The sequence below is a fragment of the Azospirillum sp. UFLA03-27 genome (assembly GCF_059803775.1).
Genome location: NZ_JAUQTX010000008.1, coordinates 1 through 53,732 on the forward strand (window position 1 = coordinate 1; position 53,732 = coordinate 53,732).

General features: G+C 67.3%; 46 protein-coding genes. 36 read left to right on the plus strand and 10 right to left on the minus strand.

Annotated features, from left to right (window positions below):
• Positions 1–26 precede the first annotated feature (26 nt).
• Genes Q4I23_RS02300 through Q4I23_RS02320 form a run of 5 tightly spaced genes read left to right on the plus strand, consistent with a single transcriptional unit; the run spans position 27 to position 5,770 of the window.
• On the plus strand, positions 27–932 hold the full coding sequence (locus Q4I23_RS02300; RefSeq protein ID WP_498525169.1) for a 2-oxo acid dehydrogenase subunit E2: 906 nt from the start codon (positions 27–29) through the stop codon (positions 930–932).
• Between the two features lie 17 nt (positions 933–949).
• Positions 950–2,122: an acyl-CoA dehydrogenase family protein gene (locus Q4I23_RS02305; RefSeq protein ID WP_040137608.1), complete on the plus strand. Its 1,173-nt coding sequence runs from the start codon at positions 950–952 to the stop codon at positions 2,120–2,122.
• Between the two features lie 50 nt (positions 2,123–2,172).
• Positions 2,173–3,687 carry an AMP-binding protein gene (locus tag Q4I23_RS02310; RefSeq protein ID WP_498525170.1) on the plus strand — a complete coding sequence of 505 codons (1,515 nt, stop codon included), beginning with the start codon at positions 2,173–2,175 and terminating at the stop codon, positions 3,685–3,687.
• Entirely contained in the window at positions 3,684–5,102 is a 1,419-nt protein-coding gene (locus tag Q4I23_RS02315) for an MmgE/PrpD family protein (RefSeq protein ID WP_498525171.1), read from the plus strand. The genes Q4I23_RS02310 and Q4I23_RS02315 overlap by 4 nt, the downstream gene beginning before the upstream one ends.
• Before the next feature lie 29 nt (positions 5,103–5,131).
• Positions 5,132–5,770: a TetR/AcrR family transcriptional regulator gene (locus Q4I23_RS02320; RefSeq protein WP_454020053.1), complete on the plus strand. Its 639-nt coding sequence runs from the start codon at positions 5,132–5,134 to the stop codon at positions 5,768–5,770.
• A gap of 34 nt (positions 5,771–5,804) precedes the next feature.
• On the opposite strand, the gene Q4I23_RS02325 is transcribed toward Q4I23_RS02320, so the two are convergent.
• A complete protein-coding gene (locus Q4I23_RS02325) occupies positions 5,805–6,743 on the minus strand; it encodes a LysR substrate-binding domain-containing protein (protein WP_454019770.1) in 939 nt (312 codons plus the stop codon).
• A 240-nt stretch (positions 6,744–6,983) separates the two neighbouring features.
• Between Q4I23_RS02325 and Q4I23_RS02330 the strand changes: the two genes are divergently transcribed.
• The 14 genes from Q4I23_RS02330 to Q4I23_RS02395 all read left to right on the plus strand — a co-directional run bounded on the left by Q4I23_RS02330 (position 6,984) and on the right by Q4I23_RS02395 (position 21,036).
• Positions 6,984–7,733, plus strand: coding sequence for an SDR family NAD(P)-dependent oxidoreductase (locus tag Q4I23_RS02330; protein ID WP_200775870.1), 750 nt, complete (start codon positions 6,984–6,986; stop codon positions 7,731–7,733).
• A 25-nt stretch (positions 7,734–7,758) separates the two neighbouring features.
• Positions 7,759–8,604: a transketolase gene (locus tag Q4I23_RS02335; RefSeq protein ID WP_498525172.1), complete on the plus strand. Its 846-nt coding sequence runs from the start codon at positions 7,759–7,761 to the stop codon at positions 8,602–8,604.
• Positions 8,601–9,620, plus strand: a complete 1,020-nt coding sequence (locus Q4I23_RS02340) for a transketolase family protein (protein ID WP_498525173.1) — start codon at positions 8,601–8,603, stop codon at positions 9,618–9,620. The genes Q4I23_RS02335 and Q4I23_RS02340 overlap by 4 nt, the downstream gene beginning before the upstream one ends.
• A gap of 117 nt (positions 9,621–9,737) precedes the next feature.
• Complete coding sequence (locus Q4I23_RS02345) at positions 9,738–10,793, plus strand: TRAP transporter substrate-binding protein (protein WP_454019772.1); 1,056 nt, start codon at positions 9,738–9,740, stop codon at positions 10,791–10,793.
• Between the two features lie 114 nt (positions 10,794–10,907).
• The gene (locus Q4I23_RS02350; protein ID WP_454019773.1) at positions 10,908–12,797 is read left to right on the plus strand and encodes a TRAP transporter large permease; all 1,890 of its coding nucleotides are present in this window, start codon (positions 10,908–10,910) and stop codon (positions 12,795–12,797) included.
• 85 nt (positions 12,798–12,882) lie between these two features.
• Positions 12,883–13,767 (plus strand): NAD(P)-dependent oxidoreductase, encoded by an 885-nt coding sequence (locus Q4I23_RS02355; RefSeq protein ID WP_498525174.1) that lies wholly within the window; start codon positions 12,883–12,885, stop codon positions 13,765–13,767.
• A gap of 326 nt (positions 13,768–14,093) precedes the next feature.
• The gene (locus Q4I23_RS02360; protein ID WP_498525175.1) at positions 14,094–15,392 is read left to right on the plus strand and encodes an alanine racemase; all 1,299 of its coding nucleotides are present in this window, start codon (positions 14,094–14,096) and stop codon (positions 15,390–15,392) included.
• Between the two features lie 21 nt (positions 15,393–15,413).
• The gene (locus Q4I23_RS02365; RefSeq protein WP_237906619.1) at positions 15,414–16,082 is read left to right on the plus strand and encodes an amino acid ABC transporter permease; all 669 of its coding nucleotides are present in this window, start codon (positions 15,414–15,416) and stop codon (positions 16,080–16,082) included.
• Positions 16,083–16,096: 14 nt separating this feature from the next.
• Positions 16,097–16,747: an amino acid ABC transporter permease gene (locus Q4I23_RS02370; protein WP_454019776.1), complete on the plus strand. Its 651-nt coding sequence runs from the start codon at positions 16,097–16,099 to the stop codon at positions 16,745–16,747.
• Entirely contained in the window at positions 16,734–17,462 is a 729-nt protein-coding gene (locus Q4I23_RS02375; protein ID WP_119509256.1) for an amino acid ABC transporter ATP-binding protein, read from the plus strand. The genes Q4I23_RS02370 and Q4I23_RS02375 overlap by 14 nt, the downstream gene beginning before the upstream one ends.
• Positions 17,463–17,546: 84 nt before the next feature.
• Positions 17,547–18,350 (plus strand): transporter substrate-binding domain-containing protein, encoded by an 804-nt coding sequence (locus tag Q4I23_RS02380; RefSeq protein ID WP_237906621.1) that lies wholly within the window; start codon positions 17,547–17,549, stop codon positions 18,348–18,350.
• A gap of 35 nt (positions 18,351–18,385) precedes the next feature.
• Entirely contained in the window at positions 18,386–18,730 is a 345-nt protein-coding gene (locus Q4I23_RS02385; protein WP_237906622.1) for a RidA family protein, read from the plus strand.
• 105 nt (positions 18,731–18,835) lie between these two features.
• Positions 18,836–19,882, plus strand: a complete 1,047-nt coding sequence (locus Q4I23_RS02390) for a M14 family metallopeptidase (RefSeq protein WP_498525176.1) — start codon at positions 18,836–18,838, stop codon at positions 19,880–19,882.
• Between the two features lie 44 nt (positions 19,883–19,926).
• Entirely contained in the window at positions 19,927–21,036 is a 1,110-nt protein-coding gene (locus Q4I23_RS02395) for a LacI family DNA-binding transcriptional regulator (RefSeq protein ID WP_498525177.1), read from the plus strand.
• Positions 21,037–21,288: 252 nt separating this feature from the next.
• Here the strand turns inward: Q4I23_RS02395 and Q4I23_RS02400 are convergent, their stop codons facing one another.
• Positions 21,289–22,014, minus strand: a complete 726-nt coding sequence (locus Q4I23_RS02400; RefSeq protein WP_498525178.1) for a FadR/GntR family transcriptional regulator — start codon at positions 22,012–22,014, stop codon at positions 21,289–21,291.
• 225 nt (positions 22,015–22,239) lie between these two features.
• On the opposite strand from Q4I23_RS02400, the gene Q4I23_RS02405 reads away from it, so the two are divergent.
• From Q4I23_RS02405 to Q4I23_RS02430, 6 genes are all read left to right on the plus strand, one after another.
• The gene (locus Q4I23_RS02405) at positions 22,240–23,121 is read left to right on the plus strand and encodes a fumarylacetoacetate hydrolase family protein (RefSeq protein WP_498525179.1); all 882 of its coding nucleotides are present in this window, start codon (positions 22,240–22,242) and stop codon (positions 23,119–23,121) included.
• A 42-nt stretch (positions 23,122–23,163) separates the two neighbouring features.
• Entirely contained in the window at positions 23,164–23,928 is a 765-nt protein-coding gene (locus Q4I23_RS02410) for an alpha/beta fold hydrolase (RefSeq protein WP_498525180.1), read from the plus strand.
• A gap of 187 nt (positions 23,929–24,115) precedes the next feature.
• Complete coding sequence (locus Q4I23_RS02415; RefSeq protein WP_454019783.1) at positions 24,116–25,387, plus strand: metal-dependent hydrolase family protein; 1,272 nt, start codon at positions 24,116–24,118, stop codon at positions 25,385–25,387.
• Between the two features lie 126 nt (positions 25,388–25,513).
• A complete protein-coding gene (locus tag Q4I23_RS02420; RefSeq protein ID WP_498525181.1) occupies positions 25,514–26,401 on the plus strand; it encodes an HpcH/HpaI aldolase/citrate lyase family protein in 888 nt (295 codons plus the stop codon).
• A gap of 119 nt (positions 26,402–26,520) precedes the next feature.
• Entirely contained in the window at positions 26,521–28,230 is a 1,710-nt protein-coding gene (locus Q4I23_RS02425) for an arylsulfatase (protein WP_498525182.1), read from the plus strand.
• An 81-nt stretch (positions 28,231–28,311) separates the two neighbouring features.
• Positions 28,312–29,361 (plus strand): formylglycine-generating enzyme family protein, encoded by a 1,050-nt coding sequence (locus Q4I23_RS02430; RefSeq protein WP_498525183.1) that lies wholly within the window; start codon positions 28,312–28,314, stop codon positions 29,359–29,361.
• 709 nt (positions 29,362–30,070) lie between these two features.
• On the opposite strand, the gene Q4I23_RS02435 is transcribed toward Q4I23_RS02430, so the two are convergent.
• Both Q4I23_RS02435 and Q4I23_RS02440 read right to left on the minus strand, forming a co-directional pair.
• On the minus strand, positions 30,071–30,943 hold the full coding sequence (locus tag Q4I23_RS02435) for a CPBP family intramembrane glutamic endopeptidase (protein ID WP_454019787.1): 873 nt from the start codon (positions 30,941–30,943) through the stop codon (positions 30,071–30,073).
• Positions 30,940–31,590 (minus strand): TetR/AcrR family transcriptional regulator, encoded by a 651-nt coding sequence (locus Q4I23_RS02440; RefSeq protein WP_454019788.1) that lies wholly within the window; start codon positions 31,588–31,590, stop codon positions 30,940–30,942. The genes Q4I23_RS02435 and Q4I23_RS02440 overlap by 4 nt, the downstream gene beginning before the upstream one ends.
• A gap of 357 nt (positions 31,591–31,947) precedes the next feature.
• Between Q4I23_RS02440 and Q4I23_RS02445 the strand changes: the two genes are divergently transcribed.
• The 5 genes from Q4I23_RS02445 to Q4I23_RS02465 all read left to right on the plus strand — a co-directional run bounded on the left by Q4I23_RS02445 (position 31,948) and on the right by Q4I23_RS02465 (position 40,465).
• Positions 31,948–33,906: a hybrid sensor histidine kinase/response regulator gene (locus Q4I23_RS02445; RefSeq protein WP_498525184.1), complete on the plus strand. Its 1,959-nt coding sequence runs from the start codon at positions 31,948–31,950 to the stop codon at positions 33,904–33,906.
• A 543-nt stretch (positions 33,907–34,449) separates the two neighbouring features.
• The gene (locus tag Q4I23_RS02450) at positions 34,450–34,866 is read left to right on the plus strand and encodes a YsnF/AvaK domain-containing protein (protein ID WP_237906636.1); all 417 of its coding nucleotides are present in this window, start codon (positions 34,450–34,452) and stop codon (positions 34,864–34,866) included.
• Between the two features lie 4 nt (positions 34,867–34,870).
• Positions 34,871–35,800, plus strand: a complete 930-nt coding sequence (locus Q4I23_RS02455; protein WP_498525185.1) for a YsnF/AvaK domain-containing protein — start codon at positions 34,871–34,873, stop codon at positions 35,798–35,800.
• A gap of 244 nt (positions 35,801–36,044) precedes the next feature.
• Positions 36,045–39,290: a DEAD/DEAH box helicase gene (locus tag Q4I23_RS02460; protein WP_498525186.1), complete on the plus strand. Its 3,246-nt coding sequence runs from the start codon at positions 36,045–36,047 to the stop codon at positions 39,288–39,290.
• 92 nt (positions 39,291–39,382) lie between these two features.
• Positions 39,383–40,465, plus strand: a complete 1,083-nt coding sequence (locus Q4I23_RS02465) for a potassium channel family protein (protein WP_498525187.1) — start codon at positions 39,383–39,385, stop codon at positions 40,463–40,465.
• Positions 40,466–40,564: 99 nt separating this feature from the next.
• Here Q4I23_RS02465 and Q4I23_RS02470 read toward each other — a convergent pair whose 3' ends face one another.
• Genes Q4I23_RS02470 through Q4I23_RS02490 form a run of 5 tightly spaced genes read right to left on the minus strand, consistent with a single transcriptional unit; the run spans position 40,565 to position 45,804 of the window.
• Complete coding sequence (locus tag Q4I23_RS02470; protein WP_498525188.1) at positions 40,565–42,316, minus strand: hypothetical protein; 1,752 nt, start codon at positions 42,314–42,316, stop codon at positions 40,565–40,567.
• A gap of 44 nt (positions 42,317–42,360) precedes the next feature.
• Positions 42,361–43,287, minus strand: a complete 927-nt coding sequence (locus Q4I23_RS02475) for a beta-xylosidase (protein WP_498525189.1) — start codon at positions 43,285–43,287, stop codon at positions 42,361–42,363.
• The gene (locus Q4I23_RS02480; protein ID WP_498525190.1) at positions 43,284–44,099 is read right to left on the minus strand and encodes a TIGR04290 family methyltransferase; all 816 of its coding nucleotides are present in this window, start codon (positions 44,097–44,099) and stop codon (positions 43,284–43,286) included. Before Q4I23_RS02480 ends, Q4I23_RS02475 begins: the two co-directional genes overlap by 4 nt.
• A complete protein-coding gene (locus Q4I23_RS02485) occupies positions 44,096–44,692 on the minus strand; it encodes a histidine phosphatase family protein (protein WP_498525191.1) in 597 nt (198 codons plus the stop codon). Before Q4I23_RS02485 ends, Q4I23_RS02480 begins: the two co-directional genes overlap by 4 nt.
• Positions 44,693–44,700: 8 nt before the next feature.
• Entirely contained in the window at positions 44,701–45,804 is a 1,104-nt protein-coding gene (locus tag Q4I23_RS02490; RefSeq protein ID WP_498525192.1) for an inositol-3-phosphate synthase, read from the minus strand.
• Positions 45,805–46,116: 312 nt separating this feature from the next.
• On the opposite strand from Q4I23_RS02490, the gene Q4I23_RS02495 reads away from it, so the two are divergent.
• Genes Q4I23_RS02495 through Q4I23_RS02520 form a run of 6 tightly spaced genes read left to right on the plus strand, consistent with a single transcriptional unit; the run spans position 46,117 to position 53,019 of the window.
• Entirely contained in the window at positions 46,117–47,229 is a 1,113-nt protein-coding gene (locus tag Q4I23_RS02495; protein WP_498525193.1) for an NAD-dependent epimerase/dehydratase family protein, read from the plus strand.
• A 37-nt stretch (positions 47,230–47,266) separates the two neighbouring features.
• Positions 47,267–48,574, plus strand: a complete 1,308-nt coding sequence (locus tag Q4I23_RS02500; protein ID WP_498525194.1) for a TIGR04295 family B12-binding domain-containing radical SAM protein — start codon at positions 47,267–47,269, stop codon at positions 48,572–48,574.
• 44 nt (positions 48,575–48,618) lie between these two features.
• Positions 48,619–49,713: a glycosyltransferase family 4 protein gene (locus Q4I23_RS02505; RefSeq protein WP_498525195.1), complete on the plus strand. Its 1,095-nt coding sequence runs from the start codon at positions 48,619–48,621 to the stop codon at positions 49,711–49,713.
• Positions 49,710–50,834, plus strand: a complete 1,125-nt coding sequence (locus Q4I23_RS02510; protein ID WP_498525196.1) for a CgeB family protein — start codon at positions 49,710–49,712, stop codon at positions 50,832–50,834. The genes Q4I23_RS02505 and Q4I23_RS02510 overlap by 4 nt, the downstream gene beginning before the upstream one ends.
• Positions 50,831–51,925 carry a CgeB family protein gene (locus Q4I23_RS02515; protein ID WP_498525197.1) on the plus strand — a complete coding sequence of 365 codons (1,095 nt, stop codon included), beginning with the start codon at positions 50,831–50,833 and terminating at the stop codon, positions 51,923–51,925. Before Q4I23_RS02510 ends, Q4I23_RS02515 begins: the two co-directional genes overlap by 4 nt.
• Positions 51,922–53,019, plus strand: a complete 1,098-nt coding sequence (locus Q4I23_RS02520) for a CgeB family protein (protein WP_498525198.1) — start codon at positions 51,922–51,924, stop codon at positions 53,017–53,019. Before Q4I23_RS02515 ends, Q4I23_RS02520 begins: the two co-directional genes overlap by 4 nt.
• A gap of 18 nt (positions 53,020–53,037) precedes the next feature.
• Here the strand turns inward: Q4I23_RS02520 and Q4I23_RS02525 are convergent, their stop codons facing one another.
• On the minus strand, positions 53,038–53,547 hold the full coding sequence (locus Q4I23_RS02525; protein WP_498525199.1) for a DUF1003 domain-containing protein: 510 nt from the start codon (positions 53,545–53,547) through the stop codon (positions 53,038–53,040).
• Positions 53,548–53,732 lie beyond the last annotated feature (185 nt).

Below are 53,732 nucleotides of genomic sequence, written 5' to 3' on the forward strand. Positions count from 1 at the left end.
GCGTATAATCGTCGGCAGCGTCAGATGTGTATAAGAGACAGATCCTGTCGACACCGCTCGCCCGCCGCCGTGCCGAGGGTTTGGGCGTCGATCTCGGGACGGTGGCCGGCAGCGGCCCGCGTGGTCGCATCAAGGTCGCCGACGTCGAGGCGGCGGCCCAAACGCGGCCAGCGCTTCAACCAGCGCCTCAACCCGAGCTCCAGGCACCGAAGATCGACGCGCCCGTCGCGGAACGCTCGAAGCCCACCACCCTGCAGGCGACCGTCGCCCGTCGACTGACCGCCGCCAAGCGCGACGTGCCGCACTTCTACCTCGCCGCGGAGGCCGAGGTGACAGAGCTGGCCGCCCTGCGCGACCGGCTGAACGCCGACACCGAGTCCGGGCTTCCGCGGATTTCGATGACCCATCTGGTGCTGGCCGCGGTCGGCCGGGCGCTCGCCGCCATGCCGGAGATGGACCGGGTGTGGGACGACGAGCCTCCCGGCGGTGCGATCCTCGCCCTTGGCCGCGGCGACATCGGCATGGCGGTGGACACGCCACGCGGGCTGGTCGCCCCGGTGCTGCGCGGGGCGGCGACCCTGCCGCTCGACCGGCTGGCGGCGGAGGCCGCGTCGCTGACCCGCCGCGCCCGCGACGGACGCCTGACGGAGGAGGATTTCCAGGGCGGCGCCGTCACCGTGTCGAACGCCGGCATGCACAACGTCACCTACATGACCTCGATCATCAATCCCGGCCAGTCGAGCATCCTCGGCGTCGGCAGCGTCCGCTCCGTCTTCCGTCCCGATGCGGCGGGAACCCCGGTGCTGAAGCGCGAACTCGGCCTCGTCCTGTCGGCGGACCATCGGCTGTTCGACGGCGTGACCGCCCTGGCCTTCCTCAACCGCATCATCGCCGGGCTGGAGCGGCCGTTGCGCCTGCTTCGCGCCGCCTGACCCAAGGAACGATTCCCATGGACTTCCAGCTTTCCGAAGAACAGCGCCTGATGATCGAGACGGCGTCGCGCGTCGGCGCCGAGTTCGGTCCCGACTATTGGCGCGAACAGGACGCGAAGAAGAGCTTCCCGACCGAGGCCTGGGCCGGCATTTGCGAATCCGGCCTCGGCGGTGTCTCCCTGCCGGAGGAGTATGGCGGCTCCGGCCTCGGCATGCTCGACATGGCGCTGGTGGTGGAGGCGCTGTCGGCGGCGGGCGGCGGCGCGACGCTGGCCCAGCTCTTCATGATCAACCCGATCTTCGGCGGCGTGGCGCTGGCGAAGTTCGGCACCAAGGCGCAGAAGGACGCCATGCTGCCCGCGCTGATCCAGGGCAAGCTGAACTTCTGCATGGCGCTGACCGAGCCGAACGCCGGCTCCAACAGCCTGGAGATCCGCACCTTCGCCCACGCCGACGGCCAGGGCTGGCGGCTGAAGGGCCAGAAGATCTGGATCACCGGCGTGCCCGACGCGCAGAAGATGCTGGTGGTCGCCCGCACCACCCGGCTTGAGGAGGCGGGCCGACGCACCGCCGGCATCAGTCTGTTCCTGATCGACGTGGACCGCGAGGGCCTCAGCCACCAGCCGATCGAGAAGGTCGGCACCAACACGCTGGCTTCCAGCACCGTCTATTTCGACGACGTGCGGATCGAGCCGGACGAGCTGATCGGCACGCTCGACGGCGGCTGGCACCAGCTTCTCGACGTGCTCAACACCGAGCGGATCGTCACCACCGCCGGACTGGTCGGCGCCGGCAGCCTCGCCATTCGGCTGGCGGTGGACTACGCCAAGGACCGCAAGGTCTTCGGCGACAAGCCGGTGGCCGCCTACCAGGGCGTCCAGTTCCCACTCGCCCAGGCGCACGCCGAGCTGCAATGCGCCCGGCTGATGAATCTGAAGGCGGCGTCGCTGTGCGACACCGGCCTGCCCTACGGCAGCGAGGCCAACATCGCCAAGCTGATCGCGGCGCAGGCGGCGTCCCACGCCATCGAGCGGTCGATGCAGGCGATGGGCGGCATGGGCTATGCCAAGGAATACCATGTCGAGCGGCTGTGGCGCGACGCAAGGCTGTTCCGCTTCGCCCCGGTGTCGGAAGAGATGGTGTTGAACTTCATCGCCATGCACGATCTCGGCATGCCGAAATCCTACTGAGCGGAACCGGCGGGCAACGCCGGACGCACATCCCTAGGGAGGGGACACCCGTGGTCAATCTGAGCGCCTTCATCCGGTTCCACGCGCTGCGCACGCCGGACCGGCTGGCGTTGGTCTATGGCGACCAGCGCATCAGCTACGCCGACTTCCTCGACCGCATCGGGCGCATGGCCGCCTTCCTCCACCGGCGCGGCGTGCGCGAGGGCGACGTGGTGGCGGTGGTGATGAAGAACAGCGCCGCCTTCCTGGAGATCGCCTTCGCCGCCAGCCACCTCGGCGCGGTGTTCCTGCCGATCAACTACCGGCTGGCCGCCCCCGAGGTCGCCTTCATCACCGGCAACGCCGGGGCGATGCTGGTCTTCGCTGACACCGAGCTGGCCGCGGCTGTGAAGGACGACCCGCGCGCCGTTCTGGTCGACGCCGCGGCGCAGGCGGACGGACGGGCGCTGGCCGGGACCGAGGGACCGGTGCCGCCGATGCGGGTGCGCGGCTCGCAGGATCTGTTCCGGCTGATGTACACGTCGGGCACCACCGACCACCCCAAGGGGGTCATGCATTCCTACGAAAACTTCTATTGGAAATGCATGGACCATGTGACGGCGCTGGGGCTGACGGCGGAGGACCGGCTGCTGGCGGTCGGGCCGCTGTACCATGTCGGCGCCTTCGACCTGCCGGGCCTCGCGGTGCTGTGGCTGGGCGGAACGATCTGCGTCCTGCGCGACTTCGACCCGGACACCGCCCTCGCCGCCATCGAGCGCGAGCAACTGACCGGCGCCTGGTTCGCCCCGGTGATGGTCGGGCGCATCCTGTCCCATCCGGAGCGCGGGCGCTACGACGTCTCCAGCCTGAAATGGGCGATCGGCGGCGGCGAGCGCACGCCGGAGCAGCGCATCCGCGACTTCACCGGCCTGTTCGCCAACGCCCGCTACATCGACGGTTACGGCCTGACGGAGAGCTGTTCGGGCGACACGCTGATGGAGGCCGGACGCGAGATCGAGAAGATCGGCTCGACGGGACGGGCCCTCGCCCATGTGGAGATCGACATCCGCGACGATGCCGGCACCTCCCTGCCCGCCGGGGAAATCGGCGAGATCTGCCTGCGCGGACCGAAGGTCACCAAGGGCTATTGGAAAGACCCGGAGAAGACGGCGCGCAGCTTCTACGGCGACTGGTTCCGCACTGGCGACGTCGGCTATCTCGACGCCGACGGCTTCCTGTTCCTGACCGACCGCAAGAAGGACATGATCATCAGCGGCGGCGAGAACATCGCCTCCTCGGAGATCGAACGCGTCGTCTTCCTGCTGCCCCAGGTCGTCGAGGTCGCCGTCATCGCCGTCCCCGACGAGCGCTGGGGCGAGGTCCCGGCGGCGGTCGTGGTGCTGAAGGAGGGCGAGAGCCTCGACGCCGAGACGCTGGAGCAGCACTGCCGCCGGCACCTCGCCGGTTTCAAGATCCCCAAGCGCCTGCTGCTGCGCGAGGCGCTGCCGCGCAACCCGTCCGGCAAGGTGCTGAAGCGCGTGCTGCGCGACGAACTGGCCCCCGCCCATTCGGAGAACACACCATGACCGCTCCCGACACCCTGGCGGCGGCCATCGCCCGCTTCGTCGCCGGCCTGACCCTGGACAACCTGCCGCCCGACGTGGTGGAGAAGGCGCGGGTCTGCCTGCTGAACGGTTACGGCATCGCGCTCGGCGGCCACGACACCCCCTACGCTCCGGTGGCGCGGGCGGCGGCGCTGGCCATGCATGGCGAACGATCCGACGGCGCCAGCATGCTGGGCGACAACACGTCTGGTAGGAACCGGAGGACCAGCGTTCCCGGCGCCGCGCTCGCCGGCTCCGCCCTGTTCCACGGCCGGGCGCAGGAGGACACCTGCGGCGCCGCCCACATCGGCGCGGTGCTGATCCCGCTGCTGACCGCGCTGGTCGAGGCCGGGGACGGCCCGGTGGAACGGCTGCTGCCGGCCCTGGTCGCCGGCTACGAGGCGGGCGGGCTGCTGGAGAACGCCTTCTCGCCTCTGACCACGCCCGGCGGCCTGCGCGCCTCGCCGCTCTACGGCACCTTGGCCGCCGCCGCCGGGGCAGCGTACCTGCTCGGCCTACCGGAGGAGCGCATCGCGGCGGCGCTCGCCAACGCCGCCTCCTTCACCGGCGGCATCCTGCAATCCTTCGACGACGGCACCGACGAGTGGCGCTATCAGGTGGGCGTCGCCGCGGTGAACGGGTTGACGGCGGCGCGGCTGGCGGCGGCTGGCTCGGTCTCCGCCCCTCGCGCCTTCGAGGGACGCACCGGCTTCGTCCGCGCCTTCGCCCGCACCGGCTGCGATCCGGTGGAGCTGGCGGCGCGGCTGGGTCGCGACTGGTCGATCCACCGCGTCACCTTCAAGCCCTACCCGGTCTGCGCCTTCAACCAGACCCCGGTCACCGCGGCGCTCGCCCTGCGCGAGGAGGTGGCGGGCCGGGCCATCCGGTCGGTGACCGTGCGCATGAACCCGTTCGAGACCGGCTACGCGGGCATGGATTCGAAGGGACCCTTCGCCAGCATCTCCGGCACGCTGATGAGCATTCCCTTCTGCATCGCGCTGACGCTGCTGCGCGGCGTGCCGACCATGGAGACGATGACCCGCTACGACGACGGCGCAGTCAACGCCCTGGTCGCACGGGTCGATCTCGTCCCCGACGAGGGTGTGCGGCGGCTGTGCTGCGCCATCGAGGTGGTGTTGGAGGACGGCACGGCGCTGACCCGCCGCCAGGACATGACGACCGACGACTTCTCCCTGCCCTGGGACGCGGTGAGCGGGCTGGTCCGCCGCATCGGCGATGAAACCGGGGTGCCGGCCGACGCCTACGACCGGATCGAGCGCTTCGCCCGCGCCCTGCCCGGGGCGGCGATCGACGACGTGCTGGAGGCGTTCGGGCGGCTACCCGATCACCCGCATCAGGCGCTGGTTTCTCTCGTCAAAGGCGTGAGGAACGGCTAAATCCGGGACGGAGAGGGAGATTGCAGGCGATGGTGGCGATGGGGCGAACGGCGGGAAAGAAGACGCGGGTGCAGCGGTCGGAAGAGGTCCGCGACGCCCTGTTCCAGGCCGCCGCCGAGGTGGTGGGGGAATATGGCTACATCGACGCCTCGATCACCCGCATCACCCAGCGGGCGAACCTGGCGCAGGGCACCTTCTACAACTACTTCTCCTCGCGGCAGGAAATCTTCGACGAGCTGCTTCCGGTGCTGGGCGCCAAGATGCTGGCCCACATCCGCCAGCAGGCCAGCGGCGCCAGGACCTTTCTGGAGAAGGAGGAACAGTCGTTCCGGGCCTTCTTCTCCTTCCTCAAGCGCATGCCCTATTTCCTGCGCATCCTCAACGAGGCGGAGATTTTCGCACCCAAGGCCCACCGCCAGCACTTCCACAACATCACCGGCGGCTACATGCGCTTCCTGCGCAGCGCCCGCAAGAACGGCGAGATCGCCAACCTTGGCGACGAGGCGCTGGAGCCGCTGGTCTACATGCTGATCGCCACGCGGGGCTATCTCGCCTTGCGCTACACCGACGAGGACGGCGTCGTCAATCTGCCGGAAGAGGCCGTTCAGATGTACCTTCAACTGCTCTCCAAGGGCCTTCTGACCAAGGAACCGAATGCGCCGTCGTAAAGACCGCACCGCAGCGGCCGTGGGCCGGCCGGCCTTACGCGCTCCTGTTCAGTGACGACAGGAACTCGTCCTCCCACTGCCGCCCCGCCTCCAACTCGCTGAACAGCCATTCGCGGAACAGCCGGATCTTCGGAAGGTTGGCGGTCGATTTCAGCGTGACGAAGCCATGCCCCTGTGCCCGCAGCCCGCGGGTCGGGAAGGGGATGATGAGCCGCCCCGACAGCAGTTCCTGCCGGGCCAGCAGCAGGCTGTCCAGGCACACGCCCATGCCGTTCGCCGCGGCGTTGATCGCCATGAAGGAGCGGTCGAAGCGCAGGCCGCGCTCCATGTCCAGCTCGACGCCGCGGTGTCGGTTCGCCCAGTCGCGCCAGCCGACGATGTTGATTTCCGAATGGATCAGGATGTGCCGGCTGATGTCCGACGGCTTGCGGATCGGGTTCAGCCCGTTTGCGAGCGCCGGGGAGCACATCGGCACGATGACATCGTCGGGAAACAGCTCCAGCACGCAGCCGGCCGGCGGCGGGCCGGGGTTGTAGCGGATGTCCACATCCACCGCCCCCGTCGTCAGGTCGATGGGTGAGACCGACGCGCGCAGGCGGATGTCGATGGCGGGATGGATCTCCTTCACCCGCCCCAGACGCGGCATCAGCCACTGCGCGGCGAAGCTGGGCATCGAGCGCACGGTCAGGATCGTCGTGCCGCTGCCCGTCGTCGTGACGTTGCGGGTCGCCGTGTCGATCCGGGCGAAGGCGGCGATAATCTCCGCGGCATAGGCCCGCCCGTCATCGGTCAGCGCGACCGACCGGTGCACGCGGTGGAACAGCCGCAGGCCGAGCTGCTCCTCCAGAATCTTCACCTGATGGCTGATCGCCGAGGGCGTCAGGCCGAGATCCTCCGCCGCCGTTGCGAAGGAACCGAGCCGCGCCGCCGCCTCAAAGGCTTGCAAAGCCTTGATGGAAATCCGTTTCCGCATCGCACCATATCAATGAATTCATTTCAGCATTCAGCAATCTTATTCGTTTGTCGAATTCATCTCAAGACCATAGGATTGTTGCAACGATCGGAGGCACGAACCATCAGCCCTCCGTACCGAAAAATCATCAAAACCGAGCGAAAACGACGCTCCGCCGCGGCACCCCCAGGGCCGCCACGCCCACGGCCGTCACACCCACGGCCGCCATGGCGGAGCCAGCTTCGAACAAAGGGAGCGAGCATGTTGCTGTCCAACAAGGTGTGCGTGATCACCGGAGCGGCGTCCCAGCGCGGCATCGGCCGGGCCACGGCGCGGCTGTTCGCCCTGCACGGCGGGCGGGCGATCATCCTGGACCTCGATGGCGGTCAGGCCGCCGAAGCCGCCGCCGAGCTGGGCGAGGCGCACCGCGGCATCGCCTGCGACGTGACCGACAAGGCCGCCTGCGTCAACGCCGCTGCCCGCGTGGTCGAGGAGTTCGGCCGCATCGACGTGCTGGTCAACAACGCCGGCATCACCCAGCCGCTGAAGTTCATGGACATCGAGCCGAAGAACTACGAGGCGGTGACCGACGTCAGCCTGCGCGGCACGCTCTACATGAGCCAGGCGGTCGTCCCGCACATGCGCGCCCAGAAGTCCGGCTCCATCGTCTGCATCTCCTCGGTGTCGGCGCAGCGCGGCGGCGGCATCTTCGGCGGCCCGCACTACAGCGCCGCCAAGGCCGGCGTCCTCGGCCTCGCCAAGGCGATGGCGCGGGAACTAGGCCCGGACAACGTCCGCGTGAATTCCGTCACCCCCGGCCTGATCCAGACCGACATCACCGGCGGCAAGCTGACGCCCGAGCTGCGGGCGGAGATCCTCAAGGGCATTCCGCTGAACCGCCTGGGCGACGCCGAGGACGTGGCGCGCTCCTGCCTCTTCCTGGCGTCGGAGCTGTCGTCCTACGTCACGGGCGCCACGCTCGACGTCAACGGCGGCATGCTGATCCACTGACCCTGAAACGCTGGAGACGACTCCCGTGGACACCACCCAACTGGGCCACAACGTTCCCCTGACCGAACGCGCCTACCGCATCCGCCGCAACGCCGTGCTGATGGGCGAGGTGCAGGGCCAGGGCTACATCGGGCAGGCCCTCGATATCGCCGACGTGCTGGCCGTGTCCTATTTCCACGCCATGCGCTACCGGCCGGAGGACCCGCAATGGGAAGGCCGCGACCGCTTCCTGCTGTCCAACGGCCACTACGCCATCGCGCTCTACGCCGCCCTGATCGAGGCCGGCATCGTCCCGGCCGAGGAGCTGGAGACCTACGGCAGCGACGACAGCCGCCTTCCGATGTCGGGCATGGCCGCCTACACGCCGGGCATGGAGATGTCGGGCGGCTCGCTCGGCCTCGGCCTCAGCATCGCGGTCGGCATCGCTCTCGGCCTGAAGCGCAAGGCGTCGGACAACCGCGTCTACACGCTCTTCTCCGACGGCGAGCTGGACGAGGGCTCGGTCTGGGAAGCCATCATGTCGGCGGCCCATTACAAGCTCGACAACCTGATCGGCATCGTCGACGTCAACAATCAGCAGGCCGACGGCCCCTCCACCCAGGTGATGGCCTTCGAGCCGCTGGTCGACAAGCTGGAGGCCTTCGGCTGGTTCGTCCAGCGGGTGGACGGCAACGACATGGACGCCGTGGTCGCCGCCTTCGACGCCGCCCGCGACCATCCGGAGCCCAAGCCCCGCATGATCGTCTGCGACACCAGGATGGGCAAGGGCGTGCCCTTCCTCGAAGCCCGCGAAAAGAATCACTTCATCCGCGTGGACGCGCACGAGTGGAAGCTCGCCCTCGACGCGCTGGACGCCGGGAGGACCGCATGAGCACCGCCGCCACCACCACCGCCCCGGCCGCCGCCAAGCCGCACCTGAAGACCTCCGCCATGATCGCCTCGATCGCGGGCGAAGGGCAGCGCACCAAGCCCGCCCCCTTCGGCCACGCGCTGGTCGAGCTGGCCAAGGCGCGTCCGGAGATCGTCGGCCTCACCGCCGATCTGGCGAAGTACACCGACCTGCACATCTTCGCCCAGGCCAACCCGGACCGTTTCTACCAGATGGGCATGGCCGAGCAGCTGCTGATGGGCGCCGCCTCCGGTCTGGCGCACGAGGGCTTCATGCCCTTCGTCACCACCTACGCGGTCTTCGCCTCGCGCCGGGCCTACGACTTCGTGCACCAGACGATCGCGGAGGAGAACCGCAACGTCAAGATCGCCTGCGCCCTACCGGGCCTGACCTCGGGCTACGGCCCCAGCCATCAGGCGGCGGAGGATCTGGCCCTGATGCGCGCCATGCCGAACATGGTGGTCATCGACCCCTGCGACGCCCTTGAGATCGAGCAGGCGGTACCCGCCATGGCCGCCCACCAGGGGCCGATCTACATGCGCCTGCTGCGCGGCAACGTCCCGCTGGTGCTCGACGAGTACGATTACACATTCGAACTCGGCAAGGCGAAGCGGCTGCGCGACGGCGCCGACGTGCTGGTCATCTCCTCCGGCATCATGACGATGCGGGCGCTGGAGGTGGCGAAGGCCCTGGAGGCCGACAAGGTCGACGTCGCCGTGCTGCACGTCCCGACCATCAAGCCGCTCGACACCGAGACCATCCTGACCGAGGCCGGGCGCAGCGGGCGCATGGTCGTCGTCGCCGAGAACCACACCGTCATCGGCGGTCTGGGCGAGGCGGTGGCCGGCACGCTGCTGCGCGCCGGGGTCGTTCCCAGCGCCTTCCGCCAGATCGGCCTGCCCGACGAATTCCTGAAGGCCGGCGCTCTGCCGACGCTGCACGACCTCTACGGCATTTCCACCGACGCCATGGTAACCAGCATCAAGGGGTGGCTGTAAGCCGCCCCCCACCCCCGTCGCTCACCCCCGGCTGTCGCAGAAGCGAGGACACCCTAAGAACCGCGCCGCGCCCGTTCCCGATACGCTGAACGACAAAAGACCACAGGAGAGGAAACAATGGACAAGAAGCCGCCCCAAACCCCCGCTCACTCGACCCTGGGCCTTCTTCGCCCGAGCCGCCGCGCCGTTCTGGCCGCCGCCGCCGCCGTGCCGCTGGTGACCATCCTGAAGCGCCCGGCCAACGCCGCCGAGTTCCAGTTCAAATACGCCACCGGCCAGGACCCGACCCACCCGGTCAACATCCGCGCGCAGGAGGCCATCGACCGCATCCGCGAGGCGACGTCCGGCCGGCTCGACATCAAGCTGTTCCCCGCCAACCAGCTCGGCAGCGACACCGACCTGCTGGGGCAGGTGCGCAACGGCGGTGTGGAGATCTTCAACCTCTCCTCGCTGATCCTCGCCACCTTCGTCCCGCTGTCCGGCATCACCAGCATGGGCTTCGCCTTCAAGGACTACGACGCGGTCTGGCAGGCGATGGACGGCGACCTGGGCAAGCATGTCCGGGCGGAGATCGCCAAGACCCCGATCATGACGCTCAGCAAGATCTGGGACAACGGCTTCCGCCACGTCACCTCCTCCACCCGCGTCATCAAGACGCCGGAGGACATCAAGGGATTCAAGATGCGGGTGCCGCCGGCGCCGGCCCTGACCTCGCTGTTCAAGGCCATCGACGCCGCCCCGGCGCCGATCAACTTCAACGAGCTCTACTCCGCCCTTCAGACCACCGTGGTCGAGGGTCAGGAGAACCCGCTGGCGATCATCGCCACCGCCCGCCTGTACGAGGTGCAGAAGTCCTGCAGTCTGACCGGCCATGTCTGGGACGGCTATTGGGTGCTCGGCAACAAGCGCGCCTTCGCCCGCCTGCCCGCCGACATTCAGGCCATCGTCACCCGCGAACTGGACCGTTCGGCGGACGACCAGCGGGCCGACATCGCGGCACTCACCGAATCGCTGCAGAAGGACCTGTCCGCCAAGGGACTGACCTTCCACACCATCGACCGCGAACCGTTCCGCAAGGTGCTCGCCGGGACGAACTTCTACGCTGAGTGGAAAGGGAAGTACGGGGCCACCGCCTGGGATCTGCTTGAGAAGGTGACCGGCAAGCTGGGCTGACGCGGTCCGCCGACGCGGCCGGCCTCCTGGTTCCTCAAAGGTCCTGCGGGGCCGGCCGCTTCCCCATCACCGATCGTCCCCACCACCGATCGTTCATGCGAAGGGCTGGTTACCATGAACACTCCCGTCAACACGGCGGACGCCGCCGTTCACGGCGCCGGGCGGCCATCGGGCGCCGGCACCGGCTGGCTTGACCGGCTGGACCGCGGCATCGGGCTGCTGGTCGAGGCACCGGCGGCACTGCTGGTGCTCGCCGAGGTCGGCGTCCTGCTGGTCGGCGTCATCTGGCGCTATCTCCTGCACAGCCCGATCATCTGGTCGGACGAGCTGGCCTCCATCCTGTTCCTCTGGCTCGCCATGTTCGGCTCGGTCGTGGCGCTGCGCCGGGGCGAGCACATGCGGATGACCGCGATCGTCGGCATGCTCCAGCCCCGCACCCAGGCGTTCCTCGACGTGGTGGCGATCACCGCGGCGCTGGCCTTCCTGCTGCTGATGGCCGAGCCGGCCTACGAGTTCGCGGTGGAGGAGGTGTGGGTCACCACGCCGGCGCTGGACATTCCCAACTCCTGGCGGGCGAGCGCGCTGCCGGTGGGCTTCGTCCTGATGATCGCGGTGGCGCTGCTTCGGCTGGCGCGGCTGGGCCGCCCGTCCGACGTGCTGCGGGCGGTGGTGGCGGTCACGGCGGTGGTCGGCGTCATGGCGCTGGCGGCGCCGCTGTTCGCGGGGCTCGGCAACTACAACCTGCTGCTCTTCTTCGTGGTGGGCGTCGGCGCGATGGTGTTCCTTGGCCTGCCCATCGCCTTCGCCTTCGGTCTGGCGACCTTCGGCTATCTGGCGCTCGCCACCTCGACCCCGGCCATCGTCATGGTGGGCCGCATGGACGAGGGGATGAGCCACCTGATCCTGCTGTCGGTGCCGCTGTTCGTCTTCCTCGGGCAGCTCATCGAGATGACCGGCATGGCCCGCGCCATGGTCGGCTTCCTGGCCAGCCTGCTTGGCCATGTGCGCGGCGGCCTGTCCTACGTGCTGATCGGCGCCATGTACCTCGTCTCGGGCATTTCCGGGTCGAAGGCGGCGGACATGGCGGCGGTCGCCCCGGTGCTGTTCCCCGAGATGAAGGCGCGCGGCGCCAAGCCCGGCGACCTCGTCGCCCTGCTGTCGGCCACCGGCGCCCAGACCGAGACCATCCCGCCGTCGCTGGTCCTCATCACCATCGGCTCGGTCACCGGCGTGTCCATCGCCGCCCTGTTCACCGGCGGCCTGCTGCCGGGCATCGTGCTGGGCGCCGCTCTGGCGGCGCTGGTCTGGTGGCGCTACCGCCACGAGGATCTGTCCCACGTCCGCCGCGCCAGCAAGGCAGAGGTCGGCAAGGCCTTCCTGATCGCGCTGCCGGCCATCGCGCTGCCCTTCATCATCCGCGCCGCGGTGATCGAGGGTGTCGCGACCGCGACCGAAGTGTCGACCATCGGCATCGTCTACGCGGTGGTCGCCGGCCTGCTGATCTATCGCCAGTTCGACTGGCGCCGCATCTACCCGATGCTGGTCGAGACGGCGTCGCTGTCCGGAGCGATCCTGCTGATCATCGGTGCCGCCACCGGCATGGCCTGGGCGCTGACCCAGTCCGGCTTCTCCAGCTCGCTGGCCGAGGCGATGCGGGCCCTGCCGGGCGGGGTGCCGGTCTTCATCGTGGTGTCGATCATCGCCTTCATCATCCTGGGCAGCGTGCTGGAGGGCATCCCCGCCATCGTGCTGTTCGGCCCGCTGCTGTTCCCCATCGCCCGCCAGTTGGGGGTGCATGAGGTGCATTACGCGATGATCGTAATCCTGGCCATGGGCATCGGCCTGTTCGCCCCGCCCTTCGGCGTCGGCTACTACGCGGCCTGCGCCATCAGCCGGATCAACCCCGACGAAGGCATGAAGCCGATCATCGGCTACCTCGTGGCGCTGACCATCGGCCTGATCGTCGTCGCGGCGGTGCCCTGGATCTCCATCGGTTTCCTCTGATCCGCCTTCCGGCCCGGCCCCCCGATTTCCCGACGGGTGGATCGGGCCTTCCTCTCCTTCTTCCGTTCAGGAAAGTGATACGGCCATGACGACGGTGGGCTTTATCGGCCTCGGTTCCATGGGCATGCCGATGGCGTGCAACCTGCTGGCACGCGGTTTCGCGCTGCGCGGCTTCGACGTGCGGCGCGAGAGCGTCGCCGTTCTGGAGGCCCGCGGCGGGCGGGGGGCGGACAGCGCCGCCGCCGCCGCCGAAGGGGCCGACGCGCTGGTCCTGATGGTGGTCAACGCCGCCCAGGCCGAGTCCGTCCTGTTCGCCCAGGGCGCGTTGGACCGCCTGCCGGAGGGCGCCACGGTGATCCTGATGGCGACCTGTCCGCCGGACGCCGTCGCCGCGCTCGCCGCGCGGGTCGAGGCGGCGGGGCGGCGCTTCGTGGACGCCCCGGTGTCGGGCGGCACGGTCGGGGCGGTGGCCGGAACGCTCTCCATCATGGCGGCGGCCCCGACCGCGGTGGTGGAGCGGGTGCGCCCGGTCCTGGCGGCGATGGGCGACAAGGTCTTCCACGTCGGCGAGGCGCCGGGGCAAGGCGCCACGGTGAAGACGGTCAACCAGCTGCTGTGCGGCGTCCACATCGCCGTGGTGGCGGAAGCCTTCTCGCTGGCCGCCAAGGCCGGCGTCGATCTGGCGGTCCTGCTGGAGATCATGAGCGGCTCCGCCGCGTCGAGCTGGATGCTGAAGGACCGCGGCCCGCGCATGCTGGAGGCCGAGCCGGGCATCACCAGCGCCGTGGACATTTTCGTCAAGGATCTCGGCATCGTCCTGGAGGCCGGTCGCGGCGCCAAGGCCGCCTTGCCGCTGGCCGCCGTCGCCCACCAGATGTTCCTCTCGGCCTCCGGGCGCGGCGAAGGCGCGATGGACGACAGCCAGGTGATCCGCAGCTATCACCTTCTGAACGGCGTCCCGCCAGGGTGAGGCGGGAGCGTCGTCAAGGAAACGACGGCGCTCCATCGGTCATGACGGTCTTCGCTCCGGATGCCGGCGGCTCACGCTGAACCGTCGTCATCCGGGGCGCATCAGGTCGCCGGGCTTCGCCCGGCGTTTTTTCTTTCGGCACGACGACGGCAGGGTTCGATGATGAAGGCCCCCGGTGCGCCTCGCCGTCGAGGGAACCGGGAAAGGAAAAAGAAATCCACGAACCTTGATGACAACGTTGTCATTTACGCCTGACAGCGCTATGATAACGTTGTCATCGGGCGTTATCGCCTCGCCCTCATCCGGCCGATCAGGATTGCCCCCTCATGAGCGTGTTTCTCGATGCCCTGCTCGACAGCAGTTTGGACGACAGCATCCGGGGGGTGCCACCTGGGACGGCGCCGCTGCGGCTGCGTGATGTCGGCGCCCGGGGCTGGCGCCCGGCCGCGGGCGACATGGCGCTTCCGGTGCTGACGCTCGACGAGGACGCCTTCGCCGCCAACCGCGATCTGATCTTCGCCTATGCGCGCCGCCACGGCGTGGCGCTGGCGCCCCATGCCAAGACGCCGATGGCCCCGCAGATCGCCTCCGCCCTGGTGGAGGCCGGCGCCTGGGGCGCCACCGTCGCCAACCTGCAGCAGGCGGCCGTTCTGCTGCGCGCCGGCGTGACCCGGCTGATCCTCGCCAACGAGATCGGCGGCCGGGCCAGCGGCGAGCGGCTGGGCGCGCTGCTCGCCGCACATCCCGACGCCGACCTGCGCGCCTTCGCCGACTCCCCCGCCGCGGTCGAGACGCTCGCCGCCGCGGCGCGCGCCGCCGGCCGCCCCCCCGAACGTCCGCTGCCCGTCCTGGTCGAGGTCGGCGCCGGCCGCGCCGGCGCCCGCGACCGGGCGGCGGTGGACGCGATCCTCGCCGCGGTCGTCCGCCATTCCGGCCTGCTGGTTCTCGACGGCGTCGCCACCTACGAAGGGGCGGTCGCCACCGCCGATCCAGCCGAGACCGCCGCCAACATCGCTGCCCTGATGCGGCGCACGGCGGAGGCCTTCGCGCTGGTGCGCGCGCTGGCCCCGGAGCGGCCTTTGCTGCTCACCGCGGGCGGTTCCGCCTTCTTCGACATGGTGGTGACCGGCCTGGCGCCGGTCGCCGCGACGGACGGCAACGCCACGCTGGTGCTGCGCAGCGGCGCCATCTTCTTCCATGACCACGGCGTCTACGAACGCGCGCTCGGCGCGCTCGACGCCCGGCAAGGCTTCGCCTGCGGCGGCGCCACGGCAGCCGATTTCCGCCCGGCCCTGCGCCTGTGGGCGGAGGTTCTGACCCGGCCGGAACCGGAACTGGCCATCTGCGGCTTCGGCATGCGCGACGCCTCCTTCGACCAGGACCTGCCCCGCCCCCTGCTGGTCCACCGCGACGGCAGTGCGCTCTCCGCGGACGGCTTGCGGGTGACCCGGCTGAACGACCAGCACGCCTTCGTCGCCGTGCCGGCGGGCCATGACCTTGCCGTCGGCGACATCGTCGAGTTCGGGATCTCGCACCCCTGCACCTGCATCGACCGCTGGCGGGTGCTGTTCGGCCTCGGCGCCGACGGGCGGGTCCGCAGCGCCTACCGCACTTTCTTCGGCTGATCCAAGGCGGCCAGACACGCCATGCAGACATTGAATTTCCAACAGCTCCTGCGCTACCAGGACCAGCTGATCGACGGCACGCTGCACACGCTGCTGCTGACCCTGGTCGCGGCGGTGATCGGCACCGCCATCGGCGTCGCCGGGGCGGCGGCGGTGCGCAGCGGGCCGCGCCCGGTGCGCTGGGCGATCCGCGGCTATGTCGAGCTGATCCGCAACACGCCGTCGCTGATCCAGCTGTTCGTGGTCTTCTTCGTGCTGCCGGGCTTCGGCTTGCGGATGGGAGCCTTCGAGGCGGCGGCGATCGCGCTCGGCCTCTATTTCGGCGCCTACTGCACCGAGATCGTCCGTGCCGGGCTCGACGCCATACCCGGCAGCCAGGTCGAGGCCGGCCAGTGCCTGGGGCTGACCCGCTGGCAGGTGTTCCGCCATGTCGTGCTGCCGCCGGCCCTGCGCAGCGTCTACCCCGCCTTCACCAGCCAGTTCGTCCTGCTGCTGCTCGGCACCTCGCTGGCCTCGCAGATCTCGGCGGAGGAGCTGTTCCACACCGGCGGCTTTATCGAGACGCGCACTTACCGCAGCTTCGAGGTCTATGCCGTGATCTGCGGCATCTACTTCGCCCTGGTGATGAGCTTCAAACTGCTGTTCGCCGCGGTGGGGCGCCTCGCCTTCCGCTGGCCGGTGCGGCGCTGACGGAGACACCGGCCATGCGTTCCTTTTCCCTCGCCGACTTCCTGTCGCTGCTCAGCGCGCTGCAATGGACGGGCGTCCTCGTCCTCATCGCGCTCGCCTTCGGCGCTCCGCTGGCGCTGGCGCTCGCCCTGATGCGGACCAGCGCCCGCCGCGCGCTGCGCTGGTCCGCCACCGCCTTCCTCCAGATCGTCCAGGGCGTCCCGCTGCTCGGCCTGCTGATGTTCTTCTACTTCGGCATGCCGGTCTTCCTCGGGGTGGAGATGTCGCCTCTGGTCGCCGTCGGCATCGCCATGACCGTCTACACCGCCTCCTTCCTCGGCGAGATCTGGCGCGGCGGCATCGAGGCGGTGAAGCACGAGCAATGGGAGGCCGCCGCCTGCCTCGGCCTGTCGACCTGGCACCAGTTCCGCTACGTCATCGCGCCGCAGGCCTTCCGCATGGCGCTGCCGCCGACCGTCGGCTTCCTGGTCCAGTTGATCAAGGGCACGTCGCTGGCCTCCATCGTCGGCTTCGTCGAACTCGCCCGCGCCGGCCAGCTGGTCAGCGCCGCCACCTTCCAGCCCCTGCTGGTCTACTCGATCGTCGCGGCGATCTACTTCGCCGCCTGCCTGCCGCTCACCCTGTGGGCGCGTTCCCTGGAGGCCCGTCTCAATGGCGCTCGTTGACATCAAGAACGTTACCAAGAGCTACGGTTCCATCGAGGTACTCAAGGGGGTTTCGCTCAGCATCGACGAGGGCGAGATCGTCACCATCATCGGCAAGTCGGGCTCCGGCAAATCGACCCTGCTGCGCTGCATCAACGCGCTGGAGCGCATCGACGGCGGCGAGATCACGGTGGAGGGCCAGTCGGTGCGCACCGACATGCCGAACCTGCGCGGCTTCCGCCAGCGCGTCGGCATCGTCTTCCAGGCCTTCAACCTGTTCCCGCACCTGACGGTGGAACGCAACATCACACTGGCCCCGATCCTCAACAAGCGGATCGCCAAGGCGGAAGGCCGGGCGCTGGCGCTGGACGTGCTGGCCCGCGTCGGGCTGGCCGACAAGATCGACGCCTATCCGGCCCAGCTCTCGGGCGGGCAGCAGCAGCGCGTCGCCATCGCCCGCTGCCTCGCCATGGGGCCGCAGCTGATGCTGTTCGACGAGGTGACCTCGGCCCTCGACCCGGAACTGGTCGGCGAGGTTCTGAAGGTGATGGAGGACATGGCGCGGCAGGGCATGACGATGGTCCTGGTCACCCACGAGATGGGCTTCGCCCGCAACGTCGCCTCCAAGATCGTCTTCATGCACCAGGGCCGCGTCTGGGAGGAGGGGCCGCCGGCGGAACTCTTCGCCAATCCCCGCACCCCCGAACTGCGGAGCTTCATCGCCTCCGCGCGCTGATCCCATTTCCCCGAAACGGCCCCCGCATCGCCTGCCAAGGTCAGGACAAGGGCCGGACAACGACCAGAACAGAGGAGCAATGTCGTGAGACTCTTCCGGACCCTTGCCGCCGCCGTGGCGGTCTGCGCCACCGTCGCCCTGTCCTCCGCCGCCCTGCCCTCCGCCGCGAAGGCGGATGCCCTGCAGAACGTCCTGTCGGCGGGCAAGCTGCGCGTCGGCGTGCTGCTGGACGCCGCCCCCTGGGGCTTCAAGGACGCCAAGGGCGAGGCCGCCGGCCTCGACATCGACCTTGCCAAGCTGATGGCCGCCGACATGGGCGTGAAGCTGGATCTGGTCCAGGTGACCGGCGCCAACCGCATCCCCAGCCTGCTCGCCAACAAGGTGGACGTGCTGATCGCCGCCGCCGGCGCGACGCCGGAGCGCGCCCAGCAGGTGACCTTCTCCCAGCCCTACGCCGCGGTCAATCTCGGCGTCTACGGGCCGAAGGCGATGGCCACCGCCACCGATCCGGCCGAGCTGAAGGGCCACAGCATCGGCGTCGCCAAGGGCTCGACGCTCGACATCTGGCTGACCGACAACGCCCCCGGCGCCAAGCTGGTCCGTTTCGAGGACACCCCCGGCGCCATCGCCGCCTATCTGGCCGGACAGGTCGAGACCTTCGCCGAGAACAGCGCCATCGCGCTGAAGGTCTCGGAGGACAATCCCGGCAAGGATGTCGAGCTGAAGTTCCTGATCCGCCAATCGCCGGCCCATGTGGCCGTCCGCCACGGCGAACAGGATATGGTCAACTGGATCAACACTTTCCTGTTCTACAACCGCCTGAACGGCAAGCTGAGCGCCCTTCAGATGAAGTGGTTCAAGGAAAAGCAGACGCTTCCGCAGATGTAATCCGCCGTTCGGCATCGCAAGAGAGGTTTCATTCGATGATCACGAGGTTCCAGGTCGGCTCGCGCATGAGCCAGGCCGTCGTCTGCCAGGGCATGGTCCACATCGCGGGTCAGGTCGCCAACAACCGCACCGGCTCGATCCGGGAGCAGACCCGGGACGTGCTGGCGAAGATCGACGCCCTGCTGGAGGAGGCCGGCACCGACAAGTCCAAGCTGGTCGCCGTCAACGTCTTCCTGCCGCACATCACCGACTTCGACGCCATGAACGAGGTCTACGACGCCTGGATCGACCCCGCCAACCCGCCGGCCCGCGCCTGCACCGAAGCGCGGCTGGCCGACCCGGACCTGCGCGTCGAGATGACGGCGCTGGCCGCCCTCTGAAGGGCCTCTTAGGCGAACCGGAGGGGGCGCCGGGCAGCCGCTGCCCTGGCAAACACTGTTAAGGCGCCCCTCCGCCACAAGGTTTTTGGCCACAAGGTCTTTGGAATGCACACTGGCCTCTACCACGCGCTCGATTTCGCCGCCGACGGCAAGTCGCTGGATTTCCTCAGCATCCCGTTCTCGGTGGATCGCTCCCCCTATTATCAGGTGAAAGTTCCGGTCTGCCGCGTGCGCAACGGGGCTGGTCCGCGCGTGCTGCTGATGGCGGGCAACCATGGCGACGAGTATGAAGGCGAATTGCTGCTGGGCCGGCTGTTCCGCCGGCTCGATGCCGCGCGCATCCGCGGCGAGGTGACGATCCTGCCGGCCACCAACGCGCCGGCCGTGATGGCGGCGCGGCGCCGCTCGCCGCTGGACGAGGGCAACCTCAACCGAGCCTTTCCCGGCGACCCCGCCGGAGCGCCGACCTTCCGGCTGGCGCATTTCCTCGAGCACGAGCTGTTCCCGCGCCATGACGTGGTGTTCGACCTCCATTCCGGCGGCACCTCCATGGCCCACCTGCCTTGCGCCCTGATCGAGCGGCAAGGCACGCCCGATCGGCTCGGCCGCGCCCTGGAGCTGATGCAGGGGCTGGGTATGCCCTACGGCTTCGTGGCGGAAAACGGCGCCACGGCCCCGACGTCGATGGCGGCGGCGGCGCGGGCCGGCGTCATCGGCATCAGCGGCGAGTTCGGCGGCGGCGGCACGGTGACGCCGGAGACCATGGCCTATACCGCCCGCGCGATCGACAACCTGCTGATCGCCGTCGGGTTGACCGATGCGCCGGTGCTCTCGGTCGCCGGGGCCGCCCCTGCCCCCATGCAATTGCCCATGCAACTGCTTCAGCTTGACAGCCACCGGCAGGCGATTTACGCGCTGCGGCGCGGCTGGTTCGAACCGGCGGTCGACATCGGGGCGCGGGTCGCCGCCGGTGACCTCGCCGGCTGGTTCCACGACCTGACGCGGCTCGACCAGCCGGAGGAGGAACTCCGCTTCCAGGAGGCGGGCATCGTCATCTCGCGGCGCCTGCACAGCGACAGCGAGGCCGGCGACTGCCTGATCCAGGTGGCGCGTCCGGTCGAGGAGGCGGGCATCCTGGCGCGCGCGGCCTGATCGCGGATTGACAACCGCGGACCAACAGACGGGAGACGGGCGGCATGAGTGACACCGGTGCGGCAAAGCGGCCGCCGACCATCGACGACGTCCTCCGCCTGCGGGCAGTGGAACCGCTTCCTTCAAGCGACGGGGACGCGGTCGAAGGGACGGCTCGCGACGGGGCGACTCCGCCGCGCATCGTCGAGATCGCCCGGCTTGCCGGGGTTTCGCCGATCACCGTCTCGCGCGCCCTGCGTCAGCCGGAGAAGGTGGCCGAGGCCAAGCGCCGCAAAATCCTGGAGATCGTGGAGCGCACCGGCTACGCCACCAACCCCCATGCCCGCGCGCTGAGGTCCGGCCAGTCGAACATCGTCGCCGCCTTCGTCTCGAATCTGCAGAGCCAGCAGTTCTGCCTCGCCGTGCAGGGCTGCGGCGAGGTTCTGGAGCCTCAGGGCTACCAATTGATGATCGGGCAGACCTCCTACTCCTACGCCAAGGAGACGACGATGATCCAGTCGCTGCGCGAGATGCGTCCGGCGGCGGTCATGTTCACCGGCGTCATCGAGATCGAGGAGAACCGGCGGGCTTTGCGGGCGCTGGGAATCCCGATCATGGAGACCTGGGCCTATCCCCGCGACCCGATCGACATGCTGGTCGGCTTCTCGAACATCGACAGCGGCCGCCTGGCGGCCGAGCATTTCGCCGAGCGCGGCTATCGTCGCATCGGCTTCATCGGCCGCCGCAGCGGCCGCGGCGCCCTTCGCATTACCGGCTTCCGCGAGGGCGCCCGCGCCGCTGGTCTCGACATCGTCGCCGAACTGTCGGTCGACGGGGTGAGCAGCATGGTCGACGGCCGCCGCGCGCTTGGCAACCTCCTGTCGCGCAACGCGGCGGTCGAGGCGGTGTTCTGCGCCAACGACCTGCTGGCGACCGGCGCGTTGCTGGAGGCACGCCGGCTGGGCATGCGCCTGCCCGACGACATCGCCATCCTCGGCTTCGGCCACAACGACATCGCCGAAGAGCTGCCGCCCGGACTGACCACAATCGGGATCGACAGCCGCGACCTCGGCCGCCAAGCCGGATCAATGATCCTGCAACGGATGCGCGGCGAGATGCCTTCGGAACCGACCCGCGCCGTCGAGCTGACGCTGACCCGCCGCGGCAGCAGCTGACGCGCGCTTGGGCTTGAGCTGGCGGTGCCGGACCGCCAGCGGCTGGCAACAAACCAGCCTGGGATGGACGAAATGGCTGCGTGGGCAACAGTGCAACACGCCGCCTTGGCTGGCGCAACGCCCAAACCGGGAAAGCACCGGGTCCCCCGCCCTTCCGAAACATGGCGCGTTTGGACGGGGCAATGCCCTGGCCAAGCCACGCTCGGCGTCCTGTTCGCTCCCCTCCCCCACCGGCATGACGGCGGCTCAGGTTCAACTTCCCAGGAGGTTGGTGCGGACTTGCAGCAGATGCTCCTGAAGGGCGGCACGGGCCTGATCCCCGTCACGGTCCTTGAGCGCGCTGACGATGCGCCGGTGCTGCTCCTCATAAACGGCGCGCCGCGCCGGCGTGAGGCTGCGCACCTTTAGGCGCGCCCATTCCGGCTGGTTTCGGATGGCGTTGATTGCGTCGTAAACATCCGCCAGCAAGCCGTTCTTGGCCGCGCCGATGATCGCCACGTGCAGCATGCCGTCCCAGTGTTCGAATTCCGGAATGTCCTGGGCGCGCTCGGCATGGGCCAGGCATTCCTCCATCCGGTGGAGATCCGCCGCGGTGGCCCGCCCAGCGGCCAGCTCTGCCGCTTGCGGCTCGACCATCAGGCGCAGTTCCATGACTTCCGCCGGGCTGGCGCCGATGATGCGGCTGGTCAGGCTCTGATCCTCGGATGTGGCCCTTACCGTTGCCTCCGACGTAACGAACGAGCCGCGGCCCACATGACGCACGATCTTGCCCTGCTCCTCAAGCACGCGAAGGCTCTTGCGCAACGTGTTGCGGGAAACGTTGAAGCGCTTCTCCAATTCACGCTCGGTCGGCAGCTTGGTGCCCGGACCCCAGGTTCCGTCGGCAATGCCCTGTTCGATCAACGCAACAACCGCGCTCGCTCCGGAAGCAGCCCGATCCCTGAGATTCAGCGCGTCCATAACCCGTTCCACCAGCATTTTGCTCCATTCTTCATCCAATATGGCGCGTCCTCAGCCGCCGCGCAATCTCAATTTTAGGGTTCCGGCTTACGGATCCAGACAACCAGTTTGGAAAAAATGGACCAGACGCATTTTCTTCTTGACCAATCATGAGCCGTGATCGTCATATTGGATCACTGATGGCGCTGATAGCGTCGCATTGGTCCTGATAATGGTTCATATTTGGATCAGAGGAGGCAGCGCATGAGATTCGTCACCTTCCAACATGATGGACGCCGCAAGGTCGGGGTGATCGATCCGGACACGCAGCGGGTTTGGCCGATCGAATCCGTTCTCGGCGAACCGGTCCGTGACATGCTCGATCTCATCCGCCGTTACGACGCGGCCAAGGGCGAGACAACGCTTGGTTCCGTGGGGATTCCGTTGGCCGACGTCCGTGTCGACGCGCCGATCCCGCGTCCCGACCGCAACATTTTCTGCGTCGGCAAGAACTACCACGACCATGCCCACGAGTTTACCCGCAGCGGTTTCGACGCCGGGTCGAAGGTGGCGGCCGACGCAATCCCGGAAGCGCCGATCTTCTTCACGAAGCCGCCGGAGACGGTGATCGCCAATGGTGATCCAATCCGTTACCCGCACGGGGTCAGCGACAGCCTCGACTATGAGGCCGAACTGGGTGTGGTCATCGGCAAGGGGGGCCGCGGGATCACCAAAGCCGAAGCCTACGACCATGTCTTCGGTTACGTCATCATCAACGACATGACGGCGCGTGACTGGCAGTCGCGCCATAAGCAGTGGTTCCTGGGCAAGAGCTTCGACACCTTCTGCCCGATGGGACCATGGCTGGCGACGGCCGACGAGGTCGACGCGGCCAACCTGGCGCTGCGTTGCTGGGTGAACGACGAACTCCGCCAGAACGCCAACACGCGCGATCTGATCTTCGACATTCCGACCATGATCGAGACCCTGTCGGCCGGAATCACGCTGTACCCCGGCGACATCATCGCCACCGGCACGCCGGCCGGGGTCGGCATCGGCTTCAACCCGCCGAAGTTCCTGAAGCCGGGCGACCGTGTGACGATCGAGATCGACGGGCTCGGCCGGCTCAGCAACGTGCTCGACTGAGCACGGGCGGCCATTCTGCAACGGCAACAAGGGAAACACCTTATGGCACAGCATCTGGCTGTCGAGGTTCACGGCGCGGGCGACCCGGTGATCCTGGTCCATGGCCTGGGCGGCACCTCCAACGTGTTCACCCCGCAGGTCGGCGCGTTGTCGCGGTTCTTCCAATGCGTGCGCTTCGACCTTCCCGGTTCCGGGCGAAGCGCCATCAACGACGACGTCTCGATTTCCGGCTTCGTCGATGCGGTCGAGGCGGTCCTCGACAGCCGCGGCATCGAGCGCGCCCATGTGGTCGGCCATTCGCTCGGCACCGTCGTGTGCCAGCATCTCGCCGTCCGCCAGCTGGAGCGGGTGCGCAGCCTGTCGTTGATCGGGCCGCTTCACGCGCCGCCCGAGGCCGCCCGTCCGGCGCTCCGCGACCGCGCCACCAAAGCGCGCGCCGACGGTATGGTGGGCATCGCCGATGCGGTCGTCCAGGGCGGCACCTCGGCCGACACCAAGGCCAACCGGCCGGAAGTGGCGGCGTTCGTGCGCGAGATCCTGATGCGCCAGGACCCGGAAGGCTATGCCCGCACCTGCGAGGCCTTGGCCACCGCCGAGCCCGCCGACGTGGCGCGGATCGCCTGCCCGACGCTGCTCATCACGGGCGACGAGGACGGCACGGCGCCACCACCGGCCGTGCGGGTCCTGGCGTCGAAGATCCCGGGATCGAACCTGCGCATTCTCGATCGCTGCGGCCATTGGACGACGTTCGAGCGTCCGGCGGCGGTCAACGAAGCGCTGATCAACTTCCTGTTCTCCGTCGCCTGAGCACCTTGCGGAAAAGCGCACCGCCGTGACGCGTCCCCATGGCGGACGCGGCCCATCAAAGGAATGGCCCATCAAGAAGCGGCGGTGTCGTTCGGATGGCGGAGCCACGATCCCGGCAAAACCATCCGAAGCACGAACGAAACAATAAGCCGGCAAACCGGCATCCCCGATCGACCAGGAGGAAACGATGCAAACGACTCTCTTCACCAACGTGCGCGTCCTCGACAGCACCGGCGAGCAGCCCTTTGCCGGCGAAGTGCTGGTCCAAGGCAACCGCATCGCCGAGATTTCCAGGCAGGAAGGGACGATCTCCCGCGACGCGCACCGCCATGTGGCTGGTGGCGGCGCCACGCTGATGCCGGGCCTCATCGACTCGCACCTGCACCTGTCGTGGAACAACCAGCCCACGCTCGCGGCCATTCAGCAGATGCCGCCGGAAGAGCATGTCCTCTTCGCCGCCGACATGGCCAAGCTGGTGCTAGACGCCGGCTTCACGGCGGGCTTCGGCGCCGCCGCCGCCAAGCCCCGCCTGGACGTGGTCATCCGCAACGCGATCAACGCGGGCCAGATTCCGGGGCCGCGGTACCGCGCGGCGGGACAGGAGATCGCCACGCCCGGCGGACTTGGCGATACGTCGCCGCCGCACATCGAGCATGAGGGCCTGAATTTCGGCATGATCGTGTCCGGGCCGGAGGAGGTCCGCCGCGCCGTCCGCAAGTTCATCAAATACGGCGTCGACAACATCAAGCTGAACCTGTCGGGCGAGGAGATCACCGGGGTCGGGGCCGAGGTGACGCCGATGGCGCGCGAAGAGATCGCCGTGGCGGTGAGCGAAGCCAAAATGCACGGGAAGACCCTGTGCGCGCACGCGCGCTCCTCCAAATCGGTCAAGCTGTGCGTCGAGTTCGGCATCGAAGGCATCTTCCACGCCTCCTACGCGGACGAGGAAGCCCTCGACATGCTGGAAGCGGTGAAGGACCGGCACTTCGTGGCGCCCGGTCTGGCGTGGCTGCTCACCACGGCCCGGGAAGCGGGCGCGTATGGCATCGCCCCCGGATCGCCGCTGTCGCAGCAGTACGAACACGAGCTGGAGATCGCCGTCGACAGCATGAGGAAGATGCACAAGCGCGGCATCCGGGTTCTCCCCGGCGGCGACTACGGGTTCGCATGGCAGCCGCACGGTACAAACGCCCGCGACCTCGAAATTTTCGTGAATCTGCTCGGCTTCACGCCGATGGAAGCCCTGGTTTCCGCGACCCGGTCCGCCGGGCAGATCATGGGCATGGGCAATGAGCTGGGCATGATCCGGGAGGGCTGTCTGGCCGACCTGCTGCTGGTGGACGGCGATCCTCTCGCGGACGTCACCATCCTGCAGGACCGGAAGCGCCTCCTGGCGATCATGAAGGACGGCGTCTTCCACAAGGCGCCGGAAGCCCCCGCCCCACGCGAGCGTGTCTGAAACCAATCCAGGCCCGGCCGCTCCCAGCGCATCGCTCCCGGCGGAGGCTCCGCCTTCTTCCCGGGAGCACGGACGCTCGCAACGGCCGGGTCACCGCACAGGCCAAAAAAAGGAGGGGGACGCACGATGGACGATCTCGGCTGGCGCAGCGTGCTGTTTGTCCCGGCATCGCGGCCCGACCGCTTCGACAAGGCGCTCGCCGCCGGCGCAGATGCCGTCTGCGTGGATCTGGAGGACGCCGTGGCGCCGGCTCACAAGCAGGATGCCCGTGCCGCGGCCATGCGCTTCCTGGCGGATGGCAGGAACGGTGGCGGTGGCGGTCCCGACCGCGTGATACGCATCAACACGCCGCGCAGCGTGGCGGGGATGCGCGATGCGCTCGCCCTCATCGAGGCGCGCCCCTCCGGTGGCACCGTGGTCATCCCCAAGATCGACTCGCCCGAGGAGGTCTGCTGGGTCGACCAGTTGCTGACCGAAGCGGGACTCGATCTTCGCCTGGTGGCTCAGATCGAGACGCTGCGTGGGATCGATCAGGCCGCCGCCATCACGGCCGCGTCCCGCCGGGTGAGCGCCGTCATGTTTGGAGGCTTGGATCTGGCGGCTGAACTCGGCGTCCCGGCGTCCTGGGATGGGCTTCTGTACGGTCGATCGCGGGTCGTTGATGCCGCCGCGCGGGCCGGCATCCCGGCCATCGACATGCCCTTCGTCGCGGTGCGCGACGCCGATGGGTGCCGCGCCGAGGCGCAACGCGCCCTGTCTCTGGGCTTCACGGCGAAGATGGCCATCCATCCGGGCCAGGTTCCCACCATCAACGAAGCCTACACACCGACACCGGACGAGGTCGCCGACGCCGAGCGGATCGTCACTGCCTGGAAGAACGCTCCGGACGGCGTCATTCAAGTCGACGGGAAAATGGTCGAACGCCCGATCGTGCTCGCCATGCGACGCACACTGGCCCGCGCGCAGGCTCCCGAACGCGCATCCACATCGACGCGGCATGGTGATGCCGCCTGACGGCTTTGCGGTTGGCTTGGGCCGGCCTGCGAGGCCGAACTTTGTAAGCAGAAAGAAGGGGGGAAGAGGCAATGCGCAGACACGCATCATTCCGGACGAGGCTGGCGCTGGGAGCCATCGTGGCGGCGACCGCCAGCGCCGTTCTGGCGTGCCCATCCATGGCGGCGGACGTCCGGACGGGTGCCGGCCCGTCGGGAAGCGGCAACCGCCCCAACATCCTGCTGATCCTTGCCGACGATCTGGGCTATTCGGACATCGGTGCGTTCGGAGGCGAGATCCAGACGCCCAATCTCGACGCCTTGGCGCGCTCCGGTCTCCAACTGACCAACTTCCATGTGTCGCCGGCCTGTTCGCCGACGCGGGCCATGCTGATGGCCGGCACCGACAATCACGTGGCCGGGCTGGGGACGATGGCGGAACTGCCGACGCCCGAGCAGAAAGGAAAGGCGGGGTACGAGGGCACCCTCGGCACCAACGTCGTGCCGTTCCCGGAACTGCTGCGCGACGCGGGCTATCACACCTACATGGCCGGGAAGTGGCACCTGGGCATGACGGAAGAGCTCAGCCCTCCGGCGCGCGGCTTCGAACAGTCCTACGCGATGCTCCAGGGCGGGGCGGGGTTCTTCGACCAGACCGGCAACGCGCCGCCGCCCGACGGCAAGGGCACCACCAAGGCGCGCTACCGCGAGAACGGCAAGCCGGTCGAGCTGCCGAAGATCGACTACACGACGAATTTCTACACGGACAAGGTCATCGAATACATCGGCAGCAACAAGGCCGATGGGAAGCCCTTCTTTGCCTATGCGGCGTACACGGCGCCGCACTTCCCCCTGCAGGCGCCCGACCACCTCATCGAGAAGTACAAGGACACGTACAAGGCGGGATACGAGGCCATTCGGAACGAGCGCTTCAAGCGCATGCAGGCAGCAGGGCTGATCCCGGCAACCATGACGCCGTCCGTGCCGCCCGCCCTCTGGCCGAAATGGGAGCAGCTTTCCCAGCAGCAAAAGGATGTCGAAGCGCGCCGGATGGCGGTTTACGCGGCCATGGTCGATTCCCTGGACCAGAACATCGGCCGGCTGGTGTCCTACCTGAAGGAGATCGGCGAGTTCGACAACACCATCATCGTCTTCCTGTCCGACAATGGCGCCGAGGGGAACGACATTCTGGACCTCGCCCCCGCCGCTTGGGTTGAGGAAACCTTCGACAACAGCCTGGACAACATCGGGCGTCCGGGCTCCTACGTCGGCTATGGGCCGGGGTGGGGCCATGTGAGCGCCGCCCCCTTCCGCCTTTTCAAGGCGTTCCCGACCGAGGGCGGCGTGCGTTCGCCGACCATCATTTCGTACCCCAAGCTGGCGCATCGCGGAAAGATCGACGGCCAGATCGCCTCGGTGATGGATCTGGCGCCGACCTTTCTTGAGGCCGCCGGGGTCAAGCACCCTGGAAACAGCCACAAGGGGCGCACCGTCCATCCCATCCAGGGAACGTCCCTCTGGCCCTATCTGAACGGCCGGTCCGATCACGCCCATCCGAAGGACTACGCGTTGGGAATGGAGCTCTTCGGGCGTGCCTCCGTCAAGAAGGGCGACTGGAAGCTGGTTTGGGTGAACCAGCCGTGGGGAACCGGCGGGTGGGAACTGTTCAATCTTGCCGATGATCCCGGCGAGACCCGCAACCTCGTCGATGCCCGACCGGAAAAGGCCAAGGAAATGATGGCCTCCTGGGATGAGTACCGGGAGAAGAACGGTGTGATCTTCGATGAGAAGATCGCCGGCCAGCTTCAGTACAGCAATGGCACGCGCTACTACCAGGAGCTTGAGTGGTAGGCGATGCGACAGCGGCGGCCGGGCTTGGCACGGCCGCCGGCCATGACCGGGACGCGGCCGATCGCAGGGAAAGACGAACCCATGGCCAACAAAAGCACGGTCTTCTTCGCGGCACTCGTGACGGCCGGAGTTGGTGCCGCCGCGGGACTGGCGATGTTCGCCTGGCCTACCCAGGCTCCAGCCATGCCGAACGTCGCGGAGGACACGCTGTGCGACGGTTCCGCCGCGACCCCCGGCACGAAGGAGGCGCCTCCCGGCATGGTGTGGATTCCGGGGGGCGATACCCGGATCGGCTCCGACCAGCATTACCGCGAGGAAGGGCCGGTGACGCGGGTGAGCGTCGATGGCTTCTGGATGGACCGGACCGAAGTCACGAACGCCCAGTTCCGCCGGTTTGTCGAAGCGACGGGGTATGTCACCGAGGCGGAACGCGTCGTCGACGGAACCGGCGCCGGTGCGCGCCGGCCCTCCGGCTCCGTGGTCTTCGTCGATCCGACCTCCCAGGCCGGGGCGAGCGACACGTGGTGGCGCTTGGTTCCCGAAGCGAACTGGCGCCATCCGGAGGGCCCCGGCAGCGACATCGGGGGCCGTGAGAACCACCCCGTGGTGCATGTCACGTACAACGATGCCGTCGCGTATGCGCGATGGCTCGGCCGGGAACTTCCCACCGAGGCGCAGTGGGAACACGCGGCCCGGGGCGGGCTAGATGGCGCGCCATACGCCTGGGGCGGCGAGTTCACCCCTCAGGGCGTGGCGATGGCCAACACGTGGCAGGGGTTTTTCCCGATCCAGAACACGCGGGGCGACGGCTATCCGGCGACCGCCCCCGTGGGCTGCTTCACGGCGAACGGGTACGGGCTGCGGGATATGATCGGCAATGTCTGGGAATGGACGTCGGATTGGTATCGGCCGCGGCATGACGGTCTGGGCGACGTCAACCCGACCGGTCCCCGTCAGGAGGACAGTTACGATCCCCGACAGCCGGGGGTCCCCAGCCGGGTGATCAAAGGAGGCTCCTTCCTCTGCGCGCAGAACTTCTGCCAGCGGTACCGGCCGGCGTCACGCCATCCGCAGGACGTCGGCCTCGGAGCAAGCCATCTGGGGTTCCGGACAGTGCTGAATACGAGGTAGTGCCGGCGCCGAGACGGAACGGCAGCGTCACAGTTCGGTCGCGTGTGGTGGCTGCGAGCGGCGTTCACTTCATGGCACACCGCCAGAAACCCAAACGGAGGTGGGGCCGCTGCCTACGACAGCGGTCCCATCCATGCAACAGCCCGACCCTGGCGATCCTCGTCGCGTAAGCTGATGTGGCGAAGGCCATCCATCACATCGGCTCTCGCCCCGGTCCTCACGCCGGCTGATTCCATGGCCGCGCCGATACAGGTATCGGGTTCAACCCACCAGCTGAAACGCTGGCTCGCGGAGGGTAACGAACCGTGATTCGATTTCCCGTTCACGGCGGAGAGGAGCGAATGCCAGCAATGTTGCCAATCCGCGAAAGGGTCACTGCACAAAAGCCCCCCGGAATCGGGATGATGGGCGGCCACGCCGACCCTGGAGCCATCGTGAAAGCAACCGTTCGGACTTGCAAGGATGGTTGGCCGCCTTCAAGCTTTCACTCGGCTTCGGAGCCTCGGGCGCGACGGGGTCGGTCAACCCGGACGACAGGCTGTCACCAGCCGTCCAGGGTTAAATATGGACTGGGCCTGTCATACAAGGGCGCAGAAAGGAGCGCTGGGGCGCGACGGAGCTCACGTTAACCCTGCCCTCTCACATCCCGGACAGTTTGCGCACTTTCATGCAAGGACCCCAGCCGCCGCCGCCCCAGACCCATCCCCCGTTAGCCAAACTGTCGAAACGGGCTAACCGAGGGCATGCCATGAACCGTCTTGCCAAAAAAAAATTGTGGATCGGCGATGACGATTGCCACAGTCAACGCGAAGAGAAGTCCCGTCTGGATTATCTTGGTGTCCGGGTGAGTTTGGAACAGCTCGTTGAACAGACCTGCGCTCAGGTGGAATACGATGGCGACAAGGATGCTGCGATTCGCACGGTAATAGAGCCAATTCATAATCAACACGAACGGGAACAGGCTCAACGCGAAGTTCAGCGTGTGAATACAGCCGCTTTCGGCGATTTGCGCCTGATAATAATGAGCGACCATGCCGAGTGGTGCATGCCAGACCGTCCAATAGAAGGCGAAAACGATCGAGGTCCAGAACAGCGTCATGCTGCGCCTAAGGCAGTCGGTCCCGTAGGAATGCCAGCTCAACTCCTCGATGATCGGCGCCAGAACCAACGGGAACCAGCCCGGCAGGATGCCAGCGGAAAAGGACGCATGGGCCGCAAAACGGAATTGTTCGGTGCTGTAGCCGAGCAGAAGGGAAAGAGCCTGCGCAATCAGGATGCTTCCGAGCATGATGCCCGCGCCCAGCGTCGCAAGGCGCAGCTGCCGCCAGTCGGGCCGGACCAGACGGCGACCCAAGTCGTTGCGCAGAACCAGGTCACCTCGCGTCAACCGCCAAGCGGTGAGGAACGGAAAGAGCAGACCGAGCAACAAAAGCACTGCCACCGTTGTCAGGCCGGCAGGGCCGATTCCGTCCCGATGGCTCAGCCACACCGCGCCACCCCAGGCCGTCCATGAGCCCAACGTGGCGAGGGTATAAAAAGTCCAAGGGCGGTTGTAGCGTTGAATGATCTGATCTTCGGTCATGATTGCACCCTTCCCGCTCCGGCCAAAACGGCCAGAAATGCCGAGACGAGACTGTCCGGGCGCGCGCCGAGCGCGCGTTCGGTCAGATGCAGCGTCGCCATCAGCCGCATGCCATGCTCGTCCTGTGACCAGCCGAAGCGCGGGTTCCCGAGCAGAAAGGCCTGTCCAGCGAGAATGAACTGAATGGTCGACAGCGGATCCTCGACGGCGAAATCCCCGGTTTTACAGCCGTGATCGATTACACTGGCGATCAGGGGGCCGACCTTGAGGACCAACGCGATGTTGGCCCGCTCCTGCAGTTCGATATTGTCCGGGTGATCGAGTGCCTGCATCAGCGGTGCATTATCCGCTTCCACCGCTTTCAGCGCTGTCAATGCGAGGACCAGCGTTTCGTGCGGCGAGCTTTCGGACATTGCAATGGCCCTCTCCACGTTCTCTGCCATGGCGGTCACCGTCGCCTCTGCCATGCGCACCAGCAGGTCTCGCATGGACTGGAAGTGAAGATAGAAGGTGCCCTTCGCGATACCGGCCTCACGAGCGATCTGGTCGATCGACACCGCGCCGACGCCATGCTGGCGGAACAGTTTGGCGGCTGCGTTCAGGATTTCGGCCGATCGAACATCGGCAGGCTTGCTCGTGCGTGGCATGACATGCGCTTTGAATATGACTGACCGTCAGTCATTATCGCACCTGCACTCAGACTGGCAAGCTGTTGTTGAGAGTTGACGGTGCTTACGCGACAGCGCCAGGGCGGGCGAGTTGATGTGGTGGACGGCCCTTTCACCAAATGCCGGTGAGCAGCGTTGAGCGTCGAAGAAACCACCTCCGTCTGCTCGGCGTCGCAAGTCGGTCGATGCCCAGGCGGTGTGCGCACTTGCGGCTTGGTGCGAGTTGCGAGCAGCCCTGGGTTTCCCAAAGGGCGGTGGCGTTGAGTAACGTCAGCAACAGCGATAATATGGCTGTCATCATTCGACGTCCTACGGAGAATCTTAGTGGAGAGTGAGTTGCCGACCGGCGTTGGCGGTGAGCCGCTGTCGGGCGAGCGGCGATTCGAACTGCTCGTCAACAGCGTCCACGATTACGCCATCTACATGCTCGACCCACACGGAATCGTGACCAGCTGGAATCCGGGTGTCCAGCGGTTCAAGGGATACACGGCCGCGGAAATCATCGGCCAGCCTTTCTCGCGCTTCTACACCGATGACGATCAGCGTGCCGGAGTGCCGCAGCGGGCGCTCTCCATCGCCTCGATCGAAGGAAAATTCGAGGCGGAAGGTTGGCGGGTTCGCAAGGACGGCACGCGCTTTTGGGCGCACGTCATCATTGATCCCATACGTGACGACACCGGGAAGCTGATCGGGTTTGCCAAGATCACGCGCGACGTCACCGAGCGCAAGCAGGCGCAGGAGGCTCTGCAACAGAGCGAGGCACGCTTTCGCCTGCTGGTCCAGGGAGTGATCGACTACGCGATCTTCATGCTCGATACAACCGGGCATATCACGAACTGGAATTCCGGTGCCCAGCGAATGAAGGGCTACGCTGCCGAGGAGATCATCGGAGAGCATTTCTCCCGCTTCTACACCGCCGAGGATTGCGCCACCGGCGTCCCGATGCAGGGGTTGCGTACCGCTGAACAAACCGGAAAATTCGAAACCGAAGGCTGGCGGCTCCGCAAGGATGGCACCCGCTTCTGGGCCAGCGTCGTCATTGACGCGATCCGTGATGACAACGGGCGCCTCGTCGGTTTTGCCAAAGTCACCCGCGACATCACCGAACGCAAGCTGGCGCAAGAAGCATTGGAAGAAACCCGTGCGGCACTCTTCCAGGCGCAGAAGATGGAAGCCGTGGGCCAACTGACCGGCGGCATCGCGCACGACTTCAACAATTTGCTTCAGGCCATTGGCGGCAGTCTGGAGGTCATCGAACGGCGGCTCATGACGGGGCAAGGCGACATCCAGGCGTATGTGACCGCCGCCAGAACCTCGGTTGATCGGGCGAAGACTCTGACACAGAGGCTGCTCGCCTTTTCCCGCCGACAACCGCTTCAACCCGAGCGCACCGACCTCAAGACGCTGGTGGATGGACTGCGGGACCTGATCGAGCGTTCGGTCGGCGAGGCGATCCGGGTCGAGACACGGCTGGCTCCCGAGCTGTGGCCAATCTGGGCGGACGCCAATCAGGTCGAGGCTGCGCTGCTGAACCTGGCCATCAACGCCCGCGATGCAATGCCCCATGGCGGACAACTCACCATCCAGGGCGTCAACATCCATCTGGATGCGACCGCGGCGGCTTCGGAAACCGGAGTGCTGCCCGGCGACTACACACTGCTTGAGGTGGCCGACACCGGCACCGGCATGCCGCCGGACGTTCTCGAGCGTGCCTTCGAACCATTCTTCACGACGAAACCGCTTGGTCAGGGAACGGGGCTGGGGTTGAGCCAGATCTATGGCTTTGCCCGTCAGTCGGGCGGGTATGTCCGGATCGACAGCGAAGTGGGCCATGGAACCTCCGTGAAACTGTACCTGCCTCGCTCTCACCAAGCGGAAAATCTCGGTTCCGTCCCTGTGAAGGTCCCCGATCAGCCGCAGCAGCCGGTGCCGGGAACCGTGCTGGTGGTGGAGGACGAACCGATTGTCCGCATGCTGCTTGTGGAGGCGCTCCGGGAGCAGGGGGCGACGGTCTTGGAGGCCGAGGATGGAAACGAAGCCTTGACCATTCTCAACTCCCCGGTGGGGATCGACCTTCTGGTAACGGATGTCGGCTTGCCAGGCATCACAGGACAACGGGTCGCGGAAACAGCCCGGTCATTGCGGCCGGACCTGAAAATCATATTTTTGACCGGCTACGCCTGCAATTCCGTCCTGGACAAGGAACTGCTGGCGCCACACACACGACTTTTGAGCAAGCCCATTGCCATTGACCAGTTCCTCGCCCAGGTGAATGCAATGTTGCGCAGCGGTTGAAAATTCTTCGACCTGCCTCATTCCTGCTCAGCTGGAATCCTGCTCCATCAGGCCGCCGTTGACGTCTGGCTTGGTGGCGTTGGGTGCAGCCGCATAGACGGTGCATCGTAACGTTCAACAGGGGACCGATTCCGTCCGCCTCAGCGCTGCCGGCTCTGTCGCAGCGTTTTCGCAATGGCGGAGAGCGGGTAGAACCCGACCTCTTTCACCAACGTTGCCGGATGTGCGGTTGGGCCATTTTTATCTGGTCTTTGCACATCGTTGCGCCGTTTGAAGGCCACGACGGCTGGGCTCCCAGCCCATCCAGGCCAAAAAACCACGCCCTGTTTTCATCTCTCCTTTCCTTACTGGAACGGTGAAGAGGAGCTGCTGTTAAGACCCCAGTGGCCCAGCCGGAGATGACGTCATGGCGAACGATCGAGGTCCCAAAAAGTTCGGTGTTTATGAAGCCGCAAGCGCAGGTGGTCTCAATTGGACATGGATCATCGTCGGGCTGATTGTGCTCGCGATCCTCCTGTACTTTTTCTTGCGCTAGGGTGCGTCATGGCCAGCGACCGCGAAGAGGTCGTTCCGCTTCATGAGGAAACCGCCTCGGTTGGCAAGCGCCAGATCGAGCGCGGTCGTGTGCGGGTGACCACCAAGGTCACCGAGCATGAGGAACTCGTCCGGCAGGCGCTGAAGCGCGAGGATGTCGAGATCGTTCGGGTGCCGGTGAACCGGGCCATCGATGCCCATCCGGACATTCGCCAGGATGGCACCACAACCATCATCCCGGTCGTTGAGGAGATGCTGGTGGTCGAACGTCGGCTGGTTTTGCGGGAAGAGATCCATCTGCGCAAGACCACGAGCACTGTCCAAGCCGAGCAGCCGATCACCCTCCGTTCGGAAGAAGCCATCGTCGAATTCATTGACGAACCTGGGGAGCGTGGTGCCAGGACCGACCAACCCAACGAGGACTAGGCTCATGAACAAGACCATCATTGCCCTTTACGATACGCGCGCCGACGCCGAAGCCGCCCTGCGGGATCTCGAAGCCGAGGGCTTCGACCGCAGCGTCGGTGAGATCGTCTCGCACAGCGACGCCGGTGGCGGCGGTGGCTTCCTGTCCCGCCTGAGCAATTGGAACGTCCCGGACACCGATGCTCACGTCTATGCCGAGGGGATGCGGCGTGGCGGCACGCTTCTGAAGCTGCGGTTGGACGATGAGGACGTGGACCGGGCCATCGCGGTTCTGGAGCGCGGCACCGTTGTCGATATTGAACACCGGGGCGAGGCGTACCGCTCGACCGGATGGACGGGTTACGACGAGACCGCCGCGCCATATGACGAAGCGTCGGCCGCCGAGGAGCGGGCACGCTATGCGGTTGGCGGGGCGGGAAGCAATGCCCAGCTCGGCAACGCGGCCGAAGCATTCCGCAGCGTGAACACGACCGACGCCACGGCGGATGCTGCGATGAACACCGGGGTTGGCAGCGGTCGCGAAGAGGTGGTTCCGGTCACCGAAGAGGAATTGTCCATCGGCAAGCGCGCCGTGGAGCGCGGGGTCGTGCGCGTGCGCACCTATGTGACCGAAACACCGGTCGAGGAGCAGGTTCGTCTGCGCGACGAGACGGTTTCGGTCGAGCGCCGCCCCATCATGCGCGAGGTTGGAGACGTTCCGGCCGACGCGTTCCGTGAACGTACCATTGAGGTGAGCGAAACCGACGAGGAGGCGGTGGTCCAGAAGCGCGCGGTGGTCAAGGAAGAGGTGGTCATCCGCAAGGATGTCGAGGAACGCGCCCAGACCGTGTCGGATACGGTCCGCCGTACCGAGGTTGAGGTTGAGGACAGCCGAACCGGAACGTCGCGCAGTGGGGTGGAGAACACCGGACGCCGGGACGACATCGAGCGGTAACGCTCACAGTGGTGCTTCACAAAAATAAAGGGGCGGCCGTCGCCGCCCCTTGTTCAGCACATAGACCGGCCACCAGGGCGCAGCGTGTACGGAACGTTCAACGAATCTGCCCACTCCGTTGGGAATGAATGGGCGTCCGGCTGTTAAGAGCCAACCATCCCTGTTTCCCCTGACGCAGTGTGCCATGCCTGACTCTGCATCTTTGATGCAATCCGACCGCGCCGCTTTCCGCTTGGACCGGTCAATGACCTGCGCCGCCCCGGCCGAAGGCGCCCTGGCAATTGAGCTTGCCAGATGCGCCGCCTGTTCACAGGCGGCGCCATTGGTCGTGACCCGCAGCGACACTCGGGCTGTCCGGCTCGCCAGGGCGATCCGGGACGCCGAGCCGGACCTCGATGTCGTGCTTATTCCAGGTTGGGACGTCCCCCTTGGCGAGCGGGGCCAGCCATCGCGGGCCGTGCTCGGGCAACGGGCCGCTGCCATCGCCGCCTTGTCCCGACCGGCCAAAGGCGTCAAGCGGCTCGTTCTGGCGACCGCCGAGGCGGCGCTGCAGCGTCTTCCGCCTCCCGACGCCTGGCCCGACGTCGCGTTGGTCATCGCGGCGGGCACACCCTATGAGGAGGAGACTTGGCGGAACCGACTCGTTGCCGGCGGCTACATCCTCGACGACCGGATCGACGAACCGGGGGAAGCCGCGTTTCGCGGTTCCGTAGTGGAGATCTTTCCGGGCGACGCCGACCGCCCCGTCCGCTGCGACATCGTCGATGGCCGGGTCGCACGGATACGGACCTTTGATCCGGCAAGCCAGCGCTCGACGGGCGACTGCGACCGGATCACCGTTCATCCGGTGACCGAAATCCCGGCGACACCGGAAATCGTCGCACGGTTGATCCAAGGGCTGGAAAGCCGCAGAGACCCAACGGCTGCGGGGCTCGCGGAGGAACTCGCCGCCGGACGGCGTCCCCACGCCTTCGAGCGCCTGCTGCCCCTGGCCTACGACCGCTTGCCGAGCGTGCTTGAGCTTCTTGCCGACAGTCCGGTCGTCATGGACGAGGGGGTTGGCGACCGGCTGGAGGCGTGGTTCGACGAGTTGGAGGGCGCCGACGCATCCGCCATGCACCTCGACCGCAACGCGTGGGAGATAGGGTTGCGGGGACGCGCGGTACTGACCCTGGAGCCCGACGGGCAAGCCTCGTCCAGCGAGGCGCCGGCGGTGTCCGAACGCACCCTCGCCCGCCTCGCCGGGGAGAGGATTGCCGCGGGTGAATCCGTGATCATTGCCGCCGCGAACGCCGCCGACGCGGCCAGGATGGCGGAGCGGGTGGCGGCGGCGACCGGCCGGCCGGTGCCGGTGCTTGACCGGTGGCCGGTGGATGGGCCTCCCGTGACGCCAACAGCCCTGGTGCTTCGGGTCGCGGCGGGCTTCACGTTCGACGGCGTGAAGGTGCTCGCCCAACGCCCCCGTCCGGAAGGCGGAGCCGGCCCGGCCACCCCGCTGGCACCCGTCGACCTATCGTGCGACGATCTTGCGGTCCATCTCGACTACGGGATCGGTGCGGTGCGCGGGCTCGAAACGGTTGAGGCCGGAGGCCAGCCGGAAGACGTTTTGGTGATGGAGTATGCCCGCGAGAATCGGCTCCTGGTGCCGGCGGCCGACCTCGACCGCGTGTGGCGCTACGGCAGCGGCGACGCCCGGGTGGCCCTCGATGGGCTCAAGGGCGGAAATTGGATCACCCGCCGTGCGGAGTTGGAGCGCGAGATCGGCCGAACCGCGAAAAGCCTTGTGCGCCAAGCCGAGCGCCGGGCCCGCACGGAAGCCCCCGTGATCGCGCCGCCGGCCGGACCGATGCGGCGCATGGCTGCCCGCTTCCCCTACGAGGAAACCGCAGGCCAGCGGCGCGCCATCAGCGCCGTGATGGCCGAACTCGCCGGCGGGCACCCCATGGATCATCTGGTCTGCGCCGACGTCGGCTACGGCAAGACCGAAGTGGCGTTGCGCGCCGCGGCGGCAGTCGCCTTCACCGGCCGGCAGGTTGCCGTTCTTGCCCCGACCAGCGTGCTCGCCCGCCAGCACTTGGAGGTGTTCCGACGGCGGCTGGCCGGTTTGGGCCTGCGCATCGAGCCGTTGACCGGCGGCATGGCGGCGTCGGCCGCAAAAGCCGTGCGCGACGGCCTCGCCGACGGGTCGGTGGCGATCGCGGTCGGCACGCATGCCCTTTTGTCGAAGACGGTGCGCTTCGCCGACTTGGCGCTGGTCGTCGTCGACGAGGAGCAGCGCTTCGGCACCGTGCAGAAGCGGGCGTTGGCCCGGCTTTCGGCCGGCGTCCACTGTCTGGCGCTCAGCGCCACGCCGGTTCCGCGGACGCTGCAGGGGGCGCTGGCGGGACTGCGGGGAGTCAGCGTCATCGATACCCCCCCGGTGCGGCGGCGCCCGGTGCGCACGCGGGTCACGCCCTATGACCCTTCGGTTCTGCGGTCCGCCTTGTTGCGTGAAAAGGCGCGGGGCGGACAGAGCTTCTGCGTGGCACCGCGGATCGCCGACCTGCCGGCGCTGGAGGCCGAGGTGCGCGCGCTCGCGCCTGGTCTGTCGGTCGCCGTCGCGCACGGCCGTCTCCCCATTGCCGAACTTGATCAGGTGATGTTCGATGTGGCGGAAGGAGCGGTCGACGTGCTGGTTTCAACCCCCATCATCGAGACCGGCATCGACATACCCCGCGCCAACACCATCGTGATCCGCCGCCCCGACCTGTTCGGGCTCGGGCAGCTCCATCAGCTCCGCGGCCGGGTCGGGCGCGGGGGAGCACAGGCCTACGCCTATCTGCTGACCGATCCGGACACTCCGCTTGGCGAGCGAACCGAGCGGCGGCTGGGCTCGCTCGAGGCGATCGAAAGCCTGGGCGGCGGCTTCGCCCTCAGTGTGCTCGATCTCGACCAGCGCGGGGCGGGCGATCTTCTGGGAACCGATCAGAGCGGCCATCTGCGGTTGGTCGGAACCGAGCTGTACCAGCATTTGCTGGCCCGCGCGCTGGCCGGCGCCGCGACGGACGATGCCCCCGAACTGCGCCTGGGTGTGCCGCAGACCATTCCCGCCGCCTACCTTCCGGAGGAGGACTTGCGCATCGGCCTGCACCGCCGCCTCTCGCGTCTGCGCGACGAAGCGGCGGCCGAACCGTTGCGCGAAGAGATCGAGGACCGCTTCGGGCCGTTGCCGGAGGAGGTCGAGCTGTTGCTGGCGGCCGCCGTGCTCCGCGCGCGTTGCCGGCGGCTGGGCGTCGCAGCCCTGGCCGCCGGACCCTCGGGTGTGTCGCTGACCCTGAACGACACACCCTGCCGGGCCGTGCGCGAAGCGGCGCTGGAGCGTCTGTGGACCGGACAGGTGCGCCGGACAGACGACCGCCTCGTCTTTGCGCTGGGCGCCGATGGACCGTCGGAGATCCTGGACAATGCGCGCGCCCTGCTCGATCAGCTTCCGCCTATCGGCACGGCCTGAGCGGACAGTCGTTCCACATGGCCACCTTGTGGAGCCATGCGGAGAAATCCCCCGTTATGATGGCCGGGAGTGTCTGATCCGATGGATGACCCATGCCGAAGCTTGGCGAGCAGAATGGCAACGAGACGTGGCGGATCAAGTCTGCGCCCCGGCGAGGCCGAGTTCTTCATGTCCGCTCCGGGATGTCGGCGGAACAGACGCTCGCCCTTCGTGTCGGGCTCGTTGTCGTCTTGATCGCCCTGGTCATCGCGGTGTTCTGGTTCGACCGCGATGGCCTGAAGGACCAGATCGACGGCCATGTCAGCTTCCCCGACATCCTCTACTTCGCGATGATCACCGTCACCACCGTCGGTTACGGCGACATCGTTCCGGTCAGCGATACCGCACGGCTGATCGACGCCTTCGCGGTCACGCCCATCCGCATCTTCATCTGGTTCATCTTCCTGGGCACCGCCTACGAATTCGTCGTGCAGCGGATCATCGAGGATTTCCGAATGAGCCGAATCCAGAAGCATCTGCAAGGGCACATCGTGCTGTGCGGCTTTGGGCACAGTGGACTCATCGCCGCGCAGGAGACGGTCGCCAAGGGACATCCGGGCGAACGGATCGTCGTGATCGACCAGTCGAAGGAACGCATACGGCTGGCGGCCGAGGCGGGGTTCATCGGGTTGCTCGGCGACGCCACCAGCGAAGAGATGCTGACCCGGGCCTGCGTGGGAAGCGCCAAGGCGGTGATCGTCAGCTCGGGCCGGGACGACACCACCATTCTGGTGATCCTGACCGTCCGCCATCTGTCCGCCGGCACCAAAATCGTGGGCAACATCAAGCAGGAGGAGAACATCAAGCTGGCCAAGCTGAGCGGCGCCGACCTGGTGGTGTCGCCGCCCAGGATCGGTGGCTATCTCATGGCCGACGCCGTGGAAACCAGCCATGCAACGCCATTCCTGTGCGACCTGATGTCGGTGGGTGGCCAAATGGTGCTGACGGAGCGCTTGGCGGCCCAGGACGAAATCGGCAAGACCATGGCGGAGACGACCGCCGGCGTGGTTGTGCAGATCCACAGCAACGGCCGCGCCATTCCCTTCACGGAACGTCACCGCCATATCATCCAGCCCGGAGACCTGCTGCTTGTGATCAGTCCGGCGCACGGCGACGAGAAGGCAGAAGGCCAATGACCGCGCTTCGTTTTCGATGACCCTGCGCAGATCGGCTGTGCACGAACGCCACGATTGCCAGGAACGCTCCAAGCCTGAAAGTAATGCTCGAAGCGGTGGTTAGGGGGTGACGGCGGGAGGTGGGGAGCGCCCACCACGGCCCGCTTGCCGTTTCCAAGCCTCCTCGTAGAAGCGGCGCATCGACGCCGCTCCCGCATCGGAGGAGGCGAATGACCAATAGCCGATCTGGAAGGCGAGATAGCAGGGAAGATGGAAGGCCACCAGCCGCTTTGAAGCGCCCACTGCGCCGCACAACCGGTCGGCTTCCGCCCCCGGAAGGGCGAATTCGACGATGGCCCCCGCCACGTCCCAAGCGACGTCCTGGCAGCCGATCAGGTCATGCGCGTCGGCATGATCGAGCGAGTCGGTCTTCAGCAACCGGCCGTCGGTGGTGCGCAGCCACTCCCAGATGTGAAGGCGGTTGTCGGTGACGACGCGCCGGACCCCGGCGTTCAGCTCCCTCAGTATGTCCGGCGTCCAGCGATCCAAGAAGACGGTCGCGGCGGCGCCAAGCGCTTCGCCGATGTTCACGCGCGCCATCGCCAGCAGGTCCGGAAGGCTGGCGCCCGTGTCACGCTCCGCCGGAAAGCGTTGGGCGCGGAACAGGAGATAATCGGCCAAGCGCTCCAGAGACATGGTGGAGGGCGGTTGCGCGCCGCCCAACCAACGCTCCGCCAGGAAGCCGTGCCGAAGCGCGATGGGTTCCGTCGTGAAACCCGCCTGATGCAACGCGCGGGCCCGGTCCAGCTTGGCCTCGCCCAGGCGTCCGAGGCCGGCGAATTTCAAAAGCCAGGGGCCGGAGGCGGTGCGCAACAGGAATTTGCGGCGTTCCTGCTGCGCATGGACCGGCGGCCAGTCCGCCGCATCCGCCGCAATATCCGCCGATGCCGTCCGCCATGCGCCGCCTGACAGATCGCGCAACGGCGCGACCGCAGGGCCGAGCGTGTCCTCGAACCAGCGCTCCAACGGCGGCACCGGGCCATGCGCAGCGTGTACCAGTTCATTGAAGTCGATCACCGGACGCACCGCCTCGGCCCAGCGGCGGCGGTGCTGGTCGGATGAGCGCAGTCCCGGATCGCCCTTATGGCTGGGAAGGAACGCGATCCGCCGGGACGGTACGCCCGCCGCCTCCAACCAATCGGCGACGGCGCCGAACGAGCTGCCGGACAGACCCGGCCCTTCATCGACGATCACATAGGACGCGCCCACGTCGGCCAGCAGGGCGGCCCGCAGGCGGGCCGAAACGCGGACGGCGCGTTGGAACGGATGACCGATCGGACGCAGAGTGACCGGAGGCGCAGCGTCCAGCGCAACCGCCGCCATCGCCGCCAGCCCGGTCCCGATGCTGCGCAGGCCAATCACGACGACCGGAGCGGGCAGATCCGGCGGAAGCCGGGCCGCAGCCTCCAGATAGGCTTCCGGATAGAGGCCATAGAAGGCATAGCCTTCGGATCGGCGTATTCGCACGGTTTCGGGCAAGGGTTGCGCCGACAATGTCTCCAGCTCAGCCGCCAGCGCGCAAGCGCCCGGCTGCGGCTCGCCGCGCCAGGACCGGGCGACGGCACGGGCCAGCCCCATCACGACCGCCATCGCCGCATCGCGGCACGGGGTGCAATCGTCCTCCCCCAGCGCCGCGAATTCCGCATCGGCGAGGCCCTGCGCAAGCTCCGCCGCCTCGATGAACAAGGACACCAGCATGGCATGAAGGATCAGCCCGTCAGGCTTGGCGACGGCTGTACGATGGGCGGCGGCGATCCGCGCCACGGCGACGCACGGGTTCTCAAGACGGTCGCGATCGCCGTAAACCAGCATGGTTCAACCGCTCCGCGCGGCGAAGTGTCTTGGCCTACCGCCTCCTATCCCATCGCCAGCAGGGGGAACGGCGCGGCCGGAGCGGTGCTGGCGTAGCGGCGGACCATAGCGGCGCAAAAATCCGCGAACTCCTCGGCGACCTGGGGCGGGCTGGTGTGGTGCGGTTCGATTCCACGATGCTCGGGCGTGAAGCAGAAAGTTATGGTGACATCGAAATCGGCCAGCGCTTCCATCTGACGGTCGAACCAGGCGAGCGCGTTCGGCCGGAAGCTGTCGGCCCAGGACAGGCCGGTGCGCAGGTGCCGAACACCCAACCGCTTCATCCAGGCCACCGCCTCGTCCAGCCGGTGATCCTCGAAGTGGAACCATTGGCAAATCCCCATCTCGGCCGCATAGGGCGCGTAGGCGTCGAGCGCCGGCTTGGGCGTGCCGTCCGCCCGCAGCAGCCCCATATGGAAATGACGGTAGTAGGAGGAGCCCTCCGCCTCCTTGTGGCGCGTCGTCGCCTCCCAAGCGCTGGGCAGGTCATAGAGGCTGTACCAGTGAATGCGCGGAACCCGGCCGATCAGCAGCTCCGCGGTGCGGGTGACGCCCCAGGCCTGCACCTCCTCGGCGCCGAAGGACGAAACGCCGGCCTCCGTCACCCAGACCGGCTTGCCGGTGACGGCGCGAATCTCCTCGATCTTGTCCGGCCATTCGTGGATCTGCCAGAGATTCCAGTCGAGCGGAAAGCCATGCACCGCAACCACGTCCACATGGTCCAGAGCGCCGCGTTCGTCCAGACGTCGGATGAAGGAGGGATCGATGGGCGAGATGCCGCCCAACACGCGCGTGAGCGCGCCATTCTCCGCCCGGATCGCCTGTCCGGACAGGATCGTCATGCGGGCGAACCGATCCCATTCCGGATCGAGATCGGGATTCCAGTGGGACTTGTTGTTGGGCTCGTTCCAGATCTTGGCGGCTTCGATCATCCCTGGCTTCCCGTCCTGACGTGGTTTGCCGGTGCCCGTCCGGCGAATGGTGCGGCGGTGGGGGGCCGGGCAGGATAGACGGCGCCCGCCTCGGTCGGCCGTGCTGCGCGGCGGCAGACATAGACCTCCTGCTCCGGATGCTCGACGACCCGAAAGCCGGCGCTGCGCAGCATGGCCTCGGCGCAGGCGGCGTTCGGGACCCACCAGTTTGTCCAGTCGCCGGAATACTGGTGTTCGATGAAATGCAGCTTCGGATAGCCGGGCGCGTTGAAATGGTCCTGCTGGCGGAAGTCGTAATCGATGCCCACCGGCTCGACCGTCTCGGAGCCGCGTTGCATCGATTGGAAGATCATCAGGTCGCGGGCGGCATGCTCGTGGATCAGATCGAGAGCCAGCAACGGGTGGCGCAGATGGTAAAGCACCCCCATGAACATGACGACGTCGAACCGCTCGCCCAGCATTGCGAGGTCGTAAACAGACAGCTTGCGGAACTCAATGTCCTGGCGGGTCACTTCGGCGGCGAAGCGCGCCTGTGCGAGATAACGATCGTCGAAGTCGATTGCCACCACCCGCTCGGCGCCGCGCCGCTTCATCTCGATGGAATAGAAGCCACCGTTGCAGCCGATGTCGAGCACCGTCAGGCCGCTCAGATCCTGCGGGACCGCATGGGCGAACCGCCGCCACTTCACGTTCGGGTAGTCGTGCAGGAAGTGGTCGGGGGCGGTGCTGACGCCGTTCAGATCGATGTTGTGGAACCAGTCCCCCAGCGCGGCGACCCGGGCGCGGATCTGGTCGGTCGTCAGATTCGTCATTCCGCCGCCTCGTTGATGCTGTGGACCTTCAGGCCCCATTCCCCGGCGATCAGCACGCTGCGGGACGCCGGAGCGATCTCGAAGCGGGCGTGGAAATCCACGGAAAGCCCCAAAGCGTGGGACAGTGCCGCCTTGATGACGTCGGCGTGGCTGACCAGCGCGACGGTCCGGCCGGCGTACCGGCGGCGCAGCCGCTCGATGCAGCGCGCCATCCGGGCCTGTGCCTCCAGCATCGTTTCGCCCCCAGGCGGGCGGGCGTGCGACCGCGCGCTGTTCCACACATTCCAAGCCGGGTCGCCGCGCAGGTCCTCGAAGCGCAGGCCGGCCCAGGCGCCGAGATCAAGCTCGTTGAGATCCTCCTCCACCTCCACGGCCAAGGCCTGTGACGCGGCGATGGCGGCCGCCGTTTCCACGGCGCGTTCCAACGGGCTGGACAGCACGGCGGCGAACCGGTGACACGCCAATATGCCGGCCAGCGCGTCGGCCTCGCGTCGGCCGGCCTCGCTCAGCGTCACACCGGGCATGCGTCCGCACAACACGGAGCCCAGACGGTCGTGCGACGCGTGACGCAGCAGGACCAGGATCGTTTCCACGCCGCCGCTCACGCCCGGAAGCGCAGGCCGTCCACCGCCTCGCCGGCGATGAAGCGCAGCGTGCGCTCGCGCGCTTCATGGTCGGTGAACTGCTCGGGAGGCGATTTCATGAAGTAGCTCGACGGTCCGATCAGTGGCCCGGCCATCTTCCGGTCCAGCGCCAGCTTGGCGCAGCGCACCGCGTCGATCACGATGCCGGCGGAGTTCGGGCTGTCCCAGACCTCCAGCTTCAGTTCCACGCTCAAGGGCACGCCCCCGAAGGCGGTGCCCTCCAGCCGGATGTGCGCCCATTTCCGGTCGGCCAGCCAGGGGACATGATCGCTGGGGCCAATATGGACGTCGTCCGCGTCGAGCGGCACGTCCAATTGGCTGGTGACGGCGCGGGTTTTCGAAATCTTCTTCGATTCCAGGCGTTCGCGTTCCAGCATGTTCTTGAAGTCGGTGTTGCCGCCGAAGTTCAGCTGATAGGTGTGGTCGAGCCGGACGCCGCGCTCGCGGAACAGGTTTGCCAGCGTGCGGTGGATGATGGTGGCACCCATCTGGCTCTTGATGTCGTCGCCGATGACCGGCAGGCCGCGTCGCTCGAACCGCTTCGCCCAGCTTGGGTCGGAGGCTATGAAGACCGGGATGCAGTTGACGAAGGCGCAGCCGGCCTCCAGCGCCTGCTCGGCATAGAACTCCGTGGCCCGCTGCGAACCGACCGGCAGGTAAGACACCAGGATATCGGTGCCTGAGCGGCGCAGGGACTCGGCGATGGCAACCGGCGCCTCCCCCGACTCCTCAATGTCACCGGCCAGATAACGGCCGATGCCGTCCAGTGTCGGACCTCGCTCCACTTGCACTCCCGAAGCACGCGGGCTTGCGAAGCGACACGTGTTGTTCGGAGGGGCAAAGATGGCGTCGGACAAATCCCGCCCGACCTTGGCGGCGCTTACGTCGAAGGCGGCGGACATTTCGATGTCGTTGACTCGATAGCCACCGAGATCGAGAGTCATCAGCCCGGGCGGCGGCTCATTAGCGTGAGCATCGGCATAATAGCTTACACCTTGCACGAAGGATGAAGCGCAATTTCCAACACCGGCAATCGCCACCCGCAGCTTTTTCCCAGTCACGAAATTCTCCTCGTCCTGAAAATTTCCTTAATGAACCGGAATGGTATTTGTATCTTGGAAAAATAATTGATGGAAGATCGTCCAATCTGACCACGCCTTTTGGGTAAGGTGTCGAAAATCAAACGGCGGTGTTAACATTGACGCAACCACGCTTCTTTTCACGAAGCGAACATGACGATTTCCCACGCATGTAAGCGAAAATTTGCATTCCTTTAAAAATAAGAATCATGGGTATTCTTATCAATTTTATACATAACCAACACAATCAGAAATAGCAGTCGCAAACATCACCGTCCATCAGCGGAGGGGCTCGTGGGAGAATCCGTTCTTGTCACTGGTGGCGCCGGTTTCATCGGCCGCCACGTCGCCGGGGCACTCCTCGCCCGCGGCGACCGGGTTCGGCTTCTCGACAGTCTGATCGCGCAAGTCCATCCCACTCGGACGCGGCCCGACGAACTGGACCCGGACGTCGAATTGCTGATTGGGGACATACGCGACGAGGCCATGGTCGGCCGGGCGCTGGAGGGAGTGGATTCGGTGATCCACCTCGCCGCCGAGGTCGGTGTCGGCCAGAGCATGTACGCGGTGGGCCGCTACACCTCGGTGAACGACCATGGGACGGCCGTGCTCTTCCAGCGGTTGATCGACCGACCGGTCCGCCGGGTGGTGGTCGCCTCCTCGATGAGCATCTACGGCGAGGGGCTGTACCGGACCGCCGACGGCACGCCGATGGAGGACGTGGTGCGCGGGACGCGCAATCCCGACGGTTCCTGGGACCCGCTGGATTGCGACGGACGGCCGCTGATCCCCGTTCCCACGCCGGAAAGCAAGCGCCCGGCCCTGAGGTCCGTCTACGCCATCGGCAAATACGTGCAGGAGCGGCTGACCCTGACGCTCACCGCCCAATACGGGATGGAAGGGGCGGCATTGCGGCTTTGGAACGTCTACGGCCCCGGGCAGGCGCTGTCGAACCCCTACACCGGGGTGCTGGCGATCTTCGCCTCGCGCATCGCCAACGGTCAGCGACCGATGATCTTCGAGGATGGCCAACAGCGGCGCGACTTCGTGCATGTCGGCGACGTGGCACGCGCTGTCCTGCTGGCGCTCGACGAGTTAGCCGCCAATGGCGAGGTCTTCAACATCGGGTCCGGCGAGGACCGCACCGTGGAGGAGGTGGCGCGGCTCCAGGCCGCCTCGATGGGCCGGCCCGACCTGACGCCGGAGATCACCGGCCAAGCCCGCGCCGGCGACATCCGCCACAACATCCCCGACCTGGGCAAGGCGCGGACGGTCCTGAACTACGAACCGCGGCAGGATTTCGCCGGTGGGCTGGCCGAACTCGCCGAATGGGTTGCCCGGCAGGAGGCGCAGGACCGCGTCGTCGAGGCCCGGAGCGAACTCGAAGCGCGGGGGCTGGTGGCATGAACCGCCGGACCGGACCGGCCTTGGTGGAGGCGACGTGATGCGTGTGGCGTTGGTCAACCCGGCTTGGACCTTCGCGCACAGCATCTATTTCGGCTGCCGCGAGCCGCATCTGCCCCTCGAACTGGGCTACGGCAAGGCGCTGCTGGAGCAGGCCGGACACGAGGTCCTGCTGCTCGACGGGCCGTTGACCGGACTGTCGAACGGCGAACTGGCGGATCGGGTGGCCGGCTTCGCACCCGGCATGACCGTGGTGACGACCGCGCCGACCTACCTGTTCTGGCGTTGTGCCCCGCCGGAGCTGCGAATCCCCCGTGATTTCCTGCTGGCACTGAATGGACGCGGCGGCCGGACCGTCGCGGTGGGGCCGCATGGATCGACCACCCCCGGTGCAGCCCTGGACAAGCTGGGCGTGGACGTTGTCGTGCGGGGCGAATGCGAGGAGATCGTGAGACGGCTTGCCGACCGGTTGGACTCCGGCCAGCCGGAGTTGGACGGCGTTCCGGCGCTGGCCTTCCGCGGCGGCGGCGGAACCGTCGTCACCGGCGGCCCGCACGCTGGCCGCTTCGTCGATCTGCCGGCGCTGTCCTGGCCCGCCGAATGGCTGAACCGCCATCACCACCATCACCACCGCTACGGCACCGAACCGCTCGGTGCGGGGGCCGAAGTCGAGGCGTCGCGCGGTTGCCCCTACACCTGTTCCTTCTGCGCCAAGATCGACTTCCGCGATCAGTACCGACGCCGCGACACCGCCGTCGTGCTGGAGGAGATCGATCGGCTGACCGCCGCCGGCGTGCGCTACGTCTATTTCATCGACGAGATCTTCCTGCCCCGCCGTGATCTGTTGGAAGCGCTGGTGGAGCGTCCGGTCGAGTTCGGCATCCAGACCCGCATCGACCTGTGGAAGCCCGATCTGCTGGATCTCCTGGGGGCCGCCGGCTGCGTGTCGATCGAGGCCGGGGTGGAAAGCCTGACCGAGAAGGGCCGCGCGGCGCTCGACAAGAACTGCCGCATGAGCACCGACGCGCTGGCCGACCGCCTGATCCACGCCCGGCGCAGCGTGCCCTTCGTCCAGGCCAACCTGATCGCCATGGCCGGCGACGACGCCGGGCTCGTCGCGCGATGGCGGGAGAGGCTGCACGGTGCCGGCGTCTGGGCCAACGATCCGGTGCCGCTCTACCCCTACCCCGCTTCGCCCGATTACCGCCGCCTGTGGGGCGAACCGGACGACCGGGCATGGGAAAGGGCGCACGAGCACTATCTGCGCCAATTCGCGCGACTGAGCGACATTCAGGAGGAGGAGCCCCTGCCCTTGCATGAGCTGGAGGCCGCATGCGGTTGCCGGTGACGCCCCCGGCAGCCCCCGCGCATCCAGCCCCCGCGCATCTGTTGATGACGGCGGACAGCGTGGGCGGAGTGTGGACCTACGCGCTCGACCTCGCGCAGGAACTGGCGGCAGGCGGCCTGCGCGTTACGCTGGCGGTGCTTGGGCCGTCACCGCAGGATGACCAGACCGCGGCGGCGCGCGCCATCCCCGGCCTGGAGCTGATCGACACCGGCCTCCCGCTGGACTGGATGGCGGAGGACCCGGCCGCGATCCGGCGCGGTGCCGAAGCGCTGGGAACGCTCGCTCAGCGGTTGGAGGTGGATCTCGTCCACCTCAACAGCCCGGCCCTGGCGGCGGACGCCGGATTCACGGTTCCGGTCGTGGGGGTCTGCCATTCCTGTCTGGCGACGTGGTGGGCCACCCTGCGCGGCGGCGCCCTGCCGGGCGACTTTCTCTGGCGGATCGAGGTTCTGGCGCGGGGCTACCAAGCCTGCGATGCGCTGGCGGCGCCGAGCGCCGCCTTCGCGCAGGCCACCGCCGCCGCCTATGGTTTGCCGCCACCGGTCGTGGTGCGCAACGGACGCCGTCCTCCTCCAGGCGGTGGGCCGGGCGGACGGGAGCGTTTCGTCTTCACCGCCGGACGCTTGTGGGACGATGGAAAGAACATCGCAACGCTGGACGCGGCGGCGGCGCTGCTGGAGGCACCGGTGGTCGCCGCCGGCTCGTTGGAGGGTCCGGGCGGGCATCGCCGGAGCCTGTGTCACGCCACGGCGCTCGGGCGCCTGGATGCGGCGTCGGTCGCGACGTGGCTGGCACGGGCACCGGTCTTCGCTTCCGCCGCGCTCTACGAACCGTTCGGCCTGACGGTGCTTGAAGCCGCGCAGGCCGGCTGTGCGCTGGTGCTGTCGGACATTGCGACCTTCCGCGAGCTGTGGGACGGCGCCGCACTCTTCGTGGAGCCGAGGGACAGCGCAGCCCTCGCCGCAACGATCCGCCGCCTGCTGGACGATCCGGGGGAGGCGGGGCGCCTCGGCGAGGCGGCGCGGCTCAAGGCCGGGCAATACGGCATGGAGTCGATGGCCTCCGGCATGCGCAGTCTCTACCGCAGCGTGCTGGCCCGCCACACTTCCACCCCCTCCTGCAAGGAGGCCGTCGCGTGAAGATCGTCTATTTCACCCATTCGCTGGCGTCCTGCTGGAACCACGGCAACGCCCATTTCCTGCGCGGCGTCCTGAGGGAGCTGATCATCCTCGGCCATGAGGTCCGCGTCTTCGAGCCGGAGGGCGCATGGAGCCTGCGGAACCTGCTGGCCGATCATGGCGAAGCGGGGCTGGCGCCCTACCGGACCGCCTATCCGGAACTGACCTCGCTGACCTTCACGGCCGATGCCGACGCGGCGGCGCTGTGCGACGGGGCCGATATGGTCATTGTCCATGAATGGAACGACCCGGCTCTGGTCGCGGCGGTGGGCCGGGCGCGGGCGCAGGGCGGTCGCTTTCTCCTGCTGTTCCACGACACGCACCATCGCGCGGTCAGTGATCCGAAGGCCATCTCCGCCTTCGATCTCTCCGGCTACGACGGCGTCCTGGCCTTCGGCGAAACTCTGGCCGCCGTGTACCGGCGCTGGGGCTGGAAGGATCGGGTCTTCGTCTGGCACGAAGCCGCCGACATCCGGCTGTTCCACCCGCCGTCCGGAGCGGAGCGGCGCAGCGGAGCGGTGTGGATCGGCAATTGGGGCGATGGCGAGCGGACGAAGGAGCTGGGGAGCTTTCTGTTCGCTCCCACCCGCGCCGCGGGTCTGCCTCTGGACGTCTATGGCGTGCGCTACCCCGCCGAAGCCCTGGCGACGCTGAAGCGGCACGGCATCGCCTACAAGGGCTGGCTGCCCAACGTCCGCGCCCCCGCGACCTTCGCCCGCCATCGGGTCACCGTTCATGTGCCGCGCCGTTTCTACGTCGAATCCCTGCCAGGCATCCCGACCATCCGCGTGTTCGAGGCGCTGGCCTGCGGCATCCCATTGGTCAGCGCGCCGTGGAGCGATTGCGAAGGCCTGTTCCGACCGGGAACGGATTTCCTGGTCGCCCGCGACGGTGCCCATATGACCGCCCATCTGCGTGCCTTGGACAGCGACGTCGACCTCCGCGCGGCGTTGGTCCGCAACGGCCTGGAAACGATCCGCGCCCGCCACACCTGCGCCCACCGTGCCAGTGAGCTGCTCGCCATCGCCGCCGCTCTGGCTGGCACGCCCACTCCCTCTTCGATGCTGGAGCCTGTCCGATGAAGATGGCCTTCTACGGTTCAAGCCTGCTTTCCTCCTACTGGAACGGCGCCGCCACCTACTATCGCGGCATGCTGAGCGAACTCGCCAAGCGGGGTTGGAACGTCACCTTCTACGAACCGGACGCCTTCGACCGCCAGAAGCACCGAGACATCGAGCCACCCGGCTGGGCCAGCGTCGTGGTGTACGAGGCTACCGCCGAAGCCTGCCGCACCGTGATCGCCCGCGCCGCCGAGGCCGACGTGGTGGTGAAGGCGAGCGGCGTCGGCGTCTTCGACGAGGAGTTGCTCGATGGCGTGATGGATGCCGCCAGTCCCAACGCTCTGCGTGTCTATTGGGATGTCGACGCTCCCGCCACCCTGGCCGAGCTTCGGCAGGCGCCGGACCATCCCCTGCGCCACCGGCTGCCGCGGATCGACGCCGTGCTGACCTATGGCGGCGGCCCGCCGGTGGTCGCGACCTACGAGGCGATGGGCGCCCGCCTGTGCCGCCCCATCTACAACGCGCTGGACCCGGCGACGCACCAGCCGGCACCTCCCCAACCGCAGTTCGCCGCCGATCTCAGCTTTCTTGGCAACCGGCTGCCCGACCGCGAGGAACGGGTGGAACGCTTCTTCCTGGAGCCCGCCGCGCACAACCCGCAAGGGCGCTACATCATCGGTGGCAGTGGCTGGGAGACGAAGGGGCTGCCGGCCAACGTCACCCACATCGGCCATGTCGGCACCGCCGACCACAACACCTTCAACAGCTCGGCGCTGGCGGTTCTGAACATCGCCCGCGACAGCATGGCCGAGGTCGGCTTCTCGCCCGCCACGCGGGTGTTCGAGGCCGCCGGAGCGGCGGCCTGCCTGATCACCGACGCTTGGACGGGGGTCGAATGGTTCCTCACCCCGGACGAGGAGATCCTCGTCGCCCGCGACGGCCAGGACGTGACCGATCATCTGCGCGCCCTCACCCCGGCCCGTGCCCGCGCCATCGGCGACGCCGCGCGGCGTCGCGCCCTTGCGGAACACACCTACGCGCGGCGCGGCGCGGAGGTCGACGTGTTGCTGCGCGACGCCCTGGCGGCGCTGCGGGAAAGGAGCGCGGCGTGAAGCTCGTCGTCCTGGGGCTGAGCCTGTCCTCTTCCTGGGGCAACGGCCACGCCACCACCTTCCGCGCCCTTCTCAAGGCGTTCGCCGCACGCGGCCACGACATCCTGTTCCTGGAGCGCGACGTTCCCTGGTACGCGCAGAATCGCGATCTCGCCGATCCCGGCTATTGCCGGCTGGCCTTCTACGAGGATCTCCCTGGCTTGCGACGGTGGGCCGGAACGGTCGAGGAGGCCGACGCGGTGCTCGTCGGTTCCTACGTGCCCGACGGCGTCGCCGTCGGCCGCTGGGCGCAGGAAACCGCGCAGGGGATCGTCGCCTTCTACGACATCGACACGCCGGTGACCCTGGCGAAGCTGGAACGCGGCGATGAGGAGTATCTCTCCCCTGCCCTCATTCCCGGCTATGACGTGTATTTCTCCTTCACGGGCGGACCGACGCTGAAGCGGCTGGAATCCCGCTACGGCTCTCCGGCGGCGCGCGCGCTCCATTGCTCCGTGGATGCCGACGCCTACGCGCCCCTGCCCACGCCCAAGCGCTGGGATCTGAGCTATCTCGGCACCTACAGCCCCGACCGGCAACCGACGCTGGAACGGTTGCTGCTGGAGCCGGCCCGGCGTGCGCCGTTGCTGCGCTTCGTCGTCGCCGGTCCGCAATACCCCGACGGGATCGCCTGGCCCGGAAATGTCGAACGTCGGCATCATGTTCCTCCAGCCGAGCATCCCGCCTTCTATGCGGCCAGCCGCTTCACCTTGAACGTGACGCGCGAGGACATGATCCGCGCCGGCCACAGCCCCAGCGTCCGGCTGTTCGAGGCGGCCGCCTGCGCCACTCCGATCATCTCCGACTGTTGGGACGGCCTCGACGCGCTGCTGGAGCCGAACCGGGAGATCATCCTCGCCCACACGTCCGACGACGTTCTGCACGCCCTTCACCAACTGGACGAGGACACCCGCCAAGCGATGGGCGCAAGGGCGCGGCAGCGAATCCTGAAACACCACACCGCCGCGCATCGCGCGGAAATGTTGGAACGGGAACTGGAGTGCGCGATGCGAAGGGCCGGCCACAACACCAGTGCGGCACTGCCCTTTCAATGATGCGGCGCAAACAGCCCATCACGGCTCCCGGTCCGTGGGCTTCTTCGGAGACTTCTTGGCCTCGATCTGGTCGAGCACCGCTTCGGGGGCGACATCCTGCTTGATGATGTCCAGATCGGAGTCAACGTCCGTCTTCACCCCCATGTGATCGGCCATGGACGACACCAGGGCCGTCAGTTTGGTGATTTCGTGCTCCGCCAACAGGCTGATTTGCAGATCGAGATCAGCCCGCTTGCTGGCGACCTCGGACATCCGATTCTGGCTGATGAGCACGAAGGTGGACAGAAAGATGGCCTCCACGGACGCAATCATCGCCAGGACGACGAAGGAGGGATCCCAGCGCGGAACGCCGGGCACCCACCCCAGGTTGGCGATGATCCAAAAACCAAAGAATGCCAAATGCAGATAAACGAACGTCATGCTGCCGGTGAAGCGGGTGATCGCGTCGGCAATCCGCTCCTCCGCGGTCGCCTCGACCTCCTCCCGTTCCCTGCGCTGGTGCAGCGCCTGGATGTTCCGCTCGAGCACGGCGCTCAAGCCGGGGGATGGTGGCGGGTAGGTTGGTGGGCTTGCGGACGTCTCCGCGCGATCTCCGCCATGCTGGGACGGTTGTGTGTTCATGGCGTCTGCCTTGCCTAGGGTCCGGACCCATAAAGAGCCTTTCCTGAAGGGAACCGTTGTGATTCAAAGCCCAGGAAAGGGGCTTTGTGATG

Bases quoted from the DNA above. Each gene is read 5' to 3' on its own strand.
- Q4I23_RS02305 (WP_040137608.1), top strand. From the start codon at position 950: ATGGACTTCCAGCTTTCCGAAGAACAGCGCCTGATGATCGAGACGGCG.
- Q4I23_RS02315 (WP_498525171.1), top strand. From the start codon at position 3,684: ATGACCGCTCCCGACACCCTGGCGGCGGCCATCGCCCGCTTCGTCGCC.
- Q4I23_RS02320 (WP_454020053.1), top strand. From the start codon at position 5,132: ATGGTGGCGATGGGGCGAACGGCGGGAAAGAAGACGCGGGTGCAGCGG.
- Q4I23_RS02325 (WP_454019770.1), bottom strand. From the start codon at position 6,743: ATGCGGAAACGGATTTCCATCAAGGCTTTGCAAGCCTTTGAGGCGGCG.
- Q4I23_RS02330 (WP_200775870.1), top strand. From the start codon at position 6,984: ATGTTGCTGTCCAACAAGGTGTGCGTGATCACCGGAGCGGCGTCCCAG.
- Q4I23_RS02340 (WP_498525173.1), top strand. From the start codon at position 8,601: ATGAGCACCGCCGCCACCACCACCGCCCCGGCCGCCGCCAAGCCGCAC.
- Q4I23_RS02345 (WP_454019772.1), top strand. From the start codon at position 9,738: ATGGACAAGAAGCCGCCCCAAACCCCCGCTCACTCGACCCTGGGCCTT.
- Q4I23_RS02350 (WP_454019773.1), top strand. From the start codon at position 10,908: ATGAACACTCCCGTCAACACGGCGGACGCCGCCGTTCACGGCGCCGGG.
- Q4I23_RS02355 (WP_498525174.1), top strand. From the start codon at position 12,883: ATGACGACGGTGGGCTTTATCGGCCTCGGTTCCATGGGCATGCCGATG.
- Q4I23_RS02360 (WP_498525175.1), top strand. From the start codon at position 14,094: ATGAGCGTGTTTCTCGATGCCCTGCTCGACAGCAGTTTGGACGACAGC.
- Q4I23_RS02365 (WP_237906619.1), top strand. From the start codon at position 15,414: ATGCAGACATTGAATTTCCAACAGCTCCTGCGCTACCAGGACCAGCTG.
- Q4I23_RS02370 (WP_454019776.1), top strand. From the start codon at position 16,097: ATGCGTTCCTTTTCCCTCGCCGACTTCCTGTCGCTGCTCAGCGCGCTG.
- Q4I23_RS02375 (WP_119509256.1), top strand. From the start codon at position 16,734: ATGGCGCTCGTTGACATCAAGAACGTTACCAAGAGCTACGGTTCCATC.
- Q4I23_RS02385 (WP_237906622.1), top strand. From the start codon at position 18,386: ATGATCACGAGGTTCCAGGTCGGCTCGCGCATGAGCCAGGCCGTCGTC.
- Q4I23_RS02390 (WP_498525176.1), top strand. From the start codon at position 18,836: ATGCACACTGGCCTCTACCACGCGCTCGATTTCGCCGCCGACGGCAAG.
- Q4I23_RS02395 (WP_498525177.1), top strand. From the start codon at position 19,927: ATGAGTGACACCGGTGCGGCAAAGCGGCCGCCGACCATCGACGACGTC.
- Q4I23_RS02400 (WP_498525178.1), bottom strand. From the start codon at position 22,014: ATGCTGGTGGAACGGGTTATGGACGCGCTGAATCTCAGGGATCGGGCT.
- Q4I23_RS02405 (WP_498525179.1), top strand. From the start codon at position 22,240: ATGAGATTCGTCACCTTCCAACATGATGGACGCCGCAAGGTCGGGGTG.
- Q4I23_RS02410 (WP_498525180.1), top strand. From the start codon at position 23,164: ATGGCACAGCATCTGGCTGTCGAGGTTCACGGCGCGGGCGACCCGGTG.
- Q4I23_RS02415 (WP_454019783.1), top strand. From the start codon at position 24,116: ATGCAAACGACTCTCTTCACCAACGTGCGCGTCCTCGACAGCACCGGC.
- Q4I23_RS02420 (WP_498525181.1), top strand. From the start codon at position 25,514: ATGGACGATCTCGGCTGGCGCAGCGTGCTGTTTGTCCCGGCATCGCGG.
- Q4I23_RS02430 (WP_498525183.1), top strand. From the start codon at position 28,312: ATGGCCAACAAAAGCACGGTCTTCTTCGCGGCACTCGTGACGGCCGGA.
- Q4I23_RS02435 (WP_454019787.1), bottom strand. From the start codon at position 30,943: ATGACCGAAGATCAGATCATTCAACGCTACAACCGCCCTTGGACTTTT.
- Q4I23_RS02440 (WP_454019788.1), bottom strand. From the start codon at position 31,590: ATGCCACGCACGAGCAAGCCTGCCGATGTTCGATCGGCCGAAATCCTG.
- Q4I23_RS02450 (WP_237906636.1), top strand. From the start codon at position 34,450: ATGGCCAGCGACCGCGAAGAGGTCGTTCCGCTTCATGAGGAAACCGCC.
- Q4I23_RS02455 (WP_498525185.1), top strand. From the start codon at position 34,871: ATGAACAAGACCATCATTGCCCTTTACGATACGCGCGCCGACGCCGAA.
- Q4I23_RS02460 (WP_498525186.1), top strand. From the start codon at position 36,045: ATGACCTGCGCCGCCCCGGCCGAAGGCGCCCTGGCAATTGAGCTTGCC.
- Q4I23_RS02465 (WP_498525187.1), top strand. From the start codon at position 39,383: ATGCCGAAGCTTGGCGAGCAGAATGGCAACGAGACGTGGCGGATCAAG.
- Q4I23_RS02470 (WP_498525188.1), bottom strand. From the start codon at position 42,316: ATGCTGGTTTACGGCGATCGCGACCGTCTTGAGAACCCGTGCGTCGCC.
- Q4I23_RS02475 (WP_498525189.1), bottom strand. From the start codon at position 43,287: ATGATCGAAGCCGCCAAGATCTGGAACGAGCCCAACAACAAGTCCCAC.
- Q4I23_RS02480 (WP_498525190.1), bottom strand. From the start codon at position 44,099: ATGACGAATCTGACGACCGACCAGATCCGCGCCCGGGTCGCCGCGCTG.
- Q4I23_RS02500 (WP_498525194.1), top strand. From the start codon at position 47,267: ATGCGTGTGGCGTTGGTCAACCCGGCTTGGACCTTCGCGCACAGCATC.
- Q4I23_RS02505 (WP_498525195.1), top strand. From the start codon at position 48,619: ATGACGGCGGACAGCGTGGGCGGAGTGTGGACCTACGCGCTCGACCTC.
- Q4I23_RS02515 (WP_498525197.1), top strand. From the start codon at position 50,831: ATGAAGATGGCCTTCTACGGTTCAAGCCTGCTTTCCTCCTACTGGAAC.